Origin of the sequence: Blautia sp. KLE_1732_HM_1032, assembly GCF_025147905.1 — a bacterium.
GTDB lineage: Bacteria > Bacillota > Clostridia > Lachnospirales > Lachnospiraceae > Blautia_A > Blautia_A fusiformis.
In genome coordinates this window covers 1,482,672-1,540,342 of the sequence record NZ_CP102266.1, presented here as the reverse complement: position 1 = coordinate 1,540,342, position 57,671 = coordinate 1,482,672, and the positions used below count along the sequence as shown (strand labels likewise).

General features: G+C 45.4%; 47 protein-coding genes, 3 rRNA genes, 1 other RNA gene, 1 pseudogene and 1 other annotated feature (1 of these 53 only partly in view). Of the genes and pseudogenes, 3 read left to right on the top strand and 49 right to left on the bottom strand.

Annotation, left to right across the window (positions count from 1 at the left end):
• The 3 genes in view from NQ489_RS07290 to NQ489_RS07280 are tightly spaced (at most 15 nt apart) and all read right to left on the bottom strand, a layout consistent with a single transcriptional unit that may run on beyond the window.
• On the bottom strand, positions 1-1,256 hold the 5' portion of the coding sequence (locus NQ489_RS07290; RefSeq protein ID WP_015525283.1) for a [FeFe] hydrogenase, group A. 442 nt of this gene lie to the left of the window's left edge; only the first 1,256 of its 1,698 coding nucleotides appear in the window; it begins with the start codon at positions 1,254-1,256; its stop codon lies off the left edge, out of view.
• 15 nt (positions 1,257-1,271) lie between these two features.
• Positions 1,272-3,143, bottom strand: a complete 1,872-nt coding sequence (locus tag NQ489_RS07285) for an NADH-quinone oxidoreductase subunit NuoF (RefSeq protein ID WP_021653014.1) — start codon at positions 3,141-3,143, stop codon at positions 1,272-1,274.
• Positions 3,140-3,619, bottom strand: coding sequence for a complex I 24 kDa subunit family protein (locus NQ489_RS07280; RefSeq protein WP_015525285.1), 480 nt, complete (start codon positions 3,617-3,619; stop codon positions 3,140-3,142). The genes NQ489_RS07285 and NQ489_RS07280 overlap by 4 nt, the downstream gene beginning before the upstream one ends.
• 400 nt (positions 3,620-4,019) lie before the next feature.
• Here NQ489_RS07280 and NQ489_RS07275 point away from each other — a divergent pair, with 400 nt between their 5' ends.
• Positions 4,020-5,528, top strand: a complete 1,509-nt coding sequence (locus NQ489_RS07275) for a 4Fe-4S dicluster domain-containing protein (protein WP_044962423.1) — start codon at positions 4,020-4,022, stop codon at positions 5,526-5,528.
• A 431-nt stretch (positions 5,529-5,959) separates the two neighbouring features.
• Here NQ489_RS07275 and NQ489_RS07270 read toward each other — a convergent pair whose 3' ends face one another.
• From NQ489_RS07270 to NQ489_RS07195, 16 genes are all read right to left on the bottom strand, one after another.
• Positions 5,960-6,688, bottom strand: a complete 729-nt coding sequence (locus NQ489_RS07270) for a glucosaminidase domain-containing protein (RefSeq protein WP_015525288.1) — start codon at positions 6,686-6,688, stop codon at positions 5,960-5,962.
• 63 nt (positions 6,689-6,751) lie between these two features.
• A complete protein-coding gene (locus NQ489_RS07265; protein WP_021651424.1) occupies positions 6,752-7,603 on the bottom strand; it encodes a bifunctional 5,10-methylenetetrahydrofolate dehydrogenase/5,10-methenyltetrahydrofolate cyclohydrolase in 852 nt (283 codons plus the stop codon).
• Between the two features lie 14 nt (positions 7,604-7,617).
• Positions 7,618-8,247, bottom strand: a complete 630-nt coding sequence (locus NQ489_RS07260; RefSeq protein WP_021651423.1) for a cyclodeaminase/cyclohydrolase family protein — start codon at positions 8,245-8,247, stop codon at positions 7,618-7,620.
• A 98-nt stretch (positions 8,248-8,345) separates the two neighbouring features.
• On the bottom strand, positions 8,346-10,031 hold the full coding sequence (locus tag NQ489_RS07255; RefSeq protein WP_138277590.1) for a formate--tetrahydrofolate ligase: 1,686 nt from the start codon (positions 10,029-10,031) through the stop codon (positions 8,346-8,348).
• 98 nt (positions 10,032-10,129) lie between these two features.
• Positions 10,130-10,792, bottom strand: a complete 663-nt coding sequence (locus tag NQ489_RS07250) for a DUF3786 domain-containing protein (protein WP_021650185.1) — start codon at positions 10,790-10,792, stop codon at positions 10,130-10,132.
• Between the two features lie 27 nt (positions 10,793-10,819).
• Positions 10,820-12,760, bottom strand: a complete 1,941-nt coding sequence (gene acsV / locus NQ489_RS07245) for a corrinoid activation/regeneration protein AcsV (protein ID WP_015525294.1) — start codon at positions 12,758-12,760, stop codon at positions 10,820-10,822.
• Positions 12,761-12,908: 148 nt separating this feature from the next.
• A complete protein-coding gene (gene acsE, locus NQ489_RS07240; RefSeq protein WP_015525295.1) occupies positions 12,909-13,694 on the bottom strand; it encodes a carbon monoxide dehydrogenase/acetyl-CoA synthase methytransferase subunit in 786 nt (261 codons plus the stop codon).
• A 110-nt stretch (positions 13,695-13,804) separates the two neighbouring features.
• Complete coding sequence (gene acsC, locus NQ489_RS07235) at positions 13,805-15,151, bottom strand: acetyl-CoA decarbonylase/synthase complex subunit gamma (protein WP_015525296.1); 1,347 nt, start codon at positions 15,149-15,151, stop codon at positions 13,805-13,807.
• A gap of 21 nt (positions 15,152-15,172) precedes the next feature.
• Positions 15,173-16,114: an acetyl-CoA decarbonylase/synthase complex subunit delta gene (gene acsD / locus NQ489_RS07230; protein WP_015525297.1), complete on the bottom strand. Its 942-nt coding sequence runs from the start codon at positions 16,112-16,114 to the stop codon at positions 15,173-15,175.
• Positions 16,115-16,286: 172 nt separating this feature from the next.
• On the bottom strand, positions 16,287-18,416 hold the full coding sequence (acsB, locus tag NQ489_RS07225) for an acetyl-CoA decarbonylase/synthase complex subunit alpha/beta (RefSeq protein WP_021650184.1): 2,130 nt from the start codon (positions 18,414-18,416) through the stop codon (positions 16,287-16,289).
• A 17-nt stretch (positions 18,417-18,433) separates the two neighbouring features.
• On the bottom strand, positions 18,434-19,207 hold the full coding sequence (locus NQ489_RS07220) for an ATP-binding protein (RefSeq protein ID WP_015525298.1): 774 nt from the start codon (positions 19,205-19,207) through the stop codon (positions 18,434-18,436).
• 44 nt (positions 19,208-19,251) lie between these two features.
• Positions 19,252-21,144 carry an anaerobic carbon-monoxide dehydrogenase catalytic subunit gene (gene cooS, locus NQ489_RS07215; RefSeq protein ID WP_021650183.1) on the bottom strand — a complete coding sequence of 631 codons (1,893 nt, stop codon included), beginning with the start codon at positions 21,142-21,144 and terminating at the stop codon, positions 19,252-19,254.
• Positions 21,145-21,261: 117 nt separating this feature from the next.
• Positions 21,262-22,032 (bottom strand): ATP-binding protein, encoded by a 771-nt coding sequence (locus tag NQ489_RS07210; protein ID WP_044960447.1) that lies wholly within the window; start codon positions 22,030-22,032, stop codon positions 21,262-21,264.
• A 112-nt stretch (positions 22,033-22,144) separates the two neighbouring features.
• Positions 22,145-23,077 (bottom strand): methylenetetrahydrofolate reductase, encoded by a 933-nt coding sequence (locus NQ489_RS07205; protein ID WP_015525303.1) that lies wholly within the window; start codon positions 23,075-23,077, stop codon positions 22,145-22,147.
• A 24-nt stretch (positions 23,078-23,101) separates the two neighbouring features.
• Positions 23,102-23,284 (bottom strand): CooT family nickel-binding protein, encoded by a 183-nt coding sequence (locus tag NQ489_RS07200; protein WP_021975843.1) that lies wholly within the window; start codon positions 23,282-23,284, stop codon positions 23,102-23,104.
• Between the two features lie 64 nt (positions 23,285-23,348).
• Positions 23,349-23,741: a hypothetical protein gene (locus NQ489_RS07195; protein ID WP_021650179.1), complete on the bottom strand. Its 393-nt coding sequence runs from the start codon at positions 23,739-23,741 to the stop codon at positions 23,349-23,351.
• A gap of 346 nt (positions 23,742-24,087) precedes the next feature.
• Here NQ489_RS07195 and NQ489_RS07190 point away from each other — a divergent pair, with 346 nt between their 5' ends.
• Positions 24,088-24,915: an aldo/keto reductase gene (locus NQ489_RS07190; protein ID WP_022426672.1), complete on the top strand. Its 828-nt coding sequence runs from the start codon at positions 24,088-24,090 to the stop codon at positions 24,913-24,915.
• A 149-nt stretch (positions 24,916-25,064) separates the two neighbouring features.
• On the opposite strand, the gene NQ489_RS07185 is transcribed toward NQ489_RS07190, so the two are convergent.
• The 4 genes from NQ489_RS07185 to NQ489_RS07170 are packed head-to-tail and all read right to left on the bottom strand — an operon-like array spanning position 25,065 to position 29,419.
• Positions 25,065-26,081, bottom strand: coding sequence for an NAD(P)H-dependent glycerol-3-phosphate dehydrogenase (locus NQ489_RS07185; protein WP_021650176.1), 1,017 nt, complete (start codon positions 26,079-26,081; stop codon positions 25,065-25,067).
• Positions 26,082-26,093: 12 nt separating this feature from the next.
• Positions 26,094-26,741: a glycerol-3-phosphate 1-O-acyltransferase PlsY gene (gene plsY, locus NQ489_RS07180; RefSeq protein ID WP_015525308.1), complete on the bottom strand. Its 648-nt coding sequence runs from the start codon at positions 26,739-26,741 to the stop codon at positions 26,094-26,096.
• Positions 26,742-26,745: 4 nt separating this feature from the next.
• A complete protein-coding gene (der, locus tag NQ489_RS07175) occupies positions 26,746-28,071 on the bottom strand; it encodes a ribosome biogenesis GTPase Der (RefSeq protein WP_021650175.1) in 1,326 nt (441 codons plus the stop codon).
• Positions 28,034-29,419 carry a radical SAM protein gene (locus tag NQ489_RS07170; protein WP_044960436.1) on the bottom strand — a complete coding sequence of 462 codons (1,386 nt, stop codon included), beginning with the start codon at positions 29,417-29,419 and terminating at the stop codon, positions 28,034-28,036. Before NQ489_RS07170 ends, der begins: the two co-directional genes overlap by 38 nt.
• Positions 29,420-29,563: 144 nt before the next feature.
• Between NQ489_RS07170 and NQ489_RS07165 the strand changes: the two genes are divergently transcribed.
• Positions 29,564-30,736, top strand: a complete 1,173-nt coding sequence (locus NQ489_RS07165) for a ribose-phosphate pyrophosphokinase (RefSeq protein ID WP_015525311.1) — start codon at positions 29,564-29,566, stop codon at positions 30,734-30,736.
• Here NQ489_RS07165 and pgeF read toward each other — a convergent pair.
• The 26 genes and pseudogenes from pgeF to thrC form a co-directional block, all read right to left on the bottom strand.
• Complete coding sequence (gene pgeF / locus NQ489_RS07160; RefSeq protein ID WP_021650173.1) at positions 30,723-31,568, bottom strand: peptidoglycan editing factor PgeF; 846 nt, start codon at positions 31,566-31,568, stop codon at positions 30,723-30,725. The genes NQ489_RS07165 and pgeF overlap by 14 nt on opposite strands.
• 18 nt (positions 31,569-31,586) lie before the next feature.
• Positions 31,587-31,946 carry a YraN family protein gene (locus NQ489_RS07155; protein WP_044960433.1) on the bottom strand — a complete coding sequence of 120 codons (360 nt, stop codon included), beginning with the start codon at positions 31,944-31,946 and terminating at the stop codon, positions 31,587-31,589.
• A 45-nt stretch (positions 31,947-31,991) separates the two neighbouring features.
• On the bottom strand, positions 31,992-32,747 hold the full coding sequence (locus tag NQ489_RS07150; RefSeq protein WP_015525313.1) for a ribonuclease HII: 756 nt from the start codon (positions 32,745-32,747) through the stop codon (positions 31,992-31,994).
• Positions 32,747-33,604 carry a ribosome biogenesis GTPase YlqF gene (ylqF, locus tag NQ489_RS07145; RefSeq protein ID WP_015525314.1) on the bottom strand — a complete coding sequence of 286 codons (858 nt, stop codon included), beginning with the start codon at positions 33,602-33,604 and terminating at the stop codon, positions 32,747-32,749. Before ylqF ends, NQ489_RS07150 begins: the two co-directional genes overlap by 1 nt.
• A gap of 42 nt (positions 33,605-33,646) precedes the next feature.
• Positions 33,647-34,255, bottom strand: a complete 609-nt coding sequence (gene lepB / locus NQ489_RS07140; RefSeq protein ID WP_015525315.1) for a signal peptidase I — start codon at positions 34,253-34,255, stop codon at positions 33,647-33,649.
• Positions 34,256-34,351: 96 nt separating this feature from the next.
• Positions 34,352-34,699, bottom strand: coding sequence for a 50S ribosomal protein L19 (gene rplS / locus NQ489_RS07135; protein ID WP_015525316.1), 348 nt, complete (start codon positions 34,697-34,699; stop codon positions 34,352-34,354).
• A gap of 138 nt (positions 34,700-34,837) precedes the next feature.
• Positions 34,838-35,713 carry a methionyl aminopeptidase gene (locus NQ489_RS07130; RefSeq protein ID WP_015525317.1) on the bottom strand — a complete coding sequence of 292 codons (876 nt, stop codon included), beginning with the start codon at positions 35,711-35,713 and terminating at the stop codon, positions 34,838-34,840.
• Positions 35,714-35,909: 196 nt separating this feature from the next.
• Entirely contained in the window at positions 35,910-37,073 is a 1,164-nt protein-coding gene (locus NQ489_RS07125; protein ID WP_227945600.1) for an RNA-guided endonuclease InsQ/TnpB family protein, read from the bottom strand.
• A pseudogene (locus tag NQ489_RS07120) lies at positions 37,003-37,534 on the bottom strand (IS607 family transposase). The gene NQ489_RS07125 and the pseudogene NQ489_RS07120 overlap by 71 nt, the downstream one beginning before the upstream one ends.
• A gap of 403 nt (positions 37,535-37,937) precedes the next feature.
• Positions 37,938-38,636 carry an energy-coupled thiamine transporter ThiT gene (locus NQ489_RS07115; RefSeq protein ID WP_022427325.1) on the bottom strand — a complete coding sequence of 233 codons (699 nt, stop codon included), beginning with the start codon at positions 38,634-38,636 and terminating at the stop codon, positions 37,938-37,940.
• A gap of 324 nt (positions 38,637-38,960) precedes the next feature.
• Positions 38,961-41,849: ribosomal RNA gene (locus NQ489_RS07110) — 23S ribosomal RNA — on the bottom strand.
• 324 nt (positions 41,850-42,173) lie between these two features.
• Positions 42,174-42,291, bottom strand: a 5S ribosomal RNA gene (rrf, locus tag NQ489_RS07105).
• 60 nt (positions 42,292-42,351) lie between these two features.
• Positions 42,352-43,880: ribosomal RNA gene (locus NQ489_RS07100) — 16S ribosomal RNA — on the bottom strand.
• The 16S, 23S and 5S rRNA genes sit together here, the layout of an rRNA operon.
• Before the next feature lie 995 nt (positions 43,881-44,875).
• On the bottom strand, positions 44,876-45,094 hold the full coding sequence (locus tag NQ489_RS07095) for a leucine-rich repeat domain-containing protein (protein ID WP_250789769.1): 219 nt from the start codon (positions 45,092-45,094) through the stop codon (positions 44,876-44,878).
• Positions 45,088-45,306: a hypothetical protein gene (locus NQ489_RS07090; RefSeq protein WP_021652915.1), complete on the bottom strand. Its 219-nt coding sequence runs from the start codon at positions 45,304-45,306 to the stop codon at positions 45,088-45,090. Before NQ489_RS07090 ends, NQ489_RS07095 begins: the two co-directional genes overlap by 7 nt.
• A 6-nt stretch (positions 45,307-45,312) precedes the next feature.
• Entirely contained in the window at positions 45,313-46,386 is a 1,074-nt protein-coding gene (locus NQ489_RS07085; RefSeq protein ID WP_021652916.1) for an OmpA family protein, read from the bottom strand.
• A gap of 14 nt (positions 46,387-46,400) precedes the next feature.
• Entirely contained in the window at positions 46,401-48,062 is a 1,662-nt protein-coding gene (locus NQ489_RS07080; protein WP_021652917.1) for a MotA/TolQ/ExbB proton channel family protein, read from the bottom strand.
• Positions 48,063-48,207: 145 nt separating this feature from the next.
• Positions 48,208-48,420, bottom strand: a complete 213-nt coding sequence (locus tag NQ489_RS07075; RefSeq protein WP_044962386.1) for a ferrous iron transport protein A — start codon at positions 48,418-48,420, stop codon at positions 48,208-48,210.
• A gap of 295 nt (positions 48,421-48,715) precedes the next feature.
• The gene (locus NQ489_RS07070) at positions 48,716-49,324 is read right to left on the bottom strand and encodes a histidine phosphatase family protein (protein ID WP_021652918.1); all 609 of its coding nucleotides are present in this window, start codon (positions 49,322-49,324) and stop codon (positions 48,716-48,718) included.
• Complete coding sequence (gene pheT, locus NQ489_RS07065; RefSeq protein ID WP_021652919.1) at positions 49,324-51,741, bottom strand: phenylalanine--tRNA ligase subunit beta; 2,418 nt, start codon at positions 51,739-51,741, stop codon at positions 49,324-49,326. The genes NQ489_RS07070 and pheT overlap by 1 nt, the downstream gene beginning before the upstream one ends.
• A 66-nt stretch (positions 51,742-51,807) precedes the next feature.
• On the bottom strand, positions 51,808-52,827 hold the full coding sequence (pheS, locus tag NQ489_RS07060) for a phenylalanine--tRNA ligase subunit alpha (RefSeq protein WP_044962388.1): 1,020 nt from the start codon (positions 52,825-52,827) through the stop codon (positions 51,808-51,810).
• Between the two features lie 95 nt (positions 52,828-52,922).
• Positions 52,923-53,144 (bottom strand) — a binding site (T-box leader).
• Positions 53,145-53,191: 47 nt separating this feature from the next.
• Positions 53,192-54,085 (bottom strand): YihY/virulence factor BrkB family protein, encoded by an 894-nt coding sequence (locus tag NQ489_RS07055; RefSeq protein ID WP_021652921.1) that lies wholly within the window; start codon positions 54,083-54,085, stop codon positions 53,192-53,194.
• A 25-nt stretch (positions 54,086-54,110) separates the two neighbouring features.
• Complete coding sequence (locus tag NQ489_RS07050) at positions 54,111-54,698, bottom strand: GNAT family N-acetyltransferase (protein ID WP_015526760.1); 588 nt, start codon at positions 54,696-54,698, stop codon at positions 54,111-54,113.
• Between the two features lie 35 nt (positions 54,699-54,733).
• Positions 54,734-55,792, bottom strand: a complete 1,059-nt coding sequence (locus NQ489_RS07045) for an aldose epimerase family protein (protein WP_021652922.1) — start codon at positions 55,790-55,792, stop codon at positions 54,734-54,736.
• Between the two features lie 59 nt (positions 55,793-55,851).
• Positions 55,852-56,029: non-coding RNA, 6S RNA (gene ssrS, locus NQ489_RS07040), on the bottom strand.
• 82 nt (positions 56,030-56,111) lie between these two features.
• Positions 56,112-57,602 (bottom strand): threonine synthase, encoded by a 1,491-nt coding sequence (gene thrC / locus NQ489_RS07035; protein WP_021652923.1) that lies wholly within the window; start codon positions 57,600-57,602, stop codon positions 56,112-56,114.
• Positions 57,603-57,671 lie beyond the last annotated feature (69 nt).

The following is a 57,671-nucleotide window of genomic DNA, read 5'->3' as shown; positions in this document are numbered from 1 at the left end:
CCGGTAACACCGAAGATAACGCCACCGCCGGAACCAAATCCAAACGGCATATCGCATGCTTCCGGATCCAGTGTTGCAAAATCAAGACCAAAGTTATCGATCATGCGGAGAAGCTCTGTGGTTGTGATAACGATATCGGTATCCTGCTCGCCATCGGTAAAGCTGTTCGGGCGGATTGCCTCTGCCTTCTTGGCTGTACATGGCATAATGGAAACCATAACGGTCTTCTTGCCTGCTGCATGCTCCGGATCACGGAAGTATTCCTTGATAACCGCAGACATCATTCCCTGTGGGGAACGGCAGGTAGAAATGTTCGGAACATATTCCTTATACTGATCTGTGATGAACTTCACCCATGCAGGACAGCAGGAGGTCAGAAGCGGAAGGTTCTCACCCTTCTCCACTCTGTTTAGGAACTCCTTGGTCTCTTCCATAATAGTAAGATCGGCGCTGAATGTGGTATCGTATACTTCATCAAAGCCCATTCTGTGGAGTGCGTTGACGATCTTGCCCATAACGCTCCTGCCCTTTGTGAGGCCGTAGTGATCACCAACTGCTACACGGACTGCCGGCGCGATCTGGGCAACCACACGGGTATCCTTGTCCGCAAGTGCATCCCAAACCTCATCCATATGTGTACGAATGGAGATGGCTCCTGTCGGACAGTAAACACGGCACTGACCACAGTTTACACACTGTGTCTCAGCAATCTTTTTATTGAATGCAGGCATAACCATGGCCTCTGTTCCACGGAATGCGAATCCAAGAGCTCCGATTCCCTGAAGTTCCTCGCAGGCACGTACACAGTTGCCGCAGAGGATACATTTGTTCGGATCACGGATGATGGACGGTGAACTGTCATCGATCTCGTGCTGTTCTCTTGTATTTTCAAAACGGATATCCCGCACGCCAAGGCGATGTGCCAGCTCCTGCAGGATACATTCGCCGCTCTTTACACAGGTTGTACAGTCACGGCAATGTGCTGCAAGAAGCAGCTCCACGATCAGTTTACGATATTTCTTAATACGACCGGAGTTGGTATAGATAACCATTCCGTCTCTCGGCTGCTCGGAACAGGAGGCAAATGTTTTGCCTCTGTCATCCTCAACTGTACAGAGACGACAGGCACCAAAGGTGGAAACCTCTGAATGATAGCACAGTGTGGGGATATTGATACCGGCATTCCTGATGACTGTCAGGACATTTTTTTCGTCAGTAAATTCTACTTTTCTTCCGTCAATTGTCATTGTACCCATAAGATATCCTCCCTTCTATGCTTCCACATAAATCGCATCAAAGTTACAGTTATCCTTACAGGATCCGCATTTGATACATACGTCATTGTTGATTACATGTGGATGCTTGATCTTTCCTGAAATCGCACCAGTCGGACAGTTCTTTGCACACTTGCCGCAGCCGATACAGAACTCAGGATTGATATGGAATTGACGGAGCGCCGTGCAGACCTTCGCACGACATTTTTTATCTACGATATGCTCTACATATTCGTCACGGAAACGCTTCAGAGTACTGATGACCGGAAGCGGTGCACTCTTACCGAGTCCGCACAGGGCCATGCTCTGAACCATGTTTGCAAGCTCTTCCAGCTCATCCAGATCGGAAAGCTCACCCTTACCTGCGACGATTCTCTCCAGGATCTCAAGCATACGTTTGGTACCCTCACGGCAAGGAACACATTTACCACAGCTCTCACGCTGTGTAAAGCTCATGAAGAAACGCGCAACCTCTACCATACAGGTATTCTCATCCATAACAACCAGTCCGCCGGAGCCCATGATGGCATCCAGCTTCTTAACAGAATCAAAATCAAGCGGATGATCGATCTGATCGTCGATCAGACATCCACCGGAAGGACCGCCGATCTGTACACCCTTAAATGCAGCACCGCTCTTAAGACCGCCGCCAATGTCATAAATGATATGACGGAGGCTTGTTCCCATCGGCACCTCGATAAGGCCGGTGTTCTCAATGGAACCGGTAAGTGAGAAGGTCTTTGTTCCGGGGCTTCCCTCTGTACCGATGGTGTGGAACCAGTCAGCACCCTGAAGGATGATCTTCGGTACGTTGGCATAAGTCTCTACGTTATTGAGAACGGTAGGCTTACCCCACAGACCTTGCTCGACAGTTCTCGGAGGTTTTACTCGAGGCATACCTCTGTTGCCTTCGATAGAAGCAGTCAGGGCAGAACCTTCACCACATACGAACGCTCCGGCACCGCGATTGATATGTAAGTGGAAATTAATACCGGAACCAAGGATATTATCACCAAGAAGGCCATAGGACTCTGCCTGCTCAATAGCCATTCGAAGTCTCTGTACAGAAAGAGGATACTCGGCACGCACATAAATATAACCATCTTCTGCACCTACTGCATAGGCAGCGATCACCATACCCTCGATCATCTTGTAAGGATCACCTTCCATTACGGAACCATCCATAAATGCTCCCGGGTCACCCTCATCACCGTTACATACTACATAACGGACTTTTTCCGGCTGGCGTGCAACCTGTGACCATTTCTTGCCTGCAGGGAAGCCTGCACCGCCACGGCCGCGGAGACCAGACTTCGAGATCTCGTCGATAACACCCTGTGGGGTCATCTCAAAGAAAGCCTTCGCCATAGCGGAAAATCCGCCTACGGAAATATATTCATCAATGGACTCTGCATCGATCTTGCCACAGTTCTCAAGAACGATCCTTGTCTGCTGGTTCAGGAACGGAATGTCACTGGGATGTGGACAGGCCTCATCATTATGACGATAAAACAGACGCTCAACAGGCAGTCCGCAGATCACGGTCTTCTCTACGATCTCGCGACAGTCGTCTACCTGAACATGTACATACTGATAATCATAGGGCTCAATTCTCATAAGAGGACCAAGTTCACATAAGCCCTGGCATCCGGTCTTAACGATTCCTACATGAGGAACATCCTTCTGCATCTCAACCGCAACACCCTCGATTCCCTCACAGAGTCTTGACATTTCTTCATAAATCTTCTGAGCACCGGAAGCAATACATCCGGTACCGGAACAGACGAGAACACGGCAGGTATAGCCATCAAGATTCTTCTTAACCTCAGCCTGTTTGTTTTTCAGATCTTCCATACTGGTTATACTCATACGCTCTCACCTCTCAATTCATTTAAAAGCTCAACAGCCTTCTCAGGAGTCATCTTCGGGTGAACTTCATCATTTACAGTCAGTGTCGGTGCAAGTCCGCAGGCACCAAGACAGGAAACTGTCTCAACGGTAAACATCATATCATCTGTAGTATGCTTCTTATGACTCAGTCCAAGTTCCTTCAGCATTGCTTCCTTTACAGGCATGGACTTACGTACATGACAGGCAGTACCGTCACATACCTTGATGATGTACTTGCCTTTCGGCTCAAAGGAAAAGTTTTCATAGAAAGTAGCTACACTGTACGCCTTCGCTTCTTTTACACCAATCTGTTCCGCAACATAAGTAAGAAGCTCTCCCGGAAGATAACGGTACTCAGCCTGAATATCCTGCATGATCGGAATCAGTGATGCAGCTTTCCGGCCGTAGTGCTCGATGATCTCGTCCGTTTTTCTGTAATACGTCTGGTCTAACATTCGGTTCCCTCCTTGTTTCTCATAGATTTTCCACTTGATCAACCTGTTCCACTACAGGTTAATGCTTTAACACTCTGTCAGTGCCGCGCATTTATGCAAATCATTATTTTGCACTATTTCATGCCTTTAATTATAACTTATATGGTCATTTTTCACAAGCGGTTTTTTTGCTTTTTTCAGAATATATTGAAATGTTTACAGTGGCTTACTGATTTTGTATCTATTTTCCATAAAATATGTTCAATTTTTAACAGCCTTGATAATAAAGATACAAATCTGCTCTTTGTTTCTGCCCCAAAACATTAAAGCCGGTTATTGATTTTATTTCTCAATTACTTTAAGATAGATAAAAAGTGCGTGGAAAACATTTAATTAATTTATTTTGTAAAGGAGAACATCTATGCGAAATCTTGACACACCAGTAAAACAGATCCGGCGAAAGATTTTTACCGAAATTGCTAAGATCGGATTTGAATCCACGGACGAATCAATGATCCATGATATCGAATCCATTCCCTACAATATTGTAGAGGAACGCGCGAAATACCGCGAAAGCATCTATCGTGAAAGAGCTGTTGCAAGCGAACGTGTCCGTCTGGCCATGGGACTTTCCCTCCGCCCGGAAAATCGTTCCGTCCACCTTACCGATGGCGTGAAGGCCAGCAACATTGACGAGAAATATTATGAACCACCTCTTATGCAGGTGATCCCTTCCGCATGTTCCGCATGCGAATCCAACAAATACGAAGTCAGCAACATGTGCCGCGGCTGTGTCGCACATCCCTGTTTACTCACCTGCCCCAAAGGCGCCATTTCCATGGTAAACGGAAAATCCTTCATCGACCAGGACAAATGTATCCATTGCGGAAGATGCAAAGCTGTCTGTCCTTACGATGCCATCGCCCATAAAGAACGCCCCTGCGAACGTGCCTGCGGTGTAAAAGCCATCGAGAGCGATGAACAGGGACGCGCCTCCATCAACCAGGATAAATGCGTATCCTGCGGCATGTGCATGGTCAGCTGTCCATTCGGAGCTATCTCCGACAAATCCCAGATCTTCCAGCTGTCCCACGCCCTTCGAGAAGGAACTGAGATCATTGCAGAAATCGCCCCCGCCTACATCAATCAGTTCGGCGAAGACGTCACCCCGGGCCAATTCCGCTCCGCTCTCAAACAGCTGGGCTTCTCAAACATTTATGAGGTAGCACTGGGCGCAGACATCGGCTGCATCTCTGAAGCACACCACTACGCCAAAGAAGTAGCAACCGGCCACCTCCCGTTCCTCCTCACCTCCTGCTGCCCATCCTGGTCCGTCATGGCAAAAAAATACTTCCCGGCTATGATCGACAACATCTCCCAGGAGCTGACCCCGATGGTGGCAACTGCCCGGATCGTAAAAAAAGAGCACCCCCATGCGAAAGTAGTCTTCATCGGACCATGCGCCTCCAAAAAACTGGAAGCCATGCGACATTCCGTAAGAAGTGATGTAGACTTCGTGATCACCTTCGAGGAACTCTGGGGCCTGTTCGACGCCAAAAGCATCACCCCATCCACCTGCGAAGAGCTCCCGGAAGAAACCCAGGCCGCAACCGCAGCAGGACGAGGCTACGCCATTGCAGGCGGCGTAGCCGGAGCCATCGAAAACTGTCTGAAGGAATACTATCCCGATGTACCAGTCCACATCGAACACGCAGAAAGCCTTGCCGAATGTAAAAAAGTCCTCACTCTGGCAAAAGCCGGCAAGATCAAAAACTGCATGATCGAAGGAATGGCCTGCCCCGGAGGCTGCATCGGAGGCGCCGGAACCAACGCCGGCTTCGCAAAAACCTCCAAGGCCCTCAAAAAATACGTAGACAGCTCAGAACCAAAACTCCCCTCACAGGAACTGGAAAACCTGGAGTTGAACTAAATACCTCAAAATATTCCACTATATAATTCCCAAAATATTTCAATTTGAACAAAAACGGAGATGCAACCTTGATGATTAAAAATCAAGGTTACATCTCCATTTTTCATCAACCAGGACAGGGCAAAGCCCGCCTCCGTCCCTCATCCACATCCTATCGTTTGGCCAAACAACTTACCCCAACCAACGCACAGGCCCGGAAGGGAGTGCGGTTCTGTCTGCGGACGACTCTGCAGGAGGTGTGCTGGATCTTAGGCGGCGGGACTTCTGCGTTATTTTTCAAAAGCCAGCTGTCTGAGCGGCAAAAAGCCGCGAGTTCTGGCTTTTGGAAAATGGTTTTAGCAGAATCCCGGCGCCTTAGATCCAGCCGCCGACGAAGCCCGGCCGCGGACAGAACCGCACTCCCTTCCGGGCCGTCCCGTTCGCCACCACCACTACTTCTCCACCGTCTCCGTACTCTCCGGCCAGGTATACTCTTCCCCCTTCAGCTCCGCCAGAAGACTCCTAAGCTTATATCCATAACTTCTCCCGGCGGCCCATCCGCCCCCATAAGGATTCTCCTGGATCCCAAGCCACTCCACATAAGGCGCACTCTCACGGGAAACATACTGGAACCGATTATCCACGCAAGCCTGGTTCAGCTCCTCCGAAGAAGCATAAGCCTTCAGATGCTGCACCTGCGCCCGAATTCCCGTCCTTACATCAGGAAAAGAATTACCGGCAACACCACCACCGGTAGTCCCCAGCCCCGAAAAATTAAACTGCCCTGCACTGGCATCCCCACCAAACTGAAGCCATCCGGTCTCAAGCATGGCCTGTTCAAAAACAACCTCTCCACGGACGCCCTCCGCATCCGCTTCCTCTATCACAATCGTGCAAAACGTATCAATATCCGGTGCACCACCCTCCGTCAGGATGCCGGAAGGATACTCCACATTCTGCGCCTCATACTGCACTACCATATCCTCCGCATCCACTGTGGTACACCCCATGATCGTATAATATCCATAAGTATTATCTGTGGAATCATCCACAAAACCCTCTGTATCACTCTCTCCAGATGACTGAGGCTTCGAAATCTGACCCTCCATAGAATGATCCGCTTCCTCTGCCAAAACACCTGCAGGCGTTCCGAACACCAGAACGCCTGCAAGTACCATCATCCGTAAACAAAAACTATTTCGGAATCTGTACATATATAAATGATCAACCCTTTATTACTGTTATTACTGCGCTTTTCTCATTGCAGCTTCAACCACATGACCTACAAGAACAGAAGTTGTAACACTTCCTACTCCGCCAGGAACCGGTGTGATCGCATCAACGATTGGCTCAACTGCCGTATAATCAACATCACCACAAAGCTTGCCCTCTGCATTGACATTGATACCAACATCGATAATAGTCTGTCCCTCTCTGACATAGTCAGCACCAACAACACCAGCACGGCCAGCTGCAACGATAACGATATCCGCCTCTTTTGCAACGGATGGCATATCAACGGTTCTTGTGTGGCAGATAGTAACTGTCGCATTTTTCTTAACAAGCATCATTGCAGCCGGTTTACCAACTACAAGGCTTCTTCCGATCACAACCGCTTTTTTACCTGTGCAGTCGATTCCATAGTGATCAAGGATCTCCATGCATGCCTGCGGTGTACATGGCGGGAATCCGATCTTCTTGCCTGTAAATACACCAGACATGGAAAGATCTGTCATACAGTCAACATCCTTCTCTGCTGCAAGTGCATTCTCGATCACTGCCTGATCCAGATGTTTTGGCAGCGGACGGAACAGAAGAACTCCATGGATCTTGTCATCTTTGTTTACTTTATCGATGGTTGCAAGAAGCTCATCCTGGGAAACATCCTCCGGAAGAAGGATTTTCTCACATGCAACACCAAGAGTCTCACAGCGCTTTGTAGCACCTCTCTCATAGGAAATATCGCTTGGATTCTCACCAACACGGATAATGCAAAGTGTAGGATCTACACCTTTTGCCTGAAGCTCTGCAACGTTCGCTTTGATCTTTTCATTGAGAGCCGCTGTTACTTCTTTACCTAATAACTGCTTTGCCATTTGTCTGGTTCCTCCTATTTCAGTCTTCCGAGAACACTGTCAAATGTCTCGTCTGCGATCTTTGTATATTTCTCAAGCATAGCGTCTGCTTTTTTGTTTAATTCCTCTGCATACGCACGGTCAGCCATAGATTTTGTGTTAATGTACACATTCAGGCTTGCTCCCTTAAGAGCTGCTTTGCAGAATGCAGCACCTACACCAGCATCACTGATTGCAAGCTTGGAACCTTTTGCTCCGAACTCAACGATAAGTTCAATAGCCTCGCAGCATTTCTCCATGATCTCCATAGGAACAGAGCATGCTTCCTTGAGGGCAGCTTCCATTACTCGAGCCTTCTCAGCCTTCTCTTCTTCTGTCTCTCTCGGCATTCCGTAAGCCTTGGAAAGAGGCTCAAAAACTTCCGCATCTCTCTCGATCAGATGAAGGAAATCTTTCTGAAGCTGATCACATTTCTTTTTCAGCTCCCACATTTCATCTTCTACATCTGCATATTTTTTCTTACCGACAGTAAGGCTTCCAACCATATTTCCAAGAGCTGTACCAACAGCAGCTACAAGGGCAGATGCACCGCCGCCGCCTGGAACCGGTGCCTTGGAGCTTAATACCTCGACAAATTCAGTACATGTACTGGTAGAAAATCCCATAGGACTCTCCTCCTTATATTCTTATTTTAGCACTCTTTAGAGCCCATTGGGGGCTTTATAAAAAGCCCCCTCCGGTTGTTTTTGATCTTATGTTCCGATTAGAAGAGACCTGTGATCTTACCTGTCTCATCTACATCGATCTTGGTTGCTGCCGGAACTTTCGGGAGACCTGGCATAGTCATGATCTCACCTGTCAGAGCAACGATGAATCCTGCACCTGCGGAAATCTTCAGGTTACGTACTGTTACCTCAAAGTCTGTCGGTGCACCAAGTTTTGTCTGATCATCAGTCAGACTGTACTGTGTCTTAGCAACACAGATCGGGCAGTTGCCAAATCCAAGTGTTTCCAGCTGTTTTGCCTGTTTCTGAGCATTTGCTGTAAGAACAACTTTCTTACCACCGTAAACTTTCTGTACGATGTTATTCAGTTTATCCTCGATGGATCCCTCAAGCTCATAAGCATATGTGAAGTCATTCGGCTCCTCAACAAGACGGATTACTTCCTCAGCAAGCTTCATGCCGCCTTCGCCGCCTTTTGCCCATACCTCGGAAAGTGCAACGTTAACGCCAAGCTCTTTACATTTTGCCTCAACCAGGTCAAGCTCTGCCTTGGTATCGGTCGGGAATGCATTGATAGCAACTACACATGGAAGTTTGTATACATTCTTGATATTGCTTACATGTTTCAGAAGGTTTGGAAGACCTTTCTCAAGAGCCTCAAGGTTCTCGTTGTTCAGATCTGCCTTCGGAACACCACCGTTGTATTTCAGTGCACGAACAGTAGCTACGATAACAACTGCGCTTGGATGAAGGCCTGCCATACGACACTTGATGTCAAGGAATTTCTCTGCACCAAGGTCAGCACCGAATCCAGCCTCTGTGATAGCATAATCTGCAAGTTTCATAGCCATCTTTGTAGCTGTTACGGAGTTACATCCATGAGCGATGTTTGCGAATGGTCCGCCGTGTACGATTGCAGGAACATGCTCCAGTGTCTGTACAAGGTTTGGTTTCAGGGCATCTTTCAGAAGTGCTGTCATAGCACCCTCTGCATGAAGATCACCAGCTGTTACCGGTTTCTGCTCGGAAACTTTACCATAGGTATATCCGATGATGATTCTGGAAAGTCTCTCTTTCAGGTCTTTGATGTCACTTGCGAGGCAAAGAACTGCCATGATCTCAGATGCAACTGTGATGTCGTATCCGTCTTCACGAGGCATACCGTTTGTTCTTCCGCCAAGACCATCTACTACATTACGAAGCTGACGGTCGTTCATGTCCACGCAACGTCTCCATGTGATCTTTCTCGGGTCAATGTTCAGGTCATTGCCCTGGAAGATATGGTTGTCGATCATTGCTGCAAGAAGGTTGTTTGCCGCACCGATCGCATGGAAGTCACCGGTAAAGTGAAGGTTGATATCCTCCATCGGAACTACCTGTGCATAACCGCCGCCTGCTGCACCACCTTTTACACCGAATACCGGTCCGAGGGATGGCTCACGAAGAGCTACCATTACTTTTTTGCCCATTTTCTGCATTGCATCTGCAAGACCAACGGTTGTTGTTGTTTTTCCCTCTCCTGCAGGTGTCGGGTTGATAGCTGTTACGAGGATCAGCTTACCATCTTTCTTGTCACTCTCTTTTAACAGATTGTAATCAATTTTTGCTTTGTACTTACCGTACTGCTCCAGATATTTGTCATCAATACCTGCCTTCTCTGCAATCTGTGTAATTGGAAGCATTTCGCACTCCTGTGCAATTTCGATGTCACTTTTGAATCCCATAATGTTACCTCCCTTTAGGTATTTTTACAGTTTTTAATCCCTTAAAACTGCATTTCTATAAAAACAGGTCCCATCCTGTTCTTAACTATTTTTCATTTTTAAAGACATTTCAGAAATGCCTTTAAAGACCCAATGATAACGTCTCCCATAACGGCCATATCCTCAGCCGCAAAGGAAACCGGAAAATTATCGGAAAACAAGATCTGCGAAGACGGCGGGAACTCATCATCGCCCTCCCAGAGGATCATCTGAACTACATATCCCGGAAAGATCTCCACCTGGTATGCAATATCTCCATGATCCACGGGAACCGCATGGATGTGTTCCATGATCTCCTTGAAATCCTTAAGTCTGTTTCCGTATGTGAAAGCCAGGCGTTTGATGCACCTGCCATCAAACTGACGGAGATAAACCTCTCCCCAGGGCATTTCCCTGTATGTTTTAAACCTTCCGCTTCCCTGAGATACATTCCCGTTCAGCAGAAAACGGATAGCTAGGATCTTTGCATAATGCATTTCCTCAAGAGGATAAAATCCCGCATCATCTTCCTCATGAGTTATCTGAAAATCCGGCCAGGAAATATAATAAACGCTTCCCAGGAATTTCAGAGTCAGTTCTTTCTTCTCTTCGTCATAAGGAAGCGAAAGACGTCCGGCAATTTCTGCCGGGTCTGCCTTAGCGAACTCCTCTGTATAATGCTCCCAAGGCATTCTTTCTTTGCTGTCTTTTTCATAATTCAAGTCATTTATACTAAAAGCCATGTTTTACCTCTGCTGTTTTAGTCTGCTTTATCTCTTCTGCTGTTCTTCCATAACAGACGGAAACAGATTTGTGTCCGTATGCGGAATAAAGCATGCACCTACAAACTCATCCATATAGGTAGGAACTGTAGAAAGCTCCAGGTAAGTCATATTGGAAGCCAGTTCATAGGTTTTCTTCTCTGCTGATGTGGAATGAAGCATCAGATAAGCACCTGTAAGAGAAGAGTTTCCAATGTAATGGAACTTCTCAAGAGGAATATCCGGGAACATTCCGATATGCACTGCATTGGCCATATTGATTCCGCTTCCGATTCCACCGGCAACATATACATCGTCGATCATGGAAACATCGAAGTCAAGAGAATTCAACATGGTACGGATTGCTGAGAAAATAGCGCCTTTGGCACGAATAAAGTTATCAATATCTACTTCTGTGATCTCAACATCCTTGGCAGAACCGGCTTCCTCTTCAAACGCGATCACATAGCTTCCCATACCATAATGATCGTGACGGATTCTTTTGCCTTCACGGACAAATTTTCCCTTCGGATTGATGATTCCTGTCATAAAAAGTTCACTGATCACATCAATGATACCGGAACCGCAAAGTCCTACCGGTTTGGTTCCAGGTTCACCTACAACCTTATATGTCGGCTCCATAGTTTCTTTATCAATGGTACATGCCTCAATAGCACCGTCTGTAGCACGCATACCACAGCTGATATCTCCACCCTCAAAGGCAGGACCTGCGGAACATGCACAGCTCATCATAAAATCGGAATTACCGAATACAAGCTCTCCGTTAGTACCAAGGTCGATAAACAGAGAAAATTCCGGTCTGTTCCAGATCATACTTACCAGTGTACCGGCAGTGATATCTCCACCTACATAGCTTCCGATATTCGGAGCCATGATAATATGTGCATCCGGATTGATCTCAATTCCCACATCCGATGCAAACAAGGAATTTGTTTTGAAAAACGTAGGAATATACGGTTCCATACGAAGCGGATCCGCATTGATCCCTGCAAACAGATGATTCATGGTTGTATTAGAAGCAACACACATCCGGTAGATCTGTTTCTCCGGGAAATGAATGCTTCTGCACATCTCATGGATCATCGGGTTAATGGTCTCTTTGATCACCGCGTCCTGAAGTTTCTTCTTTCCGCCAGGTTTCTGAGATTCGATGATACGGTTGATAACATCCGCACCAAAACGGATCTGTCCGTTTCCGGAAGAACTCTTGGCCAGGATCTCTCCTGTTTCCATATTGATCAGGACTGCCGAAACGGTTGTGGTACCGATATCTACAGCAAGACCACCGATCACAACATCTTTCTTACTGTCAAAAATATCATAAACATACATGTCATTTGGTGCTGTACGAACCACGCACTTCACAGAAAATTTACTCTCACGAAGTACATCTGGAAGCTTCTTAAGCACCGCATACGGAATTCTGACACGCTTCAGGTTCATAAACTTCTGAAGTGCACGGGTCAGTCTTTCATTATCCGGCATGGTATCATCCAGTGATGGAATATCCATCTGAAGTTCCACAACATCAAGACTGTTTGTAAGTTCTATGCCAGCCATCTCAACTTCATGCTTGGCATTTTCAAAAATAGCGATTTCTTCTTTTGAGCTCAAATCAGCCACTTTCATTCGGCTCTTATATGCGGATGCAATATCCGGAACAAGAACCTCCACATCTGCACTGATCTTGCTCATACAGGCCAGACGCCAGCCTGCGCCATATTCTTCATCCGAAATATGAAGAGTTTTCTTTGAGTCCAGTTCTCCGCTTTTTAACTGTACCCGACATTTTCCACAGGCTCCGTTTCCGGAACATGGTGCATCGATAGCCACATTGGCACTACGAGCAACCTCCAGTAAATTATCCCCCGCATTGGCAAATGCTTCTACCGTACTGCCATTTTCAAAAGCAAAAGTCACCTTAAACATTCGGCAACCACCTTTCTCGCCTCGTAAAAGTTATTCGTCTTCCACCTGTGGCGTTGGGAGTTAGACTAAACTATATTAGTAAAAAAGAGGCTGAAGGCCGAAGCCCCCAGCCTCTGAAACAGCGCTCCTGTTTTGTTCACACGCCAAATTAGATCTCAAGGTAAGAATCTGCGTAAAGTGTGTTACCCTTGAATACGTCACAGGATTTGATTGTCTCCATAAGACGAAGGTCGTTAGGGTTAACGATTGCAGATGTAAGACCATTCATCATAGCCATAGCTACAAGAGCAGAGTCCATGATCGGACGGATATGTTTTGGCATACCGTTACTGTTGTTGGAAAGACCGCCAGTGGAGTTCAGACCCATCTCGGAGAACATCTTGATTGCCTCAAGAACTTCCATCTGTTTGTCCTGCATTCCTTTTACAACAAGGAAAAGCGGATCAAACCAGAGATCCTCTGCTTCCATACCAAGGCCAAGACCTCTCTCAAGCATGTTCTGGCAGTGCATCATACGCTCGTCATTGTCTGATGCAACCATACCGGAAGAGCAAAGTGCGATACAGATCGCATCGTTAGCTGCTGCAAGGTCGATATTGGAAATTCTGTCTCCAGCATCTGCAGAGTTTACGATCGGTTTACCTTTGCTTCTGTTGTATACGGAAATACCAGCCTCAATAGCTTTCTGGTTTGTAGTATCCAGAGCAAGCGGAACATTGTCAAACTCAGACTGAAGGAGCTGTACTGCCCATTTCATAAGGTCCTCGCCATCGTTCTCAGCAGGTCCGATATTTACGTCAAGATATGTAGCGCCTGCATCAAGCTGCTGTTTTGCTCTTTTGATGATCGGCTCAGGATCTCTCTCAGTAAATGCTTTATTTACTGCCGGTGCTGTTGTTGAAAGTCTCTCCCCAATTGTTACAAATTTTGCCATACTCGTGTTCTCCTTTACATATTAGTAGGATATGGCTGTGTAGCAAACCTGCACAGCCGTTTATAACTGCCGGCGATATTGCCGGACAGCTGATTTCTTAAACCTTAAGTTTATGCATCAAGGTCTTTTAAGAATTTCACAAGCTGTACTGCTTCTCTTGGTCCTACGATGATCTCCCATCCAGGAAGCTTAGCCTCAAGATCGCCCTTAAGAACTGCTACTTTACCAGGAATAACCAGTCTTCTGCATTTAACCTTCGGCTCAACATTCTCTTTGATATACTCGGAGATGCTGTTTCCGGAGAATTTACCTGCTGCCCAGGATGTAAGTACGGAAAGTCCGCCTGCATCATTGATCACCAGGTTAAGCGGAACACCGGAACGCTCCAGCTCGCCAGATACTACGAAATATGTAAGAGCAAAGTCTACTGTTGTTACAACGAGAGAATTCTCGTCTGCTCCGTTCAGAGGATAAATGCCCGGTTCTACCTTCATTGGCTTCTGCGGGTCTGTAAATACGTTCTGACGAAGACCGAACAGCGGAAGTGCCTCTGCATATGTCATCTGCTCCATAACGATGATAGAACCATATTTCATAGTAAACATGGAAGCAAGTGCTGCCTGTAAATGTTTGTCACCCTTCGCAAGTTTAACAAGGTTAACGATAGAAGGATAACCAAATGTTCTGTCCTGATTCTTAAGAGCTGCACGACGAACCTGTACAGTATTTGCAAAGGTCTCTTTGATGTCAGCTCCTGTTGTATCAAGTACGAGATTCTTGTTGCCAAGTTTCTCAATAGCTGCTGTAGTATCATATAACTCATTAATGTCCTTACCGGATACACCGAGAACTACGCCTGCATCTGTAGCAACCTTGCTCATTGCCTCGTAGTTGGAAGCGTTTGCTCCGTTAAGAACCGGTTTGCCGTCCTTACATACTTCAAGGGCAGCTTTTGCGATCTCAGGATCTGTACAGCCAAGGATCAGTGTTCTTCCAAGACCTTTAGCCTTCTCTACAAGTGCTGTAAATTTTGCAGCATCTGCATTCTCATCGCAGTTTACATAAACAAGCTCTACATGCATTCTCTCACCGATACGATCATAGTCAACGTGTGGGATCTCTGCAAGTTTTGCTTCTACTTCTTCATCACTCATGCATGTGCAAAGTGATACGGCATATCTTGTTTTGCTTACAAATGTCTTCTCATGTCTGAAAAGAACAGTCTCTCCACCAAGTGTAAACTCTCCATCGCCTGTTCCGATCTTGATAGTTTTCATTGGCGGTGCAGTTGCCTCAGAAAGAGATGCTAATGCATCCTCGGACATATGAGGACACTGCTCAATTTTCATAGCGCCCTGTGCAACTTTCATAGAGAAAGCCATACATGTAGGGCATCCACATTCCTTACAGTTTTTCTTTGGTGTTAATTTAAAGATCTGAATACCATTCAGTGCCATAGCTCTTTATCCTCCTATTTATTACGCAAGTGCTTTGATCAGCTTGGAAATTGTCTTAACAGATTCCGGATGTCTTAAGATAACTGCATCAGAACCAGCTGCAAGATCAGCTGCTGCTGTCTCAACTTCCATGTCGATTCCACGCTCGTCCTGTGGTCCCCATGCCGGCATGTCTGCTTCAGAAGCCATTGCCTCTTTAACATTCCATGTCTCAGCGGATACAGGTGTAATAATAGGCATCTGCAGCATGTTATCATTCTGCCCTAAAGCGGCACCTTTGATACGGTCCATAGTAGATACTACGTACTCATATCCATAACCAACTGCTGCACTACCGATATTCATAACGATCTTCTTAGCATCTACACCAAGCTGTGTAGTAACAACGTTAAGCTGTTTAGCAAGGTTGATATCAACGGCAGACTCAGCGCCTACGATCTGATTGTAAGCAAGACCTGCTGCTGCACCGATCGCTTTGTAGTTCTCCTCTTTCTCGGAAAGGATCAGTGCATTTCTGCCCTGAAGAGCCTCTGCAACCTTCGGAAGGAGCTCTGCATCCTTCTCAACATTCTTGCAGCCCTCTACAACCAGTGGACAGTCAACTGCATCTGCAACTTCTTTAACAACTGCGATCAGCTCATCGATAGATTTGTTAACACCGTTCGGGTCGCCGCCCTCAAGAATAAGTGCAACAAAGTCAGCACCCTCCATAGCTGCAGCTTTCTTAGCAATGTCAGCCATTGTAGTAGCGCCTTCATAGTAAGCTTTGATACCTTCAGATACGCCCTCAAGACCCATATCAGAGATCTCTACACCGATCTTCGGGCAGTTCTCTGACTCTGCGTCAAAGGAATAAAATGGGAATGTACAATCCCCACCAATTGTCACAGTCTTATCTCCGCTTCCGATTGTGACAGCATTAATCTTTGCATTGAACTTTTGTGGTTTCTGATTAAACGGCATTTTTCGTTAGCCTCCTTAAAAATAATAATTAAAAACTACAGAGCTTCTTATATTATACTACATAGCACCAGTTATTGGCAAGATGCAGCACTATATTTCTGTTAAAAAATCAACAAACTTTTTAACAGTTTACAGGAGAAAGGATGTCCGCACATCCTTTCTCCCGGATAAATTACATCATCGGATCAAGTCCGAGAGCCGGATGTCCTTTTTCTGTAAGGAATGCAACCAGTGTCTCCGGATCTTCTGCGATCGTCTCATCACCGATCATGTCTGTAAAGTTATCGATTCCGTAAAGCTCTTTTGCAGTCTTATTAAGTCTGTCAGCTACGAATTCTTTCAGTTCTTTTGGCATCCATACGATACGCTCGATACCGCCCTCAGCCTTCATGAACTTCTTGGAGGAAATGAAATGTTTACCATGTCCCATGAATCCAGGTGTCTGAACTCCACCACCTGTCATGGATGCCATCTCAGGGAATGTCATTCCAAGTGGTGTCATGCCTGCATACTCACGGTTAGCAATAACAACACCGTTGGAGAATGGCTCGATACCACAGATACACTCGAAGCATCCGCAGGAAGTCATCGGATCCTGCATGATGGAGTACAGTGTAACGTGCTCCAGAGCACCCTGGGAGAATTTCTGAACTGCCTCATCAACGTCCTCATAAGAACCAAGATTCTCATCGATCGGACGCTCTTTTGTGATGATCTGGCAAGGGCCAGCTGGGTCAAGCTGATGTGTAGCTTTTGCATCCAGCCATGAAACCGCACCGCAAAGACCAAGTCTCTCAGGTGTTACTACACATACGTGGCTTGGTGCGAATGCCTGGCAAAGGATACAGCTGTAATATACGTCAACAGACTCATCTGTCAGAGTATCAAGACGCTCATCACGTTTGTCAAAGATCGGAATTGCAACCTCATGACGGATTCTTGTACACTCAGCAGGATCTGTATAGATAACAACCTCACATTTATCAACAACTGCATCGAACTCATTTTTAACAGATGCATAAAGAACTTCACCGATATGTTTGATTCTGAATCCTGCATTAAATGCGTCAATGCTGATACGGATACGCTGCATATCACGCTGTCCTGTATGGTATACACCCTCGATACAGTTGATGTAGTTGTGGAATTTACGCTCGATAACCGGCTCAAAGTCAGGCTGCATATTCTTACCTGCAACTTTAACAACATATGCAATGCTGTTCTTGCTGCCGAATTCCATCTCATCTACTTCAGGTCCGATTACTGTGATCTTGTGATCCTCGATCTCAGAAGCATCGCAGGTATGTACAAGCTCTGCACAGTCTACACGGGAGCCATCGAACTCAACCTGCATATCTTTACGACGGATGATCTCACCCTCGAATGCAGATGCGAAAGCAACCGGAATATCAATATTTGTGATCTTGATCTTAATATCACGCGCCTCAAGAGAAGTAGCGTTAAATTTACTTACGTCCTCCTGAACGATAAGGCTCTTCGGTACACGGAAGATATTCTCTGTCTCATTTGTAACAACCGGGAATCCAAGTGCGATAGCGCCTGCACCGCATGCTACGATCACATCATCCAGAGGTTTGAATGCGTTAACAAATGCCGGTACACGATCCATTGTGTATTTCATAAGTGTTCCTGCATCTCCAGGTGTTACGTTACCGAAGATCAGAGCTGCACGGATCGCAACGGAAACTACATGAACAACAGATGTAACATCTTTTCCAAGAGGAATAACACGAACGTTGGCACCTGTCTTCATTCCGGCTTCTGCAACCTGATCAATGATTCCGCCAACAAGTGTTACCAGGATACCCTGTGCCTGATAGCTCTTTACAAGAGCAACACCCTCTTCTGTAGTAGGAGCAGCACCAAGGATAACAGCAACGCCTGGGATATCGCCTGTTACAAGCGGTACACCGAGCTCACGGATAACAGCATCACCAAGATGTCCATAGCATGGCTCTTCGTAAGGAGTTGCTCCGTCGATATATTTCAGAACCTCGATGAACTCTGCGCAGAGTGCTGTAGCAACACCGGACATGAATGCATCGTTCAGTCTTTTCTCTCTTGTCATAAGTGTTTTTACAACGCCAAGAGCTTCTTTTAATTCTTTTAATGTTGTAACTTTTGTTCCTGTTACAGCATAGTAGCAAGGAAGGCTGTAAGCGGTATTCGGGAAGCTGACAGCTTTGTCTTCGCCATACTGAGCGATCGCGCCGTCAATAGCACCCTCTGTTAAACCATATACAGCATCGTTTCCGCCGAATACTCTATCAAATAAAGTCACTGTAATACCTCCTATTTTTACAGAATTGAATTCTGATCAATTTTGTCTTTGATTTTTCTGATTTCAGCTGTTACAGTTTCACTGAAATCGTAGGGAGATTTCCCCTGACGATCAGCATCTATAACTTCTGTATTGTAGTGGATCATTCCAAGCAGATCCTCTGCCGGGATCTTACTCCGAATAAATTCCTCATCCTCCGGATTTCTTACCTTATTGGCCACGACCTTAACCTGAGAAACTCCCAGATCCTTTGCAAGACGTTTAACATTCTTATATGTCTGTACACTTCTTGCCCCTGGTTCGATCACTACAATAAATTCATCCATGCTCTCCGTGGTGCCCCGGCCCAGATGTTCCAGGCCGGCCTCCATATCCATGATCACCACATCATCTCTGTGGATCACAAGGTTATTGATCACTCTTTTAAGCATCACATGTTCAGGACAGACGCATCCGCCTCCACCTGTTTCCACAGTTCCAAGGACAAGCAGCTTTACGCCATTACAGGTTTTTCCATAAGTATCCGGAATATCGTCTACCTTTGGGTTCAGTTTATAAAACTGATTCTGGCTGTTGGCTCCGGTGCGTTCTTCTATGAGCTTACGCATTTTTGAGATTGGAACAATAGAATCCAAGGTTTCCTCGTCAAATCCAAGGGCAAGACCCAGGTTCGCATCCGGATCCACATCCGCCGCAAGGACTTTTTTTCCCTCATCTGCGTATAGTCTTGCAAGTGTTGCTGCGAAAGTTGTCTTTCCTACTCCGCCTTTACCGGTTACTGCTATTTTCATTTTACGTCTTCCACCTTTTATAACATTTTAAAGATCGCAACGGATTAGATTCCTAATGCTGTTCTCTTCTCTTCAATTCTCTCGATCATAAGATCAACTAATTTCTCGATGTCTGTCTCTACTGTGTAAGCAGCACCTGTCCATTTTCTTGTTCCCTCTGTAAGAAGCTCGCACATTTCTGAAGAACCGGAAACATATGGATCAACACCAAGGAATGTATCAATACCAGTACCAACTACGTAGTTACCGATGGATACAGCTTTTTCAGACATCCACTCAGGAGCACATCCTACTACAGGAAGCTGATTGATCTGAAGTCCTGCATCTTTTGCAAGTTCAGCAGCCAGGATCATCATACGGGAGATATCTACGCAGGATCCCATATGAAGTACTGGTGGGATATCAGCCAGCTCACAGACACGTTTCAGACCTGCACCGCAGAGATCTCTTGCGGATTTGTCCATCAGACCAGCTTTAGCAGCTGCCTGTGCGGAACATCCGGAAGCGATGATAATGATATCATTTGCGATACACTTCTTCATCAGTTCGATATGTGCATAGTCAGGACGGATCTTAGGATTGTTACATCCAACCATAGCAACAGCACCACGGATAACACCGGAAGTGATGCACTCAAGTAATGGTTTGGTTGTTCCTGTTACATCAACCTGAGAGTTTGTAACACCATCAAGAACTTTAACGATCGCTTCTACTGAATAACCAACAGTAGCTTTCTGTTTCAGCTGTGGGATATGTACAAGCTCAGGTTTTCTGTTCTTGAAGTTATCGATAGCCATCTTAACGATTGCTTTTGCATTTTCTCCTGCTGTCTCAGCGTTGAATCTGATAAATTCAGAATCCGGCATCTGAGCGATCGGAGAAGTTGTAACAAATTTAGTATGGAAGCATTTGCTCAGAGGTCCTAATGCAGGGAAGATACACTGAACATCAACTACGATCGCCTCGCAGGCACCTGTCAGCACTACGTTCTCCTGCTGCAGGAAGTTACCAGCCATCGGAACACCACGACGCATAGCTACCTCGTTAGAAGTACAGCACACACCGGAAACTGTGATTCCTTTTGCTCCTACAGATTTTGCATAATCGATCATTTCTTTGCTGTCTGCATACTCACAGATCATCTCAGAAAGACTCGGATCATGTCCATGTACAACAATATTTACGTTCTCTTCAACCATTACTCCAAGGTTAGCCTCTGTATCAATCGGCTTCGGAGTTCCGAATAATACATCAGAGAACTCTGTTCCCATCATGGAACCGCCCCATCCATCAGCCATGCCGCAACGAATAGACTGTTTTACAAGTGCTTCCGGAAGAGAAGAACATCCCATATGACTCATATGCAGAGAACTTGCAACCTCACGGTCGATAGCACGTGGTGCGACTTCGTTCTCGATCAGTTTTTCTTTCTGTCCTGCTGGCATTCTGTCAAGGAATCTCTGATATCCGAACGGTTTACCATATTCCATAAGACCGATCTCAGCCATCTCATGAGCCAGATCATAGATATCCTTGCCTTCTGTTTCCACGCCCCACTCTTTGGCGATGCGAAGCAGTTTCTCAGGATCTTTTACCTGATAATTTCCGCCCTCTTTTGCACAGTACAGTGTATGGCAGATCTCACGACCATGATCGGAGTGAGTAGCTGCACCACCGGCTGTAAATTTAAGGAAGTTTCTTCCTACGATACCATGAGCATCACATCCACAGATTCCTCTCGGAGCCTTCGGTGTAATACGACACGGTCCCATTGCACAGATACGGCAGCAGATACCCTGCTCACCGAATTTACAGTGCGGAGTCTGGTTCTTTGCACGGATCTGCCATGCATCTGCTCCTACCTTTGCACCTGTCTCGAGAAGACGGGCTGTAGCGGCTTCAAATTCCTCCACTGTAGTTAATTTGAATTCACTCATTATAGACCTCCTTTAATAGCACATCTATTTTTATTTTTCTTTTTATAATAAGCCCAGGGCAGGAACCCATCCCCACCCATGGGTTATTCTCTTTTATAAAAAAAGGTTTATATTCCATTATAAACCTAATTTATCAAAAATTTCAAAAGCTGCTTTTCTCATCGGATTATCCTCAGGAAGAGTAACGGTTGGTTTACCATCGCAGTCATATTCATAAACTGCCTCATCCTGTGGTACCACACCGATCAGATCGAGACCCTGATTCCGGATCTCCTCAAGGATTCCTGGATTCAGTTCTGCTTTTGGCGCGCGGTTGATAATAAGACCCACTCTGGAAGGCTTCATATCGCATTCCTTAATAAGTTCTGCGATCCTGCCAACTGCCTGTACACCTCTTCTGGAACAGTCACTTACAAGGATTGCTGTCTCCATGCTCGGAAGGATTCCTCTGCTGATATGTTCCATCCCTGCTTCATTGTCCACAACAATATATGGATAATTCTTCTGGTATTTGGCAAGCTGTGCCTGAAGCAGACCGTTTACAAAGCAATAGCATCCTTTTCCCTGGGTTCTTCCCATTACAAGAAGATCGTAATCATCTTCCTCAGCAAGAGCATCCTCGAAACGTACCTCTGCATAATCTGCCTTGGACATTCCTTTGGGGATCGGGCTTTTCTCTGTCATCTCAGCATGTGCGATCTCCTCACGTACATCGCCAAGAGTTGTATCTACTTCTACGCCAAGAACCTCGTTCAGATTTGAATTGGCATCTGCATCTACCGCCAGTACAGGTCCTTTTTTCTTTTCGCAGAGATACTGGATCAGCATTCCGCATAATGTAGTTTTTCCAACGCCGCCTTTTCCGGCGACTGCAATAACATGTGCCATAAAACGGGCACCTCCTGATTTTATATCTGTTATGCCGGCGCATAAGGGAGGTGCCTGATACTGTTCTGGCACCTCCGCATCGTGCCGGAATTCTTATTTATTTCGTTGATGATTAGATAAGTGTACGAAGTCCGGATCTGTCAATGATCTCGGATACGTCTTTCCATTTGTTTAATGCATAAAGATGGATACCGTCAACACCAAGAGCGCGATACTCATCGATCTGTCTGATGGTGTATTCGATTCCTTCTTCTTTGAATCGTTTAACCTTGTCCTCATAGAACATGTCAAATGGTTTACCATCAGCATCTTTAGCGTTAAACGGATTCGGGAACAGCCAGTTCCTGGAGATCAGCCTGCAAAGCTCACTGTCCATTACACAGCCGTTACGTGAAAGAGCCATATTAATGGTAGCTGCCTGGTCCAAGATCGGCATCACGCCAACATCTACAGGCATTGTCACCCCAGCCTCGCGGATAGCGTCCAACCAGTATTTAAACTGTTCCATATCCCAGCAGAGCTGAGTCATGATATAATCAGCACCATTGTCCTGTTTCTGTCTCAAAACAGCAATATCAGCCTCCAAGCTTCTGCATGCGATATGGCCTTCCGGTGAACCGGCTACTGCGATCTCAAACTTATCGCCAAATTCATTACGGACAAATTTAACAAGGTCTGTCGCATAATTGAAGTCTCCGCAGGTCGTTGTCTCACCAAGCGGAATATCTCCGCGAAGCGCCAGCATATGGTCAACGCCATCTGCCAGATACCGTTCCAACTGCTGTCTGATTCCTTCTTTTGTGTTCTTGATCACTGTGAAGTGTGTTACAGGAATAGTTCCTGCATTCCTGATCATCTGGCATACTTCCCTGTTGGCTCCGACATTTCCGCCGCCGGCACCGTATGTACAGGAAATATACTCCGGTCTATACTTCATGAGATGTTCAATGGTTCCCGGCAGGTTTGCCATACCTTTTTCTGTCTTTGGCGGAAAAAGTTCAAAGGAAAGCAGCATTTTTTCTCTCATTGCTTCAGATAATTTCATTGATCGTCCCTCCGCGTATTTGTATCAGTCACACTGCAGTTTCACGATGCTGTTTGCAAGATCCACCATAAGGATACTGCCTTCTACCACGCGCTCATCTCCCATGATATCTCGAAGGATCAATTTATTTCCGTCCACATCGATCCGGCTTACATTCTTAAAGATCACAGAATTATCTTCTTCCTTATATACTGTTGCAAGACACATAATCATTCCTCCAAATAAGTGGCATCATTTAACCACTATGCTGTCAAAACTATTCTGTCGGTTTTTATTTCAACTCTTCCTTAACAAGTGTAAGGGCAAGTCCAAGTCTCATATTGCCTTTCTGAAAATCTGCAACTGCCTCTTTGATCGTCTTCGCAGCTGCATCCATGTTAAGCTTCTTAAGATTGTCAGCCATCTGATCAAGTTCTGCGGCATGATGCTCGTTATGCTGCAGCATGTAGGTAAGAAGTGCTACAGTCTCATTCTTGCAGTCACCGTTCTCGCAGGAACCGCAGTGTCCATCACCGTGTGTATGACAATGGTTATCTCCTTCCGCATGGCTGTGTGTATGGCTGTGAGTCACACCGTCCTCATGGGTGTGCTCATGTGTATGTTCATGGCTGTCTGCATGTCCATGCTGAACAAGATTGCCATTCTCATCTTTGATTAAATGCATAAATACCCCTTTCCTGTATCCGCTGGGCGGACACTCTCATGACAAGAATTTATCAATTAAATTTATTATACATCTTTTCACTGTTATTATCAAGAAAATAATTATAAAATATAGCCAAAATTATATGCTGTTTTTCCTATTTTTCCAAAAACTTTGACAGTAAATTAACTCGATTGTTTCATTTTTAACGAAGTTAGTCTCTTCAAACCACAACTCATTACCCAGTCTGCGCGTCTGTCCAACTCTAAGCTTTATCACTTTTGTAATATAATTGATGTGATTCTTTCATATTTTTGTGCTATAATAGCAAAAGCATGGAAAGCAGAACATACAAGGAGGAATTATTTTGAAAGAAACTGTTTTTCTGAACAACGACAGAGAAATGCCTCTTCTGGGGCTTGGCGTATATAAGTTGCCCGATGACGTACAGGCCGAAGCAGCAGTCACTTCTGCTATTTCCGCCGGCTACCGCATGATCGATACCGCTTCTGTTTATAAAAATGAAGAAAGCGTTGGACGTGCCATTGCCAAATGCGGAGTTCCCAGAAAGGATCTTTTCATCACCAGCAAAATCTGGAACAATGCGCAGCGTCTCGGCGATGTCCAGGGAGCTTTTTCCCGTAGTCTCGACCGTCTGAAAGTCAGTTATGTAGATCTCTATCTGATACACTGGCCGGTTCCCGGCTGCTATTTGAGCACCTGGAAAGAGCTGGAATCCATTCTGGAATCTGGACGTGCTTTAAGTATCGGCGTCAGTAATTTTGATATCCGGCATCTGGAAGAGCTTCGTAAGATATCCGGGGTTATTCCTGCTGTAAACCAGATTGAGTGCCATCCTTTGTGTTACCCTGCTGAACTGATCGAATACTGCAAGGCTTTCGGTATTCAGGTACAGGCTTATGCTCCTCTGGCAAGAGGTGCATATTTTGATAATGATGTAATGTGTGTTCTGGGGACCAAATATGCCAGGACTCCTGCACAGATCGGGCTTCGCTGGGCAATACAGAAGGGAATTTCTGTCATTCCGAAATCCATCAACCCGGAACGAATCCGCAGCAATGGAAACATCTTTGACTTCAATATCGAGGATGAAGATATGGCGATCATCGATACACTGAACGAAGATCTGCATACTTCTCATGTTCCAGAAGATCTCCGTGATATTCAGTTTTAATTTCCATAATAATGCAAAAAAGATATCTGTCAGATCATAAGTGATCTTCTGGCAGATATCTTTTTTTCTTTTCAGTTGATACGGCGATCCTGTTATTCCCAGCTTAGCATTTCACATATCTGAAACCCGGAAATATTTAACTGATCCGCTCACGCATTTCCCCACGGGAGCATGGGCGTTTCCACTTTTTTATCACGCAGCATCAGGTCCATTACTGCTTCCGCTGCTGATTTTCCTTCAAACAGTACGCGGTTCACTTCCGTTATGATAGGCATCTCCACCTCATATTTCTCCGCAAGCTCTCTTGCAGCTCTTGCAGAATAAACACCTTCCACAACCATCTGCACTTCTTTCATAGCTTCTTCCATCGTATATCCCTGGCCGATCAGATATCCGGCCTTTCGATTACGGCTATGCTTACTTGCACAAGTCACGATCAGGTCGCCGATCCCGGACAGGCCGTAAAAGGTTTCCATCTGCGCCCCCATTTTTTTACCAAGTCTTCCTATTTCTGTGATTCCCCTGGTGATCAGTGCCGCCTTGGTATTATCTCCATATCCAAGGCCGTCGGCAGTACCTGCTGCCAGTGCGATCACATTTTTCAGTGCTCCGCCAAGTTCCACCCCAAGGATATCCGGTGTTGTATACACGCGGAACACAGGGCTCATAAAAATACTCTGAAGGTATTCCGCAGTTTCCTGTGTATGTGCGCTGATCACACAGGTTGTAGGAAGTCCGCGTCCTACTTCTTCCGCATGGCTTGGACCGGAAAGTACAGCTACATTACCCTGCGGGATTTCTTCTTCGATCACCTCGCTGAGTGTTTTCAGTGTCTTTTCCTCAATACCTTTAGCAACATTGACGATCTTCTGGTCCCTGCACACAAACGATGCCATCTTGTGTGCAGTACTCCGGATATACGGGGAAGCTACTGCCAGAACTGTTACATCCACATCCTTAAGCGCACGCTCCAGATCTGTCAGGACATCGATTTCATCCGGAAGCCGTACCCCCGGAAGCCTGTCAGGATTTTCTCTTTTTTCCCGGAGTTTCCGGGCATTCTCCGGTCTTGCTGACCAAAGAAGGACTTCATGGCCATTATTATGCAACAGGAGTGCCAGGGCTAATCCCCAGCTCCCCGAACCCAGTACGCTGATTTTTGCCATAAATCTTACCTCTTATTTTTTATTCTTACTGCTTAAAAACACCTTATTCTCTGTTCCATGAAACAGTCTTACAATGTTTGCCCTGTGTCTGTAGAACGCCATTGCTGTAAGAACTGCCATCACGATATAAAGCTCAACAGTATGCGCCTGATCCATCCCATATTTTCCCATATGTCCAAAAACTAGGACCAGGATAAAAGCCACCGCATATGCACTGAGAGAGCAAAGCGATACATAATGAGTTGTAAAGAACAGTGCAAAAAAGACAACTGCACATACAATAAATATCCGCCAGTCAAAAGCAATGATCATGCCTACAGAAGCAGCAATTCCCTTTCCACCGCGAAATTCCATAGAAATCGGAAAATTGTGGCCGAGGATACATCCCAATGCTGCATAAAGGGTAAGAAGCGGAAGGATACCATTCATGGAATTTCCATAAACCATTCTCACGATCACAATAGCCAGTACACACTTCAGGCAGTCTCCCAGCAGGGTGATCGCTCCCGCTTTCTTTCCAAAGGTCCGGAAGGCATTCGTAGTACCCGCATTCCCGCTGCCATGATCTCTGATATCTGTCTTGTGGACTTTTCCAATAATATAGCCTGTCTGAAAAAGCCCGCATACATAACCGATAACAAGACAAATAATACGTTCCATACTTTTATTCCTTTTCCCCGCGCTCGCGGATGATAAATTTCAGGGAAGTTCCGGAAAATCCAAATGCATCCCTGATCTTGTTCTCCAGATATCTTACATAGGAAAAATGCATCAGTTCCTTGTCATTGACAAAGATAACAAATGTCGGCGGTTTTACCGCAACCTGTGTCATATAGAAGATCTTCAGTCTTCTTCCTCTGTCAGACGGCGGCTGCTGAAGAGCGACTGCCTCAGAAAGGATCTCATTAAGAACACCTGTCTGGATACGAAGTGTCTGATTTTCGATAACTGTATCGATATTTTCGAAAAGCTTTGGAAGTCTCTGACCTGTTTTTGCAGAGATAAAGATGATCTGTGCATATGGCATAAAGGAAAGGATCTGACGGATCTTTTCCGTATGCTTGTAGATGGTCTTGTCATTTTTCTCAATGGCATCCCATTTATTTACCGCTACGATGATACCCTTTCCTCTGTCATGAGCGATTCCCGCGATCTTAGCATCCTGCTCGGTAACGCCCTCGGAGGCATCGATCACAACTACAACCACATCTGCACGCTCTACAGCTGTCACAGTACGGATAACACTATAGCGCTCGATCTCTTCTTTTACCTTACCCTTGCGTCGAAGTCCTGCAGTATCGATAAAAATATAATCTTTTTTGTTCCAGGTAACCTTTGTGTCTATAGCATCACGTGTGGTTCCTGCAATATTGGATACGATCACACGCTCCTCTCCAAGAAGCTTGTTGATCAGAGAAGATTTTCCCACGTTCGGCTTTCCTACAATGGCGATCTTCGGAATATCATCCTGATTTTCCTCTTCACTCTTATCCGGGAACTCTTTGATCACCTCATCCAGCATATCTCCAAGGCCTTGTCTGTTAGCTGCGGAAATCGGGATCGGTTCTCCGATTCCAAGATTATAAAACTCATATACGTCCATCATATATTTCTGGTGGCTGTCTACCTTGTTAACTACAAGACGTACCGGCTTGCCGCTGCGGCGGAGCATATCTGCCACCTTGGCATCGGAATCCACAAGACCCTGGCGGACATCTGTGATAAAAATGATCACGTCTGCCGTATCAATGGCGATCTGTGCCTGCTCTCTCATTCTGGAGAGGATGATATCGCTGCTGTCCGGCTCGATTCCGCCTGTATCGATCAGAGTAAATGTCCTGTCAAGCCATGTGACATCTGCATAAATCCTGTCACGGGTTACTCCTGGTGTATCCTTTACTATGGAAATATTGTCACCTGCCAGAGCGTTAAACAGAGTGGATTTGCCTACATTAGGCCTTCCCACTATCGCTACTACTGGTTTGCTCATAAATCTGTCTCCTTCTTGTTTGTTTATGTTCCGGAGGGTAGATCACGGCTTCCACCAGATCACGTCCTCCTGTGTCTACGATTACAATTTCTGTGTTCAGTGCTTCCGAAAGCTCTTCCAGTGTCATGTCATCCAGAAAAATCTCCTCATCACCTTTTAGCATGCTGCACGGGATCAGAATCTTCTCTCCAAGGTCAAGACCGGAAAGCTGCTCTTTCAGATCCTGCCCGGTGATCAGGCCGGACACTGTGATCTTTTCACCGAAAAAACGATTCTCGATGGTTGTGACCGGAATCTGCACATTGGGATATTTCTTCTGGATCTCTTTTATATAGCGTGCGATAAAAGGCGCTGCCAATTTTCCTGTGGCGATCCTGCCTGTCACCTTACGGTCGTCACCGGAAAGCCCCTCCAGCGTTTCTTTTACTTCCGTTTCCAGAAGTCTGAGCATTCCCACGCCATTCTCAAGCTGCAGATATCCATCATATTCATCCTCACAGGGAAGCTCCCTATCTGCCAGAATATACCATTCGTCTGAAGCATGGATAAAATGGATCCCATATTTCTCCATCATGATCTTCTGCCAGCGTTCGATCTGCCCCAGGACTTTTTCAGCATCTTCCTTATTAAAAGGTTCCAGAGGATAGAGACCTTCTCTGTATTTGGTAAGTCCTACCGGTACAACAGAAACGCTCTGAAGGACCGGCGCATAAGCGGAAAGCTTTTCGAGGCTGTATTCCAGCTCGTCTCCGTCATTGACACCCTTACACAGTACGATCTGTCCATTCATGGTGATTCCTGCATTGTACAGCATATCCACCTTATCCAGAGCCTTTCCTGCAAAACGGTTATGCAGCATTTTACACCGGAGTTCCGGATTCATTGCCTGGAACGAAATGTTGATCGGTTCCAGATGATAGCGGATCACACGCTCAATATCCTTCTCGCTCATATTGGTAAGCGTAACATAATTTCCCTGAAGAAAGGAAAGCCTGGAATCATCATCCTTAAAATACAGCGTCTCACGCATACCTGGAGGCATCTGGTCAATAAAACAGAACATACACTTATTTGAACAGGAGCGATAGTCATCCATCAGTCCTCCGTTCTCAAATTCTATTCCAAGGTCTTCCTCATATTCCTTCTCTACCTCCAGCTCCCACTCTTCACCATCAGGCTTCTCTACCAGAAGCACCACGAGCTCTTCATTCATGAGATACCGGTAATCGAAGACATCTTCCACAGGCTGTCCGTTTACAGACACAAGTCTGTCTCCCGGCTCCAGCCCCAGCTCCTCGGCAATACTGTCGGGCAGCACCCTGGAAATCATATGCTTTCTTAATTTCATCATTATCTCCCTTTTCTATCCCGTATATAATAACAACTTTGCTCTTAAAAATCAACACTTTGAGAAAACACCTTGACTGACACGTGGGTCTGATGTTATAAATAGACTGAGAATTTTTAATGACATACACTTAGGAGGAATATTATGCCAAACATAGAATTGCTGGAAAAGTCTATGCCTGTTGCCCCGATCCGAATCGCCGCACTTGCCGGATGCCGCGAACTGGCCGAGGAGGTTGACAAAAAGCTGGTTAAATTCCGTAAAGAACTTGTAGCCGCCAAGAAATCCACCATCATCCCACAGGGATATGCAGAAAAATCTTTCCTTGTAGATTGCGAATGCCCACGTTTCGGAACCGGTGAGGGTAAGGGTTACATCAAGGAATCTGTCCGCGGAACAGACCTTTATATCATGGTAGATGTGACCAATTACAGCCTTACTTACAGCGTATGCGGTCATGAGAACCACATGTCTCCGGATGACCATTACCAGGATCTGAAGAGAATCATCTCCGCAGCCACCGGTAAAGCACACCGCATCAACGTTATCATGCCATTTCTTTACGAGGGACGTCAGCACAGACGCACCAAGAGAGAATCTCTTGACTGTGCACTTGCACTTCGCGAGTTAAGTGCCATGGGTGTTTCCAACATCATTACTTTTGATGCTCATGACCCACGTGTACAGAACTCTATTCCGCTGAAGGGCTTTGATAACTTTTTCCCCACATACCAGTTCCTGAAAGCATTGGTCAAAAATGTCCCTGATTTCAAGCTTGACAATGATCATCTCATGATCATCAGCCCGGATGAAGGTGCCATGTCCCGTGCTGTATACTTCTCCAATATCCTTGGAGTCGATATGGGTATGTTCTACAAACGCCGTGATTACTCCACCGTTGTCAACGGAAAGAACCCGATCGTTGCTCACGAATTCCTCGGAGATTCCGTAGAGGGCAAAGACGTTGTCATCATCGACGATATGATCTCTTCCGGAGAAAGCATGCTGGATGTTGCCCGTCAGCTCAAAGAGCGTAAAGCCGGACGTGTATTCGTCTGCACAACCTACGGTCTGTTTACAGATGGCGTAGCCAAATTTGATGAATATTACGAAAAAGGCTGGCTGGACAGAGTCATCACAACCAACCTTAACTATCGTATTCCTGAGCTTCTTGACCGTCCATACTATATCGAAGCAAATATGAGCAAATATCTTGCAAGTATCATCGATATCATCAATCATGATGTATCTGTCGAGAAGGTTCGTTCCAGCAACGAAAAGATCATGGATCTCATGAAAAAAGTCAACGAACAGTAATAAATGCTCCCAGGTTTCCACGTTTCCCGTGAGAAGCCCTGTGTGAGTAAAGAAAGAGCGGATTACAGCAGGTGCAGATGCCCGGCATTGAGATCCGCTCTTCTTTTATGCCTGCATCCAGAAAGATCCTTCGGTTCGCCTCCCACAGATTCAGCTGGTATTTCCCATCTGGTTTTCTGTAAAAAAGCACATCCCAGTATTTTTCTTCAAACGCCTCTCTAAACTGATCGATCACATCTTCACTGACTTCATAGCAATCCTGACAGATAGAAGGACCAATGGCTGCATAAAGCTCTGAAGGATCTGTCTGAAATTCCTCAGTCATCTTCTCCACCGTCACTTTTCCGATCTTTCCTACAGTACCTCTCCAGCCGGAATGAGATAATCCCACAGCTCTATGTACCGGATCTATAAAGAAAAGTGGTACACAGTCCGCATAAAACGTTGCCAGCACCAGTCCCGGCACATTGGTGATCATTCCATCCACATCTGTATAAGGTCTTGGTTTTGTGATCCCATTTCCTCTGTCTTCTTCCGTGACCACACGTACATTGGTGGTGTGTGTCTGATCAGAGGTTACGATATCTTCCATGGAAAATCCCATAGCAGCAGAAAGTCTGCGGTAATTTTCCCGCACCGCAGACTCTTCATCCCCTCTTGTGAAGCTTAAGTTCATAGATTCATAAATCCCCTGGCTTACTCCTCCCAGGCGGGTACTGAAGCCATGTACGATCCCGGGAAATTTCTCAAAAGCAGGATATGTAAGCCAGGTAACCTCGTTCTTCTGATTTACATTCATTAGCTGTTTATCTTTATACCATTTTATTTTCATCTTATGTGACCAGTCCTTTCAACTGCAAAAATCAAAAGCATTTTTTATCCAGTGGATGTTCTCTCCATCAATTCCTACTACGTCAAAACGGCAGGGAGGCAGCTCCCGGTATCCATGTGCAATCAGATAAAACATTGCCACTTTGCTGATGATCCTCTGTTTTTCTCTCCCTACCGCTGAAAAAGGACTTCCACTCTTTCCGTTCTTTCTGTATTTCACTTCAATAAACACCAGATATCTTCCATCCTGCGCAACAAGATCGATCTCACCACTTCGGCAACGAAAATTTCTTTCCTTGATCTGCAGCCCCTTTTCTTGCAGGAACGCTGCAGCAATTCCTTCATAATAGCTGCCCTTCTGTCTTCTATTTTCCTTCAGATAAACAAAACCTTTCTGTTTTTGATGTCGGTATCTTAAGTATTTTTATACAAAATGTGTGATAAACGTTTTTCTATGTATCGGACTTGGTCCATATTTCTTCAGTGCTTCAATATGCGCTGCAGAACCATATCCTTTATTGGAGGCAAATCCGTATTCCGGAAGAACCTTATCATATTCTTCCATCATCCGGTCTCTGGTCACTTTGGCAACAATACTTGCTGCCGCAATGGATACACTTTTTGCATCACCTTTGATGATGGGTACCTGCGGAATCTGGATTTCCGGTATGGTAACCGCATCGTTCAAAAGCAGCTGTGGCTGTACAGAAAGCCTGCTCACTGCCTGGCGCATTGCCTCATAAGTTGCCTGCAGGATATTGATCTCATCAATCCTCTCCGGACTTGCCATTCCAATTCCAACAGAAACTGCTCCCTCCAGGATCACATCGTACAATTCTTCTCTCTTCTTAGCTGTAAGCTTCTTAGAATCATTCAGCCATAAAATATCGCAGTCTTTCGGAAGGATCACCGCACAGGCGACTACCGGTCCGGCAAGAGGGCCTCTTCCCACCTCATCGATCCCGCAAAGATATCCAAGATGCTCATATTCATGTTCATATTTCTTCATGCTCTCTGTACGTACACGCTCATCCTCCAGAGCCTGAAGCTTTTTGTGATACTGCTGGATCAGTTTCTGTACACCGCTTCTCTCATCATTTTCATAATGACGAAAAAGGGCGTTATATTCGCCCTCCTTCGCTGACGCAAAACGCGCCTTGATATCTTTCATTGTTTCCATTACGCTTCCTCCGGTCCTTTTGGAAACTCCAGAGTCACTTTTCCCAGTTTTCCGGAACGAAATTCTTCCAGCAAAAGGCGGGATGCTTTCTCATAATCAAGCTCTTCGCCCTTTTTCAGACATCCTCTTGCTTTCGCAACTGCAGTAAGGATATCCAGCGGTTTCAGCTCTTCTTCTACATTGTATCTCTCTCTGATCGCTGCCGGATAAAACTCCTGCAGATATCCGATCAGACCCAGGGCAAGTTCTTCGATGTTCAGAATATCGTCCTTGATCGAACCGATATAGGCAAGACGCATTCCAACTTCCTGATCTTCAAATTTCGGCCAGAGAATTCCAGGGGTATCCAGAAGCTCCACACTTTTATTCAGACGTATCCACTGTTTTCCTTTTGTAACTCCTGGTTTATTACCGGTCTTGGCACAGGCTTTTCCTGCAAAGGTATTGATAAATGTTGATTTTCCAACATTAGGGATTCCTGCAACCATCGCACGTACCGGACGGTTTTTGATTCCTCGTCTCCGGTCTCTCTCTGTCTTTTCCTTACATGCCTCTGTGATTGCCGCAGAAACGGCCTTCATAGATCCCTTATTGCGGGAATCAATACTTACCGCATAGATTCCTTTTTCTTTGAAATATTCCATCCAGGCACGGTTCTGTCTCTCATCGGCAAGATCTGCTTTGTTGAGAAGGATCATACGCGCCTTGTTTTTTCCCAGCTCATCAATATCCGGATTTCGGCTGGAAAGAGGAACTCTTGCATCTACAAGCTCAATGATCAGATCGATCAGCTTGATATCTTCCTGCATCTGACGCTTCGCCTTCGTCATATGGCCTGGATACCACTGTACGTTCATAATTCACCTCATTTATCTATACTTTAATCTGTTTACTTTGATCTATTTTATAAAACCTATTTTATTTTTCGGAGAAACTGTAAACCAAACTTTCCCGACAATGTACTTCTTACTGATATTTCCGATATCGCTGAAGCGGCTGTCCTCACTGTTATTGCGATTATCACCAAGGACAAAATATTCCCCGCTTTCCAGAGTTATAGCACTATTTGCAAGTCCTCCATCTGTCATATCCTGATAAGCTCCGTTTTCTTCATAAACCTTGCCGTTGATATAGATCTTCCCGTCTTTAACCTGAACAGTCTCCCCGGGAAGGCCGATCACACGTCGGATATGCAGGGCTGCCGAGTCACTGGCGCTTGTTTTAAAAACGATCACATCTCCACGTTTTGGTGAACTGACCTTATATAAAGCCCTGTTTACAAAAAACTTTTCACTTACAGAATACGTGGGTTCCATGGCACTTTCCTGCAATGTCACAGTCTGAAATGCAGAGATTGCAACCAGCACAGCAAAAACCAGGGTCACAATAATTTCAAACACCCATTTCACGATTCCTCTTGTCCTGTCATCACGAAGCTTCTCCCTTGCTTCGGAAACAGCTCTGTTTTCCTTCAGATTTTCGATATTAATCTTCTTATTTAATCCCATATTCTATCCCCTGTATGTGTCTTTACACGCATACGCACTGATGTAAAAAGAGGGACAATAGCAAATGTTATTGTCCCTGCCTCTTTACTTATGAAATTATTTTACAAGCTCTTTAACCTTAGCTGCTTTACCTACACGATCTCTCAGGTAGTTCAGTTTCGCACGGCGTACTTTACCATGACGGATAACCTCAACCTTAACTACATGTGGGGAATGAAGCGGCCATGTTTTCTCAACACCAACACCGTTGGAGCTCTTTCTTACTGTGAAAGTCTCTCTTGTGCTTCCACCCTGTCTCTTAAGTACTGTACCCTCGAAGATCTGAACACGCTCACGTGTTCCCTCTTTGATCAGTGCGTGTACTCTTACTGTGTCTCCTACGCGGAACTGCGGTACTTCAGCTTTCAGCTGAGCGGACTCAATGTTCTTAATAATTTCGTTCATTTCTTTCTCTCCTTAATTATACTGGATGTTCTTAATACACATATGGTAACAGAGGACCATCTTTTTTCACAACATATGTGATTATACACTAGATAACTTCTCATTGCAAGGACTTTTTTTCCGGATTTTCGATGGCTTTTACCAGCAAAGGACCTCATGTCCTGTTTCTGTAACAAGGACCATGATCTCCCACTGTGCCGATGGCAGACCATCCTCTGTCCTCACTGTCCAGTCATCGATCTCATCTGTATAGATTTCATCAGATCCCATATTGACCATTGGTTCAATAGTAAAGATCATTCCGGGTACCATGAGTACACCTGTATCTTCCTTAGATGTGTAGCTTACCCATGGATCTTCATGAAACTCAAGACCTACACCATGTCCGCCAATTTCTCTCACAACTGTATAGCCGTTTTCCACTGCATGTTTGTGTACAGCACTTCCCATATTTCCGATCGGTGTCCATGGTTTTACCTGTTCAAGGCCAAGCTCTATGCATTCTTTTGTCACACGGACAAGCTTCTCCTTCTCCGGACTTACCTGTCCAATACAGAACATACGGGAGGAATCAGAAAAATATCCCTGATAAATGGTGGATACATCTACATTGACAATATCACCTTCTTTTAAGACAATTTCTTCATCCGGGATTCCGTGGCATACTACCTCGTTGATAGATGTACATACGCTTTTTGGAAAACCTTCATAATTAAGTGGTGCCGGAATTCCGCCATGACGTACTGTTTCTTCATGTACCCAGTCATCAATCTGCTGTGTCGTCACGCCTGGTCCGATATGCTCTGCAACATAATCAAGAACTGCAACATTGATCTTGCAGCTCTCTTTGATCTTCTCGATCTGTGCAGGTGTCTTGATCAGATCATGGTCAAGAACTGCATACCCCTTCTTTTTCATGAGTTCCATTTTTTCATCAAATGCTTCATGACATTTTTTATATTTTTTTCCGCTTCCACACCAGCAGGGATCATTTCGTTCGATTTTTTTAGACATCTTTTTCTTCTGCCACTCAAAATATGTGTAAATATACTCACATCGAGATAACGTAGACTCTCACGAGTTCTACTTACTGCTTCACCGTGTATGTTTTTGATTGACCGAAATCATATCTACTCACAAGTTCTTGTACACTCCGCAGTCGTAAATTCCCGAAAATAGCCTTCGGTACATACTTACGTTTGCGTTTTAGTTATGCAACTTCGTAAGTTATTGCATCTCTCAAATTAAGTGCAGCATTGAGATCTCTGTCTTCGACATAACCGCAACTGCATTTGAATATTCTATCTGAAAGCTTTAAATCTTTTTTGATAGCGCCACAGCAGTGACAGGTTTTAGATGATGGATACCATCTATCTACTATTCGAAGTTCGATCCCATTTTCATTGCATTTGATTTGCAGCTTTGTTCTAAATTCATAAAACTTTTGTGATGCAACTGCTTTTGAAAGATGTCGATTCTTCATCATACCATTTACATTTAAGTCCTCGATCGTTATATAAGATGGCTTGGTTTTCACTATCTCAGTGATTGTCTTGTTAATGTAATCAGTACGGATATTATCTATCTTATGATGAAGTTTCTGTACCTTGAGTTTTTGTTTTTGTATATTCGCCCTTTGAGTGACTTCTCCTTTCTTTAGATTTTCATACTTATGGGAGAGACATCTCTGTTCCCGAATAAGTTGTTTCTCAAGCTTTTTCAGTCTTGCTGACTTGTTGATGTTCTTATAAGTCTTACCATTAGAAACAATGGCAAAATCCTTTAATCCCAAGTCTATGCCAATTCCTGCATTGGAATTATCAGCAATCTTGTTATCAGAAATTTCTACAAGAACTGAAACATAGTATCTGTCAGCTTTCATTGAGACCGTGCCACTTTTAACCACATATCCGTCTTTAGTTGTTGGAATATATCCTTTTTCTTTGATACGGACCCAACCAAGTGACGGAATATTGATTCTATGCCTTTCGCAACGACAATCCTTTGGATTATTCTTTACAAAATACATCTTTACATCAGATCTGCCTTTCTTTTTGAACTTAGGAAAAGCACTCTCGTGATTGAAAAATCTTGTAAAAGCAGTTTGTCCATTATTTACTGACTGTGTTACTGCTTTTGAATAAGCTTCCTTGATCCACGAATACTCCGGATGCTCAGAAAGATATTCATTGTTAAGCCAGACTCTAAACCTGTTACTGCTCATAAACTTTTCACCGTTGTTGTAAAGTTCTTTATTATGGGCAAGATAGAAATTATAAATAAATCTACAAGTTCCTATCGTCTTATGAATCTTGACTTTCTGTTCCTCTGACGGATTTATTTCCGTCTTGAAGCTCTTTAGCAATTTCCACATCCCTTTCTATTTGTTTTTTATACTTACGAAGTCCGTACAACCTGCAAGAGAACACATGGAGTATTGAAACAATATCCTGCACGAGGTTTTGATTTTTTGTTCCATCACTTCATCTAATAATTCGTTCCACTTTTACGATTGTAATTAAGGCCACTTCCATAATCTTCAATACACTGGTCTACAATAATACCTTTGGCATTACAAAACTGTCGTAAAAATGCAACCTAGTTTTGTAAATCATCTTTTTGATTTCTTGTAGATACCCTGGCATAAATAACTACCTGACGTTGGTCATCTTCAGTACTTATTCCTTTGAATTGCAGATATTGGTCATAAGTGTAATAACGTCTATCAGTTGGAGTTCGGTTTGCCTTTAGAGTTCCGTCTCTATCCCAACGCTGTAATGTTTTTACAGATACACCTAACAGTTCAGCAAAATCTTTTGGCTTGTAATTTGTGATATTTGATGTGTTCATAATAATTTACTCTTTTGAGTACTTTTAAACACATTTGATCACATTAGTCAACAAATTTGATTACTTAAGATATTCTCCTTTTCGCAACTGTATGGCTGCTTTTTCTTTTGTATTTTATATGTTCAGATATGTTTATCTGTCTGAAATATTTTAACCGAATCAAAGAAGTCTCCTATGTGGTTGCGAAAAGCAATAAACTGTAGGTGGGGACTTGCCTTCATCCGTTTGAATGGGAAATTATTCCGCCTGATTATCATAGCACAACTTTCTTTAGGTGAAAAGTATTCTTTGTGTTTTTGGTTTGTTTTATATAACTTTTTGTGATTTTTCAATAAAAAAAGATCGTAGTAGCTTGAACGATCTATTTTTATTTATGTGTCTGTATTAATTATTTTTCGGTGGCTGCAGATTGTCGGTTTCCACCAGTTGCCATTATTCGCATTCGCCCAAGTGCACGGGATACTGCCGGAATAGAAATTACTACGATCGTCAGTACACCTTCCAGAAGAATATAACTGTAATTGTAAATAATCGGATACAAAGCTGTCAGAGACTTCGGGAAATTATCCGGCATATAATCCATCCAATAAAGATATCCGCCAAGTGCATGGAATGCCCCTCTTGCCAGAATTGCTAGTATGTATGCTTTAAGAAGACCATGTTTTCTGGATTTTGTAAATAATCCGGAAAGCCCCATGGCTCCAAATGCCAGAATGTAATCACAGCATACCTGAAAAAATGAAAGGACATATGGCTCCTGGAGGAACTGAAAAATCCCATATACAAGACCGGTAAGAATTCCTACCTTAATGCCATACCAGTAACCGATCAGAACAATAAACAACATACTGAACAAGGTCACAGATCCGCCAAATGGCAGTTTAAATATCTTAATGTAGGAAGTTACATATGCAAGTGCCAATGCTACTGCACAGGTAACCAGCTGCTGTGTGGTAAATTTTAATGCAGATGTGTTTTTCTGAAGTAATACTGCTACCAGAATTATCAAAATCAGGACTGCAATAACAGATACGGCATATCCTGCCGTTGTGAGACCGCCTTCGGCAGTCACAAGAAAATTAAACATACTCTTTTCTTTCCTCCTTACGATGAAATTGCCCAAATCAAGTTCAAAGGTCAAAGCCTGCACCTCCTCACAGCCTGGTCAGGCTCCTTTGGTCTTACCTATTGTAGCATATGGAAAAAGAGATGTAAATGGTGGGAGATGTATGATTATATATAATAAAAACAGGAGAAAAATCCATGTACTGATTTTTCTCCTGCTTTCCTCTTTCCCTTTGTACCTTAAAAACTACATACATGCTTTGTTGATGGTTAATCAAACTTTTTGAATCAAATTTAACCTGCGTACCGATACTACAGCGGGGGGTATCCCCGCTTCCTCGGCTGGTTGGTCAAGCCCTCACCCGATTAGTAACAGTCAGCTCCATGTGTTACCACACTTCCACCTCTGCCCTATCTACCTCGTCGTCTTCAAGGGGGTTTACTTCATAAGAATGGGATATCTCATCTTGAGGGGGGCTTCACGCTTAGATGCCTTCAGCGTTTATCCCTTCCGGACTTGGCTACCCGGCCATGGCTTTGGCAAGCCAACCGGTCCACCAGCGGTCCGTCCATCCCGGTCCTCTCGTACTAAGGACAGCTCCTCTCAGATATCCTGCGCCCACGCCGGATAGGGACCGAACTGTCTCACGACGTTCTGAACCCAGCTCGCGTACCGCTTTAATGGGCGAACAGCCCAACCCTTGGGACCTACTACAGCCCCAGGATGCGATGAGCCGACATCGAGGTGCCAAACCACTCCGTCGATGTGAACTCTTGGGAGTGATAAGCCTGTTATCCCCAGGGTAGCTTTTATCCGTTGAGCGATGGCATTCCCACTTAATACCACCGGATCACTAAGCCCTACTTTCGTACCTGCTCCACCCGTCGGTGTCGCAGTCAAGCTCCCTTCTGCCTTTGCACTCTTCGAATGGTTTCCGTCCATTCTGAGGGAACCTTTGGGCGCCTCCGATACCCTTTCGGAGGCGACCGCCCCAGTCAAACTCCCCGCCTGGCATTGTCCCACCGCCGGATTACGGCGGCTGGTTAGAAGCCCAATATCACAAGGGTGGTATCCCAACAGCGGCTCCGCGGCAACTGACGTTACCGTTTCTCAGCCTCCCACCTATCCTGTACATGCAACACCGGACCCCAGTGCCAAACTGGAGTAAAGCTCCATGGGGTCTTTCCGTCCTGGCGCGGGTAGCCAACATCTTCACTGGCACTTCAATTTCACCGGATGTATTGCCGAGACAGCGCTCAAATCATTACGCCTTTCGTGCGGGTCGGAACTTACCCGACAAGGAATTTCGCTACCTTAGGACCGTTATAGTTACGGCCGCCGTTTACTGGGGCTTAAATTCAAAGCTTCGACTTACGTCTGACCTCTCCTCTTAACCTTCCAGCACCGGGCAGGCGTCAGCCCATATACCTCACCTTTCGGTTTCGCATAGACCTGTGTTTTTGCTAAACAGTTGCTTGAGCCTATTCTCTGCGGCCTGCTCTCGCAGGCACCCCTTCTCCCTAAGTTACGGGGCCATTTTGCCGAGTTCCTTGGCAATACTTCTTCCGCCGGCCTTAGGATTCTCTCCTCATCCACCTGTGTCGGTTTACGGTACGGGTACAATATGAACGATAGCGGCTTTTCTTGACGCATGGCTCACGGGCTTCGCTACTAATCTTCGCTCCACATCACGTCTTCCCATTGCCACACGGATTTTCCTATGTGACTGGTACCCCGCTTGTACCGGGCTTTCCATTCCCGGCTCCCGCTCTCCTTACGTGTCCCCACAGTTCTGTCATACTGCAGTACAGGAATATCAACCTGTTGTCCATCGGCTACGGCTCTCGCCCTCACCTTAGGTCCCGACTCACCCAGGGCAGATCAGCTTTACCCTGGAAACCTTGGATATTCGGCCTAGAGGATTCCCACCTCTATCTCGCTACTCATTCCGGCATTCTCTCTTCCATGCAGTCCACAGCTCCTTCCGGTACTGCTTCTTCCCGCATGCAATGCTCCTCTACCAATCTATTACTAGATTCCTTAGTTTCGGTGGCGCGTTTCAGCCCCGGACATTTTCGGCGCAGGACCTCTCGACCAGTGAGCTATTACGCACTCTTTGAATGTATGGCTGCTTCTGAGCCAACATCCTGGTTGTCTTCGAAATCCCACATCCTTTTCCACTTAACGCGCACTTTGGGACCTTAACTGTAGGTCTGGGCTCTTTCCCTTTTGACCGCCCAACTTATCTCGTGCAGTCTGACTCCCGGTGATATCTACACGGCATTCGGAGTTTGATATTCTTCGGTAGGCTTTGACGCCCCCTAGGAAATTCAGTGCTCTACCTCCGCAAGACTCACACCGAGGCTAGCCCTAAAGCTATTTCGAGGAGAACCAGCTATCTCCGGGTTCGATTGGAATTTCTCCCCTATCCACACCTCATCCCCACCCTTTTCAACGGATGTGGGTTCGGTCCTCCACTACCTCTTACGGCAGCTTCAACCTGGACATGGATAGATCACCCGGTTTCGGGTCTACTCCTACTGACTCTGGCCCTATTAAGACTTGGTTTCCCTACGGCTCCACACCTGAAGTGCTTAACCTTGCCAGTAAGCGTAACTCGCCGGACCGTTCTACAAAAAGTACGCGGTCGTACATATAAAGTACTTCCACAGCTTGTAGACACAGGGTTTCAGGTTCTCTTTCACTCCCCTCCCGGGGTCCTTTTCACCTTTCCTTCACAGTACTATGCGCTATCGGTCACTAAGTAGTATTTAGCCTTAGGGGGTGGTCCCCCTTACTTCCCACAAGGTTCCTCGTGTCTCGTGGTACTCCGGATCCTGCTCAGTCAGCTCTGCTTTCACGTACGGGGCTTTCACCCTCTCCGGCCGGCTTTCCCAAAACCGTTCTGTTAACTTCGCTGAATCTTAAATGCAGTCCATGACCCCGGCATGCACGCACACCGGTTTAGGCTCCTCCGCGTTCGCTCGCCGCTACTTACGGAATCGATGTTTCTTTCTTTTCCTCCGGGTACTTAGATGTTTCAGTTCCCCGGGTTCCCTTCCATACGTTATGGATTGGCGTATGGATGCATGAGGTCTGCTCATGCGGGTTTCCCCATTCAGACATCTCCGGATCACGGGATATTTGCTCCTCCCCGAAGCTTTTCGCAGCTTATCACGTCTTTCATCGGCTCTTAGTGCCAAGGCATCCGCCCTGTGCCCTTATTGCTTGACCTTTCGCTTCATCACCCTAGCGTAGGTGATGCGGTCTCTTGATTCTCGTGTCTTCCGATACTCTCGTATCTTCCGACATGTGTTTGATTACTCTGTTCAATAACAGATAAATCGATGTCTTCCTATCTTTGCGTTTGCATTAATTTCTTAATACTTTGCGTTTAAGGATATTTGATTAACTTAATCAAATCTCATGTATGCAGTTTTCAAGGTACAATGCTGACTGATGTTTTATCAGCCATCTGAAAGGAAAATAGCTTTTTCTCTCAGATCACTGGTAAAACCAGCATCTATCTCATCAGGTTTCCCTGTCCTTCTTTTTTTGATCTGGCGCCCACCTGCTCTCCCACACCGTCTCCAGTGCAGTACCATCGGCCGATTGGGTCTTAACCGTCGTGTTCGGGATGGGAACGGGTGTGTCCCCCAACCGCATCGGCACCAGAAATCTTTCAGCTTGATAGCTAAACAGTAAAACACATCTTGTTTCTCTACTTTTTCCTTAGAAAGGAGGTGATCCAGCCGCACCTTCCGATACGGCTACCTTGTTACGACTTCACCCCAGTCATCGGTCCCGCCTTCGGCAGCTCCTTCCTTGCGGTTAGGTCACTGACTTCGGGCGTTACTGACTCCCATGGTGTGACGGGCGGTGTGTACAAGACCCGGGAACGTATTCACCGCGGCATTCTGATCCGCGATTACTAGCGATTCCAGCTTCGTGTAGTCGGGTTGCAGACTACAGTCCGAACTGGGACGTTATTTTTGGGATTTGCCCACCCTCGCAGGTTCGCTTCCCTTTGTTTACGCCATTGTAGCACGTGTGTAGCCCAAATCATAAGGGGCATGATGATTTGACGTCATCCCCGCCTTCCTCCAGGTTATCCCTGGCAGTCTCCTCAGAGTGCCCGGCCGAACCGCTGGCTACTGGGGATAGGGGTTGCGCTCGTTGCGGGACTTAACCCAACATCTCACGACACGAGCTGACGACAACCATGCACCACCTGTCTCCTCTGTCCCGAAGGAAAGACTCGGTTAAGAGTCGGTCAGAGGGATGTCAAGACTTGGTAAGGTTCTTCGCGTTGCTTCGAATTAAACCACATGCTCCACCGCTTGTGCGGGTCCCCGTCAATTCCTTTGAGTTTCATTCTTGCGAACGTACTCCCCAGGTGGAATGCTTAATGCGTTTGCGGCGGCACCGAATGACTTCGTCACCCGACACCTAGCATTCATCGTTTACCGCGTGGACTACCAGGGTATCTAATCCTGTTTGCTCCCCACGCTTTCGAGCCTCAACGTCAGTTACCGTCCAGTAAGCCGCCTTCGCCACTGGTGTTCCTCCTAATATCTACGCATTTCACCGCTACACTAGGAATTCCGCTTACCTCTCCGGCACTCAAGACGGGCAGTTTCCAATGCAGTCCCGGGGTTGAGCCCCAGCCTTTCACATCAGACTTGTCCATCCGTCTACGCTCCCTTTACACCCAGTAAATCCGGATAACGCTTGCCCCCTACGTATTACCGCGGCTGCTGGCACGTAGTTAGCCGGGGCTTCTTAGTCAGGTACCGTCATTTTCTTCCCTGCTGATAGAAGTTTACATACCGAGATACTTCTTCCTTCACGCGGCGTCGCTGCATCAGGGTTCCCCCATTGTGCAATATTCCCCACTGCTGCCTCCCGTAGGAGTCTGGGCCGTGTCTCAGTCCCAATGTGGCCGTTCACCCTCTCAGGCCGGCTATGGATCGTCGCCTTGGTGGGCCGTTACCTCACCAACTAGCTAATCCAACGCGGGTCCATCTTATACCACCGGAGTTTTTCACACCGGACCATGCGGTCCTGTGCGCTTATGCGGTATTAGCAGTCATTTCTGACTGTTATCCCCCTGTATAAGGCAGGTTACCCACGCGTTACTCACCCGTCCGCCACTAGAAACAATCTAAATCTGCCGAAGCTTCAATAAAAGGTTTCCCGTTCGACTTGCATGTGTTAAGCACGCCGCCAGCGTTCATCCTGAGCCAGGATCAAACTCTCTGATAAAATGTGTTAGCAATTCAGTGATGCTCGCATCAACTTAATTGCGACTCACACTGATTAAGCCAAAGGCTTAAGAAGTGTTTGATTCATTTACTCAAGACAACCGTTTGGCTATCTCTCGTTTTTACTGCTTTTGGTTTGTTTAAACCGTTCTTTAAATGTAAAGAAATTTTCGAGAATCGTATGTGTTTCACTGTTTAGTTATCAAGGTTTGTTGTGTCTGTCTCTCAGACAGCTCGTTTATTTTATCTCATCTCTTTTTGTTTGTCAAGCACTTTTTTAAGTTTTTTTCAAACATTTTTGAGTTAAGATCTTGTTGTCGTTTTGTTGACGACTTGGATACTTTATCATATCTTCTGTCTTTTGTCAACTGTAAATTTCATTTTTCTGAAATTCTTTTTAATTGTTTGTTTTTAAAAACAATTATTTGTGACAGCTCAGTTATAATACCACTGGGAGTTATGCTTGTCAACCATAAATTTCAATTTTTTTAGATTTTCCTGGAAGTTTATCTTTATAGGACAATTTTTTATTCTTATTTGTAATTTTAGGATTATCTTTATTGTTGTTTATTGTGTTGTTTATCGTGTTGTTTTTTAATAATAAGTCTCTTCGCTGGATGGCGCTATGCCGGTCGCATTTTCAATGCGGGAATATGCAGGGGGAAGGCCATCTCAGAGTTCCGTAGCCCGAAGGCCCTCCCCCTGCACCCCCACCCTCTTGGGCACGGAAGGAGTTCTGCGTTGTTGTGTGTGCTGTGTTGTTGACTTTTGTCTGTATGCTGCGGTACTCAGAATGGAACGTTGTGCCGATCTGGTTTCTGTATTCTTCGGTACTTATAGTGGTACGCTGGGCCGATCTGGTCCCTGTATTCTTCGATATTTATGGTGGTACGCTGGGCCGATCTGGTCCCTGTATTCTTCGATATTTATGGTGGTACGCTGAGCCGGGCTGCTGCGGAGGAGGGATGATTACTACTTGGGCTGCGGGAGATGGCGTTATTGCGGCAGAGCCTGCTGTCTGAGCCGAAGGCGAGTTCTGTACTTGGCGATCTTTGTGATCCCTTTCACAAAGGTGACCGTCGTCAGCCCTGTATCTCCCGCAAAAATTCCCGGATACGCCGAACTCTCACCCACATAACCATGTGTAACCATTGATGCAGGGATATGGATACGGGTAAGACTTGTACATTGCTTAAATGCACCTGCTTCTACCACCACCCCATTATCCAGAATGTGGATGGAAGAAAGGAATGTACAGCCGGAAAAAGCTCCTCTTCCACTGCCTGTTCCACACTCTCTTCTGCTGAAAAATCAGCTGCACTGACCAGCATTCCCGAATCCAGGCTGCCAGCCAGAAGCGTCATTTCAGCATCAATGCCAGTTTTCTTTTCATACCCAATCCTCCTTAAAAAATATAAAGCAGCCATATTTTATTACTGCTTATTATCCTGATTTTCTTTCTGATTCTTTTCTTTTTTCTGAGCAGTACTGTCGGACTCTGCAGAATCTCCCTGCATGATCTTATTCAGTTCCTGGATCATCTCTTCATCCTTCAAACGGAATTTTACCTCTACACGTCTGGACGCATCCTTATCTACATTTCCATCTGCATCCAGAACCGGATCTGACATGGAATGTCCATTCACTGTCAGACAATCCTTCAGTTCCTGAACCTGTGAATCCTTCAGAAAATCACTCTTAATATCCAAAAGATACTGCGCTACCGCCAGAGACCTCTTCTGTGACAGCTCCAGGTTATAACTGTAATCTCCGTCTGTATCCGTATAACCATCAATAATGATCTCGCCAAGATATTTCTTATAGGAATCATCCAGCAACACCTTACAATATGTCGGCAGTACCATAGACAATGTCATCTTACCGGAATCGGTAAGCTCTGCCTGATCATAATCAAACATAACATTTGCATTCAGCGTCAGCGCACCTGTCTGTGGATCAATATCCACATTGAGGTTCTTTTTCTCAAATTCCTTCTGCAAAGCTTCCACAACCTCAGCTTTCACGCCGATGATCTTGTCGATCTTCTCCTGTTGCTCTTCCAGAAGCTCTGTTTTTTCATCCAGCGCAGACTGCTGCTCTTTCAATGTATCCTGTTGGCTGGAAAGCTTCTTTTTCTGAGAGGCCAGCTTTTTCTGCTGCGCCTCAAGCGTTTCCTGCTGTTTGGCAAGCTTCTCCGCCAGAGAAGACAGTTCTTCATCCTGAGATTTGATCTGCTTGTCCTTGGACTTGATCTGCTCATCCTGGCTCTTTAATGTTCCTGCCTGCTCATCCAGCGCATTCTGTTTTTCCAGAAGCTCTTCTGTATATTTTTCCTGAAGAGCGATTTTTTCATCCCGTTCCTTCAGACTGTCCTGATAGCTCTTCTGTGCCTGAAAAAGTGTCACACACATGATCAGAACAAAAAGCAGCAAAACTCCTGCCATCATATCCGAATAAGAACGCCAGACATTAAACCCATGCTCCTCCGGCTTTCTTTTTTTGCGCATTGACAATTCCTCTCTTATTTAAATAAACCAAAACGGCTTTTCTGTGCTGCCTTCGTTGCCTCACGGATACTGCGCTCGATCTCATCCAGCAGCGCTTCCTGTCTTGCGCCCTGTCCTTCCAGAAGATCCTCCAGACCCGTCAGCTTATCCTTAAGTTCCTGGATACCGGCATTGCTTCCATAGCCCCAGGGCTGTCCGGCGATCAGATGGATATCACGGTTATTTTTTGCCGTCTTGATCTCAGAAAGAAGCCTGCGTACCTCATCCAGAACACTATTGACCATCTTCTGGCTCTCGGTAAATTCTTTCACTCTGGCTTCAAAATCTTCGATCATCTTCTTATCTTCACGAAGAAGCTCCTCGCTGATCCTATTGGAATCCGCAACTGCTTTCATCCCTTCTGCAGCACTGTCCACATACTGGCGCATAGATGCATTGCAGTTTTTCCAGAGATCTGCGGATTCTTTTTCATTTTCATGCATATGCCGGGCAAACTTTTCGTAATCCTGTTTCTGCAGCTGCTGGATCATCTGATTATCCCGGATAATACGGTCTGCAGTCTTCATATAACTGCTCTGCATCTCATCGATTTCCTTAATGGCATCCTTCATGGCACGTTCCTGCTTCGTAAAAGTTTCACTCAGCTGACTGCTCATGGTCTTGTACAATTCTGATGTATATTCTGTATTCTCCTTCTGCACCTTCTTAAGTTCTGCCAGAGCATCATTAAAATCTTCAAACTGCATCTGAAAGGAACCATGCATCTCGCTTAAAAACGTATCCAGGATCTCCCGGATCGCATCCTGCTGCCCTTTTGTCACAGATGCGGTAAGAACGTCCAGAGAATCATTCATCTTCTGAAAAGTAGGTGTGATCACTTTCTCAAAGCTATCTGCCATCTGCACAGAAAACTGTTCCGCCATCTGTTTCATGGCTTCTGTCTGCGTCTTCTGGCTGGAAACAAGGAGATTCCAGGACTCATTCTCCGCAGTAGGGAGCACCAGTGCGTGAAAACGATCCAGAAAATCCTGCATTGCCTGGGACATCGCAGAATATCCGCTTTTCATCCCAAATGTGTACACAACAGAAAGTGCAACTCCATAAATGGAAGTCAGAAACGCAACTTTGATGCCATCTACAAGAGCGGATACAGAGCTTGTCATCACTTCATAATCTGTGGGCTGGAAGTTCTTAAGTCCCCACACAAGACCGATAAATGTTCCAAGGATGCCAAGGCTTGTAAAAATGTCCGGAGCCATCTCAAGGAGTCTCTTGTGGATATGTACATCTACATCCTCAATATTCACAAAATCCTCTACTTCAGCGATCCCTTCTTCCGTTCTGCTGATGCTGTCAACAAAATCATCCATCTTTTTGTCGAGATAGCGGTCACCGAAAATCCCTCGCAGCTGCCCAATCTCTTCTTTTCTGGCTCTTCCCGGAAGCTGAAACACTTCTGTGATCTCACCAGCGCCATGCTTCAGTGCTCTTGACAGGTTATCCATCCGATATAAACCTGCAAAAAGCCCCACTGCGTATATGATCAGCATAAGTCCCAGAAATGTAAAATTATAAAGCAACACATTCCCGGAGCCTTTTCCAACATAAGCAGTCAGGGTTGCCGCGGCCACTGTTACTGCCAGAAACAGCACTGTATTCATAAACTTTTTTCCCATAATATGCCTCCCCTGTCTTTATTTTTGAAAAAAGTTACTCTTTTGTTCCCATACTATCATAACATCTTCCCTAAAACAACCAGAAAGGACAATTCCTTCGCCAAAAGAATTGTCCTTTCGTCTTTTTTCTATTTTATACTTTTATTTATACTTTTATACGGCAGGCTGCATCATCGCTGATCAGGATCCTGCGTCCGCAAACACCTACGATCACTCCGCCAAGTATCCTGCTTATGATCTGTACGGTCTTTCCTTCGCTGACATCATATTGCCTGATCTGTTCCATAGTCTCCGGCATTCCGGTCATCCACTTGATCGTGTAGCTTTCCCCTGCTTTTGTCTCATTTAATGACTGCATATACTCACCCCATTCCATATATCACATCGCTATCAGTAATTATCCTCTATCCGTAGGCGGATATTCGCAATCCGCACTTGGTTAAATGATTTCATATAATTCCAACACAATTCTGCATCTTTATATAATTAGCAAGGTTTAACTTTTATTTTTCTGAATTATCCATTGCTTTTATATATTTTATCTCATTTTATCTCAATTAGTCAATCATAACCTGTGAAATTCCACCAATAAAAACAAGCAAAAAAGAAACGCAGAACAGCCATTACAGTTATTCTGCGTTTCTCATTATTTTCTATGCATAAACTCTATCTTCTTCCAGAAGCGTTGTCTTTCCATTCTTTACTTCCACAAGATTAACACAGCAGTTTGGCGGCACGGAGCCTCTCCAGAAATTCTCCGGATCAGGATCTACATTCTGAAGAAGAGCACGGACTGCACATCCATGAGAGGCAACAAGAATTGTTTTATCCGCAAGAGTCGGATCAGATGTTATTTCATCCCAGAAATCCTTTGTCCTGGCGATCACATCAAAAATATCCTCGCCCTTTTCCGGTCGTTTAAAATTTACCGGATCACGGAAAAAAGTCTCGATCTGCGGATCGATATAATTGCCATCTGCATCTCTTACCTGATCACCCTCCAACACACCAAAATCGATCTCCTGAATCCGCTTATCCGGTATGATCGGAACATCACGTTTCCCCAGAACATATTCTGCTGTCTGTTTTGCCCTTGAGAGCGGACTTGTAAAACAGATATCAAACTTCACATTACGGAGAGCTTCTCCGGTTTTTTCTGCAAGAAGGATCCCTTCCTTCGCAAGAGGTACATCCGCTGCACCCTGAAGCTTTTTTAATTTATTCCACTCAGTCAGGCCATGTCTTACAATGTAGATCAGCATCAGCTTCTCAGCTCGATTCCAAGTCCGTTAAGACCATTCATGATCTTTTTCATTGCTGCGGAGATCTCGTTTTCACCAAGAGTCTTGTCATGGGCACGGAATACCAGAGAATAAGCCATGGATTTGAAACCTTTCTCAATCTGTGCGCCCTCGTAGATATCGAACAGCTGATAACTCTCAAGAATATTTCCGCCTCTCTGATCAAAAATCTCCTCAATCTGTCCTGCGAGAACTGCATGGGGAACTACAAGGCTCAGGTCACGAGTTACAGCCGGATATTTGGCAATTCCTGTATATTTGTGGTTGAAACCAGCAAATTCCAGAACATCCAGAATGTCAATCACTGCGATATATGCTTTTTCTCCGATAGAGTAATTATCTGCAACAGCCGGATGAACCTCACCTAAGTATCCAACTACCTTACCCTCGTAGATCATGTTCGCCTGTCTTCCCGGATGAAGGAATGGTTTTCCGCTGTTTGGATCGTAGGTAACCTTTTTCTTCATTCCGATCTTCTCGAAGAACTCCTCGCATACACCCTTCATATCAAAGAAATCGCCTTTTCCGTACATTCCAAGTGTAAACATGGTACGCTCATCCGGAAGCTCTGTAACCGGAAGGGACTTCGGAAGATAGATATTTCCAAGCTCGTAAAGACGAACATCTTTATTACGTCTGTTATAGTTTGTGGAAAGGGATGCCAGCATACCGTTCAGTGTGCTTGTACGCATGATACTGTAGTCCTCTCCAAGAGGATTGCTGATGGTGATGACTTTACGAAGATCACTGTCCTCAGGAATACAAAGCTTGTCAAATACCTTCGGGCTTTCGAAAGAATAGGACATTCCCTCTGAGAATCCGCAGTATTCCGCGATATCTCTTGCAACCTCCTGGATACGAAGCTTAAATGGCAGCTTACCTGTAGTAGCCTCTCCTGTAGGAAGTGTCATCGGGATCTTATCATAGCCATAGAATCTTGCAACCTCCTCTGCAACATCTGCATTACAGTGGATATCCTGACGGAATGTCGGTGCAACGATCTCGTCTGTTTTTTCATCATAAGCCAGTTCTACACGTCCAAGATAATCGATCATCTCTTCTTTTGTAAGGCTGGTTCCAAGAAGCTTGTTGATCTTCTCAGGCTCAAATTTTACTCTGGATGGCTCTCTTGTCTCGCTGCAGACATCAACCATTCCGCCTACAACCTCACCTGCACCAAGCTCTTCCATCAGCTGGCATGCACGGTCAATTGCAGCCTGTGCATTGTTCGGGTCAAGACCCTTCTCAAATTTACCGGATGCATCTGTACGAAGTCCGATCCTCTTGGAAGAAAGACGGATGCTGGTTCCATCGAAGCACGCCGCCTCAAAAAGAACCGTTTTTACATCGTCTGTGATCATGGAATTCTCTCCACCCATGATACCTGCGATGCCGACAGCCTTCTCACCGTCACAGATCATCAGAACGTTCTCATCCATGATACGCTCCTGGCCATCCAGTGTGACGAATTTCTCATCTTTTCCTGCACGGCGTACAACGATCTCCTGATTTGCGATGGTATCCAGATCATATGCATGCATTGGCTGTCCAAACTCTTCCATTACATAGTTTGTGATATCAACCAGGTTGTTGATCGGGCGGATTCCATTGGAAGCCAGACATCTCTGCATCCACTTCGGGGACGGACCGATCTTGACATTTTTTACAACTCTTGCGCAGTAACGCGGGCAAAGCTCCGGATTCTCTACAGTAACCTTTACATAATCGGAAGCTTTCTCATCATTTTCCTTAACCTCTACAATCGGCGGGCAAAATTTCTTCTGGAAGGTTGCTGCTGCCTCTCTTGCGATTCCAAGAACACCGTAGCAGTCTACACGGTTGGAAGTGATCTCATACTCAAATACCACATCGTCAAGGCCAAGTGCCTTAACAGCGCTCTCACCCACAACTGCGTCCTCAGGAAAAATATAGATTCCGTATTCCGGTGCTTCCGGATACATTTCTCTGGTGCTTCCAAGTTCCTCGATAGAGCACATCATACCAAAGGACTCAACGCCACGGAGTTTGCCTTTTTTGATCTTGATCCCTCCGGGAGTCATTTTTCCATCATGGCCGCCTGCAACACGTCCGCCATCAAGAACAACCGGAACCTTATCTCCTTCTTTTACATTTGGAGCGCCTGTTACGATCTGCACACTCTCAGTTCCGATATTTACCTGGCAGATGATCAGCTTATCTGCATCCGGATGCTTCTCGATCTTATCGATCTGGCCGATCACGATCTTATCGAGATCTGCATCCAGCTCTGTAAAGCCCTCTACCTTTGTGCCTGTTAAGGTCATGGCATCTGTATATTCCTGTGCCGTTACATCCAGATCCGGCACATATGTTTTAATCCAAGATAATGAAGTATTCATTTTGGTTGTCCCTTCTTTTTTCTATATTTACTGTCAGACGGATACTCATGATCCGTGTTCACTGTTTTAGAACTGTTTCAGGAATCTGCTGTCGTTCTCATAGAGAAGACGCATATCATCGATCTCATATTTCAGAAGTGCGATACGCTCCAGACCTACACCAAAGGCAAATCCTGTATACTCATCCGGATCGATCCCGCACATACGGAGAACATTCGGATGAACCATACCACAGCCAAGGATTTCGATCCAGCCGGAACCTTTACAGAAACGGCAGCCTTTTCCGCCGCATTTGAAGCAGGAAACATCAACCTCAGCGCTCGGCTCTGTGAACGGGAAATGATGCGGACGGAATTTGGTCTTTGTCTCCGGTCCGAACAGCTCTTTTGCAAACTCCTGAAGGGTTCCCTTAAGATCTGCAAACGTAACATTCTTATCAATAACAAGGCCCTCGATCTGATGGAAGGAAGGTGAATGTGTTGCATCTACCTCGTCAGAACGGAATACACGGCCAGGTGCGATCATACGGATCGGAAGCTTGCCTTTTTCCATCTCACGTGCCTGCACCGGTGATGTCTGGGAACGGAGCAGAATGGAATCATTGATAAAGAATGTATCCTGCTCATCTCTTGCCGGATGATCCTCCGGAATATTCAGCTTTGTAAAGTTGTAGTCCGCATACTCAACCTCCGGACCTTCCACAACCTCATAGCCCATTCCGATGAAAATACGCTCAACTTCTTCCAGAGCGATAGTATTCGGATGGCGATGACCGATCTTCGCTTTCTTTGCAGGAAGTGTTACATCGATCACTTCTGCCTTCATTTTTTCCTCACGGACCTTCTCCTCGAAATCCTTTTTGGAGGCTTCCAGAAGTTCTTCGATCTTAGCTCTTGTCTCATTGACAAGCTGTCCAACCTTCGGACGCTCTTCCGGAGCAACATCCTTCATACCTTTTAAGATTGCAGTAAGCTCACCTTTTTTTCCAAGATATGCAACACGCACATCATTCAGCTTATCCAGGCCCTCGGATTCCTCGATCCGTTTTCTGGCATTTTCAGCCAGTTCCTGAAGTCTTTCTTTCATATCCATGGTCTATTTCTCCTTTAATTAAAATGATCAAATGATCCGCCGCCCACCCCGAAGATCCAGATATGGGCAATAAAAAAACCGTCCCTTATAAAAGGGACGGAATATCCGCGGTACCACCCAGTTTCCCATGAAAAGATCACGGGCACCTCTTGTCTGCTTAACGCGCAGCTTACGTCATCTCCTACTATTACTTCAGAGAGGAAGCTCCGGTGGGAAATTCAAGAACCATCTGAACCCGGGGAAGCTTACAGCCGGTGACTTCCCTTCTCTGTGAGAAAATGATCCTCTATAAACACCTTCACAGCTTTTCTGTCTTTTAATACTATGCCACAAGGTCTGCCTTCTGTCAAGCGCAAAGTCAGGATTCTTTGGAACTGTTTTTTTCATTTTCCTTCTTGGAAAGAAGTGTTTTTACAGATCTCTGGGCCTTTCGGAATTCATTTTCGAAGTAGGCATTAATCTCCGCCCCGTAAAGAAGCAGGTTCATACACACATACAGCCACAGCATTACCATGATCAGCGCAGTCAGACTTCCGTACATATTTCCAAAATTCGGAAAAAATTCAAAATACAGGGAAAATCCATAGGAAAATATCATCCATGCCACTGCGATCATAAATGCACCCGGAAGCTGGCTTTTAAAGGTTGCCTTTCGGTTTGGAAGCACTTTATAAAGGACCAGAAACACTGCAAACAGCACGGCAAATACAAGCAATGTCCTGGCCCCTATAACCTTGGCCAGCAGCCTCCCGAGAATCGGAATGGTTCTCTGTGCAGCTACTTGGATTCGATTACCAAGAACCAGGACCAGAAGAGTGACAATGATCGCCAGCACAAACAACAGCATATAAAAAACCGAATAGATTCGGGTCATCAGCCAGTTTCGGGTTTCCTTTACATGATAAATGGTATTTAAGCCATTGGTGATCGCCTGCATTCCCTTTCCGGACGCCCAGAGCGCCATCAGCGCAGACAACGGCACGATGGCTGTACTTCTTTTGTATACTTCTACCACAATGCTCAGCACAAAGGTCTGCAGATTTCCGGGCACAAACCCGATGATGGCATCCCTGACAACATTATAGCTTAACGGTGTATAACGGATCAGCGTTGTAAGAAACAGTATAAACGGGATAAAAGACATGATCAGAAAATACGCTGCCTGGGCCGCATATGCACTGACATGATCTCCGTTTGCCCTGCGCACAAATCCCAGCATGAGCTGGATTATATTTTTCTTTTCCTCGTCCATGCTGACCTCCCTCAGGTTTCTTTTTTCACCAGGAAAAACGTTCAAATCCGATCTTATCCTGGATTTCCGGAAAAAGCTTTACTTCCGGCTGCAGGCTCTTATGTTCGCCTATCATCTTTTCCATCCATACCATATTATACCAACGGTTAAACTTATAGCCGCATCTGTGGAACTCTCCCACACGCTTATAACCGAAATGTTTATGAAAATCCACACTGGCACTGGTCAGGTATTCATCATCTTTTGGTGCAACTGCAATGCAGGCGTTCAGGTTCAGAATTCCCATCTCTGCAAGAAGACTCTCCAAGGCTCGATAGAGTCTGCCTCCTGCACCGCTGCCCCGCCGGTCATGTCTCACATAAACAGACATCTCCGCACACCAGCCATAAGCAGCCCTCGGGTGAAACGCCGAACCATAGGCATATCCCAGGATCTCTCCCTTCTCTTCTGCCACAATATACGGATATTTCACCTTTATATCATGGATTCGCTGCGTAAACTCTTCTATGGAAGGTGTTTCGTATTCAAATGTGATCGCAGTTTTTTCTACGTAGTAGGAATAAATTTCCAAAAGTGTTGCTGCATCCTTCTCTTCTGCCACACGTATCTGCATTGCCTTCTCGCACCTCTTTTATTTCTGTTTGTCTGTTATTTCACAAAGAAACGGTAAACCGTTTCAGAGCTGTACTCTTCACCGGGAAGCAGGATCGGAGAATGGAAATCCTCTACATTGACTGCATTTGGCTCCACCTGTGTCTCCAGGCAGAATCCATAACGTTCATGATAAACATGACCGTTCTTTCCCTTCTCATCCTTAACAAAATTGCCTGCATAGAACTGCACACATGGGCAGTCGGAGGAAACCTCCATACCGATACCGGATTCCTTACAGTATGCAGTAGCGATCGAACGGACATTGCCCTTTGCATAATTATCGGTTACATAGTTATGGTCATAACCACCTGTGAACTTCAGCTGTTCAAAATCCGCCTCAATGTCTCTGCCGATCGGTTTGGAAACATTAAAATCCATCGGCGTTCCCGCCACCGGTGCATATTCACCGGTAGGAATGGACTGGCTGTCTTTTACCGGAGTAAAATACTTCGCATGAATACATAGTTCCTGATCAAGCACATCTCCGCTGCCTTCTCCGTTCAGATTAAAATAAGAATGGTTGGTCATATTGGCAACGGTAGCTACATCAGAGCGTCCTCTGTAAAAAATCTTCAGTTCGTTTTCCTCTGTGAATTCATATTTCACAACAATGGAAAATTCTCCCGGAAATCCGTTCTCTCCATCCGGACTGATGCGGAAGAAATCCACGCTATTCTTCTCCTGGGAAATTTCTTTTACTTCCCACAGCTTTTTCTCAAAGCCATCCGGACCGCTGTGAAGATTGTTATGATTCTCATTCTCTGCAAGAACCACTTCTTTATCATCAATAAAAAATCTGGAATTCTCGATACGGTTTCCACTTCTTCCAATGATCGCACCGAAAAAGCATCCATTAATCTCATATCCTCGGATATCGTCATATCCAAGGACCACATCCTTCAGATCTCCGTTCTTATCCGGAACACATATCTTCACCAGGATCGCACCATACTGAAGCACTTCCGCATAGGCACCTTTTTTATTCTCAAGATGATAGATTTTTACTTCTTCTCCTGTAGGAAGTACCCCAAATTTCCTTTCAGAAACACTCATGTTTTAATTCCTCCCATATATGAAAAAAGAGCCACTAACCGGCTCTATGTCTTTAACCGATTAATCCCGGGATGCCGTTCCCTTATTTTTGACGCCTAGCAGATGCTAGGTGGGTATCCTCAACAGTGTCTTCTGCCTACCACGACGTGAGGTCTGACATCCAACCTGCGATTTTGGATTCCCAAAATGTCAATGTAGGTTCAAAAAGAAAAGGGGGATCGAACATTCCAGGATTCGGTTTTCGTTGTTTTTATTATAAACCAGTATTTGTGCTTTTTCAACAGAAAATACATTTTCTTACTGATTTTATTATCAATTATTATTTGATCTTAAGGATATCCTTTACTGCTGCCGGCATATCCACTGCATCTACCACCCTGTCATGAAGAACCGGGGCAGTACGGATTTCTTCAACTGCACGTGGAACAGGTACTCCGGAAAGCGCACTTAATGCGTCTACAAGGCCAAAATCATCCAGATCTTTATGCTCCTCACCAAGTGCTTCCATAACACTTCTTGTGAATTTATACGGACTTGCAGTAGAGGCGATCACTGTCGGAAGATGATCCGCTGTCTCACTTACATACTTCTTATATACGCCGGCTGCAACTGCAGTATGCGTATCGATCACATAATTGCTGTTTTTGTAGATATCACTGATGGCCTGTGCAGTCTCATCTTCACTGCAGAAATTACCATAAAAATCAACAAGCTGTGCTTTCATCTCGTCAGTAATGGTATATTCGCCGCCCTCACTTAAGGATTTCATAAGCTCTGCACATTTTTCAGCATTTTCTCCGGTAAGACGATAGATCAGTCTTTCCAGATTGCTGGAGATCAGGATATCCATGGAAGGAGATGTCGTAAGGATGAAATCTCTCTTTCTGTCATAGGTTCCTGTGCGGAAGAAATCATAAAGAACACGGTTCTCATTCGATGCACAGATCAGCTTGTGGATCGGAAGTCCCATCTGTTTCGCATAGTATGCTGCAAGGATATTTCCGAAGTTTCCGGTAGGAACTACCACATTGATCTCCTGTCCGTCTTTGATCCTGCCGTCGCGTACCAGTGATGCGTAGGCATATACATAATATACAATCTGAGGAACAAGACGACCGATGTTGATAGAGTTTGCAGAAGAAAACTGGAAGCCTGCCTGATCCAGCTCTGCTGCCAGCTCATGATCATTGAACATCTTCTTAACTGCAGTCTGGGCATCATCAAAGTTACCGGTAATACCTACCACATAAGTGTTGGCACCCTTCTGAGTTACCATCTGTTTCTCCTGGATCGGGCTGACACCATGCTTCGGATAAAATACAATGATCTTCGTTCCCGGCACATCTGCAAAGCCTGCCATGGCAGCTTTACCGGTATCTCCTGATGTTGCGGTAAGGATCACGATCTCATTCTTAACATTATTCTTCTTCGCTGCAGTTGTCATCAGATGCGGAAGAATGGAAAGTGCCATATCCTTAAATGCAATGGTCGCGCCATGGAACAGTTCCAGGAAATATGCCCCATCCGCTTCATGAAGAGGCGCGATCTTTTCTGTATCAAATTTGCTGTCGTATGCTTTGTTGATACAGTTCTTAAGCTCATCCTCGGTAAAATCTGTAAGGAAACGGCTCATTACCTCATATGCTGTCTCCTGGTAGGTCATCTGTGCCAGCTTGTCCATTGGTACATCCAGCTGTGGAATGCTTTCAGGCACGAACAGTCCGCCGTCCTCAGAAAGGCCCTTAAGTATGGCCATAGACGCTGTAACTGCCTGCTCTTTTCCTCTGGTGCTCTTGTACAATACCTGCATTGGTGTTCCGCCTTTCTATTGTAAGATATTCGTTTTCTTTTCAACGTTATCACATTATAGCATGGAATT

Coding starts and splice junctions, on each gene's coding strand:
- cooS (WP_021650183.1), bottom strand. CDS start 21,144: ATGAGTGAATTCAAATTAACTACAGTGGAGGAATTTGAAGCCGCTACA.
- pgeF (WP_021650173.1), bottom strand. CDS start 31,568: ATGAAAATAAAATGGTATAAAGATAAACAGCTAATGAATGTAAATCAG.
- NQ489_RS07195 (WP_021650179.1), bottom strand. CDS start 23,741: ATGCATTTAATCAAAGATGAGAATGGCAATCTTGTTCAGCATGGACAT.
- NQ489_RS07220 (WP_015525298.1), bottom strand. CDS start 19,207: ATGAAAATAGCAGTAACCGGTAAAGGCGGAGTAGGAAAGACAACTTTC.
- acsD (WP_015525297.1), bottom strand. CDS start 16,114: ATGCCGTTTAATCAGAAACCACAAAAGTTCAATGCAAAGATTAATGCT.
- NQ489_RS07050 (WP_015526760.1), bottom strand. CDS start 54,698: ATGCAGATACGTGTGGCAGAAGAGAAGGATGCAGCAACACTTTTGGAA.
- acsC (WP_015525296.1), bottom strand. CDS start 15,151: ATGGCACTGAATGGTATTCAGATCTTTAAATTAACACCAAAGAAAAAC.
- thrC (WP_021652923.1), bottom strand. CDS start 57,602: ATGCAGGTATTGTACAAGAGCACCAGAGGAAAAGAGCAGGCAGTTACA.
- rplS (WP_015525316.1), bottom strand. CDS start 34,699: ATGAACGAAATTATTAAGAACATTGAGTCCGCTCAGCTGAAAGCTGAA.
- NQ489_RS07090 (WP_021652915.1), bottom strand. CDS start 45,306: ATGGCTGCTTTATATTTTTTAAGGAGGATTGGGTATGAAAAGAAAACT.
- NQ489_RS07280 (WP_015525285.1), bottom strand. CDS start 3,619: ATGTTAGACCAGACGTATTACAGAAAAACGGACGAGATCATCGAGCAC.
- NQ489_RS07085 (WP_021652916.1), bottom strand. CDS start 46,386: ATGCGCAAAAAAAGAAAGCCGGAGGAGCATGGGTTTAATGTCTGGCGT.
- NQ489_RS07265 (WP_021651424.1), bottom strand. CDS start 7,603: ATGGCAAAGCAGTTATTAGGTAAAGAAGTAACAGCGGCTCTCAATGAA.
- lepB (WP_015525315.1), bottom strand. CDS start 34,255: ATGGGATTAAATAAGAAGATTAATATCGAAAATCTGAAGGAAAACAGA.
- NQ489_RS07275 (WP_044962423.1), top strand. CDS start 4,020: ATGCGAAATCTTGACACACCAGTAAAACAGATCCGGCGAAAGATTTTT.
- NQ489_RS07055 (WP_021652921.1), bottom strand. CDS start 54,085: ATGGACGAGGAAAAGAAAAATATAATCCAGCTCATGCTGGGATTTGTG.
- NQ489_RS07250 (WP_021650185.1), bottom strand. CDS start 10,792: ATGGCTTTTAGTATAAATGACTTGAATTATGAAAAAGACAGCAAAGAA.
- NQ489_RS07200 (WP_021975843.1), bottom strand. CDS start 23,284: ATGTGTCTTGCAACAGTATATAAGGAAGAAGATAATTCTGTGATCTTT.
- acsV (WP_015525294.1), bottom strand. CDS start 12,760: ATGTTTAAGGTGACTTTTGCTTTTGAAAATGGCAGTACGGTAGAAGCA.
- NQ489_RS07165 (WP_015525311.1), top strand. CDS start 29,564: ATGCCAAACATAGAATTGCTGGAAAAGTCTATGCCTGTTGCCCCGATC.
- NQ489_RS07045 (WP_021652922.1), bottom strand. CDS start 55,792: ATGAGTGTTTCTGAAAGGAAATTTGGGGTACTTCCTACAGGAGAAGAA.
- NQ489_RS07115 (WP_022427325.1), bottom strand. CDS start 38,636: ATGTTTAATTTTCTTGTGACTGCCGAAGGCGGTCTCACAACGGCAGGA.
- pheS (WP_044962388.1), bottom strand. CDS start 52,827: ATGAAAGAAAGACTTCAGGAACTGGCTGAAAATGCCAGAAAACGGATC.
- NQ489_RS07260 (WP_021651423.1), bottom strand. CDS start 8,247: ATGGGATTTTCTACCAGTACATGTACTGAATTTGTCGAGGTATTAAGC.
- NQ489_RS07270 (WP_015525288.1), bottom strand. CDS start 6,688: ATGATGGTACTTGCAGGCGTTCTGGTGTTCGGAACGCCTGCAGGTGTT.
- pheT (WP_021652919.1), bottom strand. CDS start 51,741: ATGAATACTTCATTATCTTGGATTAAAACATATGTGCCGGATCTGGAT.
- NQ489_RS07205 (WP_015525303.1), bottom strand. CDS start 23,077: ATGAAATTATCTGAAGCAATGAGAGAAAAAATGCTGCTTTCCTTTGAA.
- NQ489_RS07125 (WP_227945600.1), bottom strand. CDS start 37,073: ATGTGGAAATTGCTAAAGAGCTTCAAGACGGAAATAAATCCGTCAGAG.
- NQ489_RS07185 (WP_021650176.1), bottom strand. CDS start 26,081: ATGGCAAAAATCAGCGTACTGGGTTCGGGGAGCTGGGGATTAGCCCTG.
- der (WP_021650175.1), bottom strand. CDS start 28,071: ATGAGCAAACCAGTAGTAGCGATAGTGGGAAGGCCTAATGTAGGCAAA.
- ylqF (WP_015525314.1), bottom strand. CDS start 33,604: ATGAACGTACAGTGGTATCCAGGCCATATGACGAAGGCGAAGCGTCAG.
- NQ489_RS07285 (WP_021653014.1), bottom strand. CDS start 3,143: ATGAGTATAACCAGTATGGAAGATCTGAAAAACAAACAGGCTGAGGTT.
- NQ489_RS07130 (WP_015525317.1), bottom strand. CDS start 35,713: ATGTCTAAAAAAATCGAACGAAATGATCCCTGCTGGTGTGGAAGCGGA.
- plsY (WP_015525308.1), bottom strand. CDS start 26,741: ATGGAACGTATTATTTGTCTTGTTATCGGTTATGTATGCGGGCTTTTT.
- NQ489_RS07080 (WP_021652917.1), bottom strand. CDS start 48,062: ATGGGAAAAAAGTTTATGAATACAGTGCTGTTTCTGGCAGTAACAGTG.
- NQ489_RS07255 (WP_138277590.1), bottom strand. CDS start 10,031: ATGGGATTCAAAAGTGACATCGAAATTGCACAGGAGTGCGAAATGCTT.
- NQ489_RS07210 (WP_044960447.1), bottom strand. CDS start 22,032: ATGGCACATGTTATTGCAGTCGCCGGAAAAGGCGGCGTTGGAAAAACT.
- acsE (WP_015525295.1), bottom strand. CDS start 13,694: ATGGCAAAATTTGTAACAATTGGGGAGAGACTTTCAACAACAGCACCG.
- NQ489_RS07075 (WP_044962386.1), bottom strand. CDS start 48,420: ATGCAGTCATTAAATGAGACAAAAGCAGGGGAAAGCTACACGATCAAG.
- NQ489_RS07170 (WP_044960436.1), bottom strand. CDS start 29,419: ATGAAATTAAGAAAGCATATGATTTCCAGGGTGCTGCCCGACAGTATT.
- NQ489_RS07070 (WP_021652918.1), bottom strand. CDS start 49,324: ATGCTGATCTACATTGTAAGACATGGCCTGACTGAGTGGAATAAATTA.
- NQ489_RS07150 (WP_015525313.1), bottom strand. CDS start 32,747: ATGGAAACAATGAAAGATATCAAGGCGCGTTTTGCGTCAGCGAAGGAG.